At 60.8% G+C, this 44342-nt stretch carries 46 protein-coding genes (1 of these 46 cut by a window edge); 21 read left to right on the top strand and 25 right to left on the bottom strand.

Annotated features, from left to right (window positions below; genetic code table 11):
* Positions 1–369 precede the first annotated feature (369 nt).
* Complete coding sequence (locus tag KTN04_RS03845) at positions 370–2664, top strand: ATP-dependent DNA helicase (protein ID WP_217333899.1); 2295 nt, start codon at positions 370–372, stop codon at positions 2662–2664.
* Between the two features lie 82 nt (positions 2665–2746).
* A complete protein-coding gene (gene ppiC, locus KTN04_RS03840) occupies positions 2747–3028 on the top strand; it encodes a peptidylprolyl isomerase PpiC (RefSeq protein WP_217333898.1) in 282 nt (93 codons plus the stop codon).
* Positions 3029–3095: 67 nt separating this feature from the next.
* Here the strand turns inward: ppiC and KTN04_RS03835 are convergent, their stop codons facing one another.
* The 3 genes from KTN04_RS03835 to efp all read right to left on the bottom strand — a co-directional run bounded on the left by KTN04_RS03835 (position 3096) and on the right by efp (position 5709).
* Positions 3096–3842: a sporulation protein gene (locus KTN04_RS03835; protein WP_217333897.1), complete on the bottom strand. Its 747-nt coding sequence runs from the start codon at positions 3840–3842 to the stop codon at positions 3096–3098.
* A gap of 121 nt (positions 3843–3963) precedes the next feature.
* Positions 3964–4932, bottom strand: a complete 969-nt coding sequence (gene epmA, locus KTN04_RS03830; protein ID WP_217333896.1) for an EF-P lysine aminoacylase EpmA — start codon at positions 4930–4932, stop codon at positions 3964–3966.
* A gap of 210 nt (positions 4933–5142) precedes the next feature.
* The gene (gene efp / locus KTN04_RS03825; protein WP_217333895.1) at positions 5143–5709 is read right to left on the bottom strand and encodes an elongation factor P; all 567 of its coding nucleotides are present in this window, start codon (positions 5707–5709) and stop codon (positions 5143–5145) included.
* Positions 5710–5847: 138 nt separating this feature from the next.
* On the opposite strand from efp, the gene epmB reads away from it, so the two are divergent.
* Entirely contained in the window at positions 5848–6864 is a 1017-nt protein-coding gene (gene epmB / locus KTN04_RS03820; RefSeq protein ID WP_254262348.1) for an EF-P beta-lysylation protein EpmB, read from the top strand.
* 103 nt (positions 6865–6967) lie between these two features.
* Positions 6968–7507 carry a hypothetical protein gene (locus KTN04_RS03815; protein ID WP_217333893.1) on the top strand — a complete coding sequence of 180 codons (540 nt, stop codon included), beginning with the start codon at positions 6968–6970 and terminating at the stop codon, positions 7505–7507.
* Positions 7508–7511: 4 nt separating this feature from the next.
* Here KTN04_RS03815 and KTN04_RS03810 read toward each other — a convergent pair whose 3' ends face one another.
* Complete coding sequence (locus KTN04_RS03810; protein WP_217333892.1) at positions 7512–7835, bottom strand: DUF1820 family protein; 324 nt, start codon at positions 7833–7835, stop codon at positions 7512–7514.
* Between the two features lie 173 nt (positions 7836–8008).
* On the opposite strand from KTN04_RS03810, the gene miaB reads away from it, so the two are divergent.
* Genes miaB through lnt form a run of 5 tightly spaced genes read left to right on the top strand, consistent with a single transcriptional unit; the run spans position 8009 to position 13221 of the window.
* Entirely contained in the window at positions 8009–9352 is a 1344-nt protein-coding gene (gene miaB / locus KTN04_RS03805; RefSeq protein ID WP_217333891.1) for a tRNA (N6-isopentenyl adenosine(37)-C2)-methylthiotransferase MiaB, read from the top strand.
* A gap of 15 nt (positions 9353–9367) precedes the next feature.
* The gene (locus KTN04_RS03800) at positions 9368–10369 is read left to right on the top strand and encodes a PhoH family protein (RefSeq protein WP_217333890.1); all 1002 of its coding nucleotides are present in this window, start codon (positions 9368–9370) and stop codon (positions 10367–10369) included.
* Complete coding sequence (gene ybeY, locus KTN04_RS03795; protein WP_217333889.1) at positions 10366–10824, top strand: rRNA maturation RNase YbeY; 459 nt, start codon at positions 10366–10368, stop codon at positions 10822–10824. The genes KTN04_RS03800 and ybeY overlap by 4 nt, the downstream gene beginning before the upstream one ends.
* 32 nt (positions 10825–10856) lie before the next feature.
* Complete coding sequence (locus tag KTN04_RS03790) at positions 10857–11693, top strand: HlyC/CorC family transporter (RefSeq protein ID WP_217333888.1); 837 nt, start codon at positions 10857–10859, stop codon at positions 11691–11693.
* Between the two features lie 7 nt (positions 11694–11700).
* Positions 11701–13221, top strand: a complete 1521-nt coding sequence (gene lnt / locus KTN04_RS03785) for an apolipoprotein N-acyltransferase (protein WP_217333887.1) — start codon at positions 11701–11703, stop codon at positions 13219–13221.
* On the opposite strand, the gene KTN04_RS03780 is transcribed toward lnt, so the two are convergent.
* Both KTN04_RS03780 and KTN04_RS03775 read right to left on the bottom strand, forming a co-directional pair.
* A complete protein-coding gene (locus KTN04_RS03780; protein WP_217333886.1) occupies positions 13156–13710 on the bottom strand; it encodes a zinc ribbon-containing protein in 555 nt (184 codons plus the stop codon). The genes lnt and KTN04_RS03780 overlap by 66 nt on opposite strands.
* Before the next feature lie 119 nt (positions 13711–13829).
* Complete coding sequence (locus KTN04_RS03775) at positions 13830–15620, bottom strand: substrate-binding domain-containing protein (RefSeq protein ID WP_217333885.1); 1791 nt, start codon at positions 15618–15620, stop codon at positions 13830–13832.
* Positions 15621–15870: 250 nt separating this feature from the next.
* On the opposite strand from KTN04_RS03775, the gene leuS reads away from it, so the two are divergent.
* The 4 genes from leuS to KTN04_RS03755 are packed head-to-tail and all read left to right on the top strand — an operon-like array spanning position 15871 to position 20368.
* Positions 15871–18459, top strand: coding sequence for a leucine--tRNA ligase (leuS, locus tag KTN04_RS03770; protein ID WP_217333884.1), 2589 nt, complete (start codon positions 15871–15873; stop codon positions 18457–18459).
* 10 nt (positions 18460–18469) lie between these two features.
* Positions 18470–18973, top strand: coding sequence for an LPS-assembly lipoprotein LptE (locus tag KTN04_RS03765; RefSeq protein ID WP_217333883.1), 504 nt, complete (start codon positions 18470–18472; stop codon positions 18971–18973).
* A gap of 10 nt (positions 18974–18983) precedes the next feature.
* Complete coding sequence (gene holA / locus KTN04_RS03760) at positions 18984–20021, top strand: DNA polymerase III subunit delta (protein ID WP_217333882.1); 1038 nt, start codon at positions 18984–18986, stop codon at positions 20019–20021.
* A gap of 2 nt (positions 20022–20023) precedes the next feature.
* Positions 20024–20368, top strand: a complete 345-nt coding sequence (locus KTN04_RS03755) for a c-type cytochrome (protein WP_217333881.1) — start codon at positions 20024–20026, stop codon at positions 20366–20368.
* A 3-nt stretch (positions 20369–20371) separates the two neighbouring features.
* On the opposite strand, the gene KTN04_RS03750 is transcribed toward KTN04_RS03755, so the two are convergent.
* The 5 genes from KTN04_RS03750 to glnA form a co-directional block, all read right to left on the bottom strand.
* Positions 20372–20701, bottom strand: a complete 330-nt coding sequence (locus KTN04_RS03750) for a hypothetical protein (protein WP_217333880.1) — start codon at positions 20699–20701, stop codon at positions 20372–20374.
* 35 nt (positions 20702–20736) lie between these two features.
* Entirely contained in the window at positions 20737–21195 is a 459-nt protein-coding gene (locus tag KTN04_RS03745; RefSeq protein WP_217333879.1) for a tRNA (cytidine(34)-2'-O)-methyltransferase, read from the bottom strand.
* Positions 21196–21237: 42 nt separating this feature from the next.
* Positions 21238–22677, bottom strand: coding sequence for a nitrogen regulation protein NR(I) (gene glnG, locus KTN04_RS03740; RefSeq protein ID WP_217333878.1), 1440 nt, complete (start codon positions 22675–22677; stop codon positions 21238–21240).
* Positions 22661–23734, bottom strand: coding sequence for a nitrogen regulation protein NR(II) (glnL, locus tag KTN04_RS03735; protein ID WP_217333877.1), 1074 nt, complete (start codon positions 23732–23734; stop codon positions 22661–22663). The genes glnG and glnL overlap by 17 nt, the downstream gene beginning before the upstream one ends.
* 236 nt (positions 23735–23970) lie before the next feature.
* A complete protein-coding gene (gene glnA, locus KTN04_RS03730; RefSeq protein WP_217333876.1) occupies positions 23971–25377 on the bottom strand; it encodes a glutamate--ammonia ligase in 1407 nt (468 codons plus the stop codon).
* Positions 25378–25736: 359 nt separating this feature from the next.
* On the opposite strand from glnA, the gene KTN04_RS03725 reads away from it, so the two are divergent.
* The 8 genes from KTN04_RS03725 (at position 25737) to dtd (ending at position 32287) form a co-directional block, all read left to right on the top strand.
* Positions 25737–26057 (top strand): hypothetical protein, encoded by a 321-nt coding sequence (locus KTN04_RS03725; RefSeq protein ID WP_217333875.1) that lies wholly within the window; start codon positions 25737–25739, stop codon positions 26055–26057.
* Between the two features lie 92 nt (positions 26058–26149).
* On the top strand, positions 26150–27961 hold the full coding sequence (typA, locus tag KTN04_RS03720) for a translational GTPase TypA (RefSeq protein WP_217333874.1): 1812 nt from the start codon (positions 26150–26152) through the stop codon (positions 27959–27961).
* A gap of 90 nt (positions 27962–28051) precedes the next feature.
* Positions 28052–28516: a YehS family protein gene (locus KTN04_RS03715; protein ID WP_217333873.1), complete on the top strand. Its 465-nt coding sequence runs from the start codon at positions 28052–28054 to the stop codon at positions 28514–28516.
* 84 nt (positions 28517–28600) lie between these two features.
* A complete protein-coding gene (locus KTN04_RS03710) occupies positions 28601–29011 on the top strand; it encodes a DUF350 domain-containing protein (RefSeq protein ID WP_217333872.1) in 411 nt (136 codons plus the stop codon).
* Positions 29012–29027: 16 nt separating this feature from the next.
* Positions 29028–29627 (top strand): DUF1190 domain-containing protein, encoded by a 600-nt coding sequence (locus KTN04_RS03705; protein ID WP_217333871.1) that lies wholly within the window; start codon positions 29028–29030, stop codon positions 29625–29627.
* On the top strand, positions 29627–30793 hold the full coding sequence (locus tag KTN04_RS03700; protein WP_217333870.1) for a glutathionylspermidine synthase family protein: 1167 nt from the start codon (positions 29627–29629) through the stop codon (positions 30791–30793). The genes KTN04_RS03705 and KTN04_RS03700 overlap by 1 nt, the downstream gene beginning before the upstream one ends.
* A 79-nt stretch (positions 30794–30872) precedes the next feature.
* Positions 30873–31823 carry a prolyl aminopeptidase gene (pip, locus tag KTN04_RS03695; RefSeq protein ID WP_217333869.1) on the top strand — a complete coding sequence of 317 codons (951 nt, stop codon included), beginning with the start codon at positions 30873–30875 and terminating at the stop codon, positions 31821–31823.
* Between the two features lie 14 nt (positions 31824–31837).
* On the top strand, positions 31838–32287 hold the full coding sequence (gene dtd / locus KTN04_RS03690) for a D-aminoacyl-tRNA deacylase (protein ID WP_217333868.1): 450 nt from the start codon (positions 31838–31840) through the stop codon (positions 32285–32287).
* A 9-nt stretch (positions 32288–32296) separates the two neighbouring features.
* Here the strand turns inward: dtd and KTN04_RS03685 are convergent, their stop codons facing one another.
* From KTN04_RS03685 to KTN04_RS03620, 14 genes are all read right to left on the bottom strand, one after another.
* Positions 32297–32752, bottom strand: coding sequence for an OsmC family protein (locus tag KTN04_RS03685; RefSeq protein WP_217333867.1), 456 nt, complete (start codon positions 32750–32752; stop codon positions 32297–32299).
* A gap of 127 nt (positions 32753–32879) precedes the next feature.
* Positions 32880–33857: a lipoyl synthase gene (gene lipA, locus KTN04_RS03680; protein ID WP_217333866.1), complete on the bottom strand. Its 978-nt coding sequence runs from the start codon at positions 33855–33857 to the stop codon at positions 32880–32882.
* A 5-nt stretch (positions 33858–33862) separates the two neighbouring features.
* Positions 33863–34519: a lipoyl(octanoyl) transferase LipB gene (lipB, locus tag KTN04_RS03675; RefSeq protein WP_217333865.1), complete on the bottom strand. Its 657-nt coding sequence runs from the start codon at positions 34517–34519 to the stop codon at positions 33863–33865.
* A complete protein-coding gene (locus KTN04_RS03670; RefSeq protein ID WP_217333864.1) occupies positions 34519–34794 on the bottom strand; it encodes an HP0495 family protein in 276 nt (91 codons plus the stop codon). The genes lipB and KTN04_RS03670 overlap by 1 nt, the downstream gene beginning before the upstream one ends.
* Positions 34794–35657, bottom strand: a complete 864-nt coding sequence (locus tag KTN04_RS03665; RefSeq protein WP_217333863.1) for a D-amino acid aminotransferase — start codon at positions 35655–35657, stop codon at positions 34794–34796. The genes KTN04_RS03670 and KTN04_RS03665 overlap by 1 nt, the downstream gene beginning before the upstream one ends.
* A 69-nt stretch (positions 35658–35726) precedes the next feature.
* The gene (locus KTN04_RS03660) at positions 35727–36899 is read right to left on the bottom strand and encodes a D-alanyl-D-alanine carboxypeptidase family protein (RefSeq protein WP_217333862.1); all 1173 of its coding nucleotides are present in this window, start codon (positions 36897–36899) and stop codon (positions 35727–35729) included.
* Between the two features lie 86 nt (positions 36900–36985).
* Entirely contained in the window at positions 36986–37816 is an 831-nt protein-coding gene (locus KTN04_RS03655; RefSeq protein ID WP_217333861.1) for a septal ring lytic transglycosylase RlpA family protein, read from the bottom strand.
* A gap of 2 nt (positions 37817–37818) precedes the next feature.
* On the bottom strand, positions 37819–38838 hold the full coding sequence (gene mltB / locus KTN04_RS03650; RefSeq protein ID WP_217333860.1) for a lytic murein transglycosylase B: 1020 nt from the start codon (positions 38836–38838) through the stop codon (positions 37819–37821).
* 11 nt (positions 38839–38849) lie between these two features.
* Positions 38850–39992 (bottom strand): rod shape-determining protein RodA, encoded by a 1143-nt coding sequence (rodA, locus tag KTN04_RS03645; RefSeq protein ID WP_217333859.1) that lies wholly within the window; start codon positions 39990–39992, stop codon positions 38850–38852.
* Positions 39989–41878 carry a penicillin-binding protein 2 gene (gene mrdA, locus KTN04_RS03640; RefSeq protein ID WP_217333858.1) on the bottom strand — a complete coding sequence of 630 codons (1890 nt, stop codon included), beginning with the start codon at positions 41876–41878 and terminating at the stop codon, positions 39989–39991. Before mrdA ends, rodA begins: the two co-directional genes overlap by 4 nt.
* A gap of 10 nt (positions 41879–41888) precedes the next feature.
* A complete protein-coding gene (gene rlmH / locus KTN04_RS03635; protein WP_217333857.1) occupies positions 41889–42356 on the bottom strand; it encodes a 23S rRNA (pseudouridine(1915)-N(3))-methyltransferase RlmH in 468 nt (155 codons plus the stop codon).
* 10 nt (positions 42357–42366) lie between these two features.
* Positions 42367–42714, bottom strand: coding sequence for a ribosome silencing factor (rsfS, locus tag KTN04_RS03630; protein WP_217333856.1), 348 nt, complete (start codon positions 42712–42714; stop codon positions 42367–42369).
* Positions 42715–42729: 15 nt separating this feature from the next.
* On the bottom strand, positions 42730–43377 hold the full coding sequence (gene nadD, locus KTN04_RS03625) for a nicotinate-nucleotide adenylyltransferase (RefSeq protein ID WP_217333855.1): 648 nt from the start codon (positions 43375–43377) through the stop codon (positions 42730–42732).
* A protein-coding gene (locus tag KTN04_RS03620; protein ID WP_217333854.1) for a glutamate-5-semialdehyde dehydrogenase crosses the window boundary here: on the bottom strand, positions 43377–44342 show its 3' portion. 291 nt of this gene lie beyond the right edge of the window; only the last 966 of its 1257 coding nucleotides appear in the window; its start codon lies beyond the right edge, outside the window — the gene reads right to left on this strand; the stop codon is at positions 43377–43379. Before KTN04_RS03620 ends, nadD begins: the two co-directional genes overlap by 1 nt.

The raw sequence follows: 44342 nt of genomic DNA, 5'->3' as shown, positions 1-44342 counted from the left end.
GTTGGTTAAAAGAGGCGGACGTGCGCATTTTATGAGCCCTAGCACAGAGAAAATGCAGTCTTAATGGCGCTGGAGGGACTTGTTCATACGTTCCCTATCATGTCGGTGCTGCAGGTTCCTTGATTTGCTTGAAGGCAGGGTGTTTGTGTGTGACATGGAATACGCTTTGGCTACACAGCCTGATCAAGCCGGTTTAACGGCTCTGGTGAAATGCTCACTGCTTGCAGCCGGAACACGCCCCTGATGATCCACAACGTCCTTAAAGCGCGTATGGCATGCCATGATCCGTTTCATATCCACCCGGGCCATGCGGGCACTGAACTGTGCTACCGCTTGTTGGCGGCGACCGTTCATACCTGAAAGCTCTGCATGAAGGTTGCCGTTCGCTCCTTGTGTGAGTTTGCCGCTCGGATCGGCAGTCTGGAACACCGCTACACGCCGGCGCCCAGTGCCGATGAGGGTATCAGAGGGCATCAGGCGCTGCAGTCACGCCGCCCGGCACATTATCAGGCAGAGTACCTGCTGCAGGGAACGTGTCAGGGCATCGCGCTGCGTGGCCAGGCCGATGGCTATCTGCCCGACGCCACCACGCCGATACTAGAAGAAATCAAAACCCATCGGGGTGACCTGGCCCGCATCGGGGCCGGGCAGCACCGGTTACACCTGGCTCAGCTCAAGGTATACGGCGCCCTGCTCTGTCAGCGAGACAGCCTCAGCCGCGTGCGGCTACGCCTAGTGTATTACGATATTGCCCGGGACAAGGAAACAGCGCAAGAAAACACCTGGGAGGAAGCCGAATTAGGAGTGTTCCTGGCCGACCTGTGTCACCGTTATCAGGACTGGTATCAACGGGAGTACACGCACCGCAAGCGGCGAGACAACGCGCTGATGACGCTGGCGTTTCCCTTTCCGGCATTCCGCCCGCATCAGCGGCTTTTGAGTGAAACTGTTTACAAAAGCACCTGCACAGACCACAGCCTGCTGCTGGAAGCCCCTACCGGTATCGGCAAGACCCTGGGCGTGACATATCCGGCTTTGATGGCCATGCCCAGGCGCCAGCTGGACCGCCTGTTCATCCTCACCGCACGCACTACCGGGCGCCAGTTGGTACTGGATGGTCTACGCATGTTGATGCCAAACGGCGCCCCGGCACTGCTGCGGGTGCTGGAGTTGACGGCTCGGGACAAGGCCTGCGAGCACCCGGATCGCGCCTGCCACGGGGATTCCTGCCCGCTGGCGAGCGGGTTCTTTGATCGTCTGCCTGCAGCACGCCAGGCGGCAGCCGAATCCGGCTGGCTGGATCATGCGCGTCTGCGTATGCTGGCCAAGAAACATGACATCTGTCCCTATTATCTGGCACAGGAAATGGCACGCTGGTCCGATGTAGTGGTCGCGGACGTCAACCACTACTTTGACCAGCAGGCCCTGCTGTATGGCCTGACCCGGCAGAACGACTGGCAAGTCGCGGTGCTGATTGACGAAGCCCACAACCTCGTCGAGCGGGCGCGCGGCATGTACTCCGCACGGCTGCATCAGGCCCATTTTCGACGCGTGGCACGCACCGCCCCCAGGGTCTTGAACAACACTTTCAAGGCCGTCCAGCGGGCCTGGCGCAGCCTGATCAACGGCCATACCGACACGTCGCCTGCTGCCGGCAACACCGATAGCCTGCAGCACTTGGGTAAAGTGCCGACCGAGCTCAACCATGCCCTGCAGCGCCTGATCGGCGACCTGACCGAGTACATGACCGAGCACCCGATCATCCCCGAGCTGCAGACCCTACTGTTCGATACCCTGGGGTTCTTGAAACTGGCCGAATCGTTCGGCGATCACTCGCTCTGCACTCTGGAGATCCGCCAAATCCGTGGTCGAGGACAGCGCCCGCGAGTCCAGGCTCAGCTATCGATTCGCAACCTGATCCCGGCGGACTTTCTGGCCGAGCGTTTTGCGCGCGCGCGCGCCTGCACGCTATTCTCGGCCACGCTGAATCCGGCCGGGTATTATCAGGATCTGCTGGGCTTGCCCAACCGAACCGCGTGGCAGCCGATCCCTGCACCTTTTGCACCAACCCAGCTGACCCTGAAGGTGGTCGGCATCAGCACCCGCTTGAACCAGCGCCAGCACTCCCTCGGCCCCATTGTGCAGCGCATCGTGCAGCAGTACCGGGCCCGTGCCGGCAATTACCTGGTGTATCTATCCAGCTTTGCCTATCTTGAGCGGCTGCATCAGGCCTTTGTGCAGCACAGCCCCGATATCCCGGTGGTCACTCAGACGGCCGGCATGAGTGAGCCGGCACGGCTTGCATTCATTGAACGCTTTCGCCATCAGCGTGGCCTGGTCGGATTTGCCGTGCTTGGCGGTGCCTTTTCCGAAGGCATCGACCTGCCCGGAGACGCATTGATAGGCGTGTTCATCGCCACCCTGGGGTTGCCGCCCTGTGACGACTTTCATCAGCAGCTGGCCCGGCGACTCCAGGCACGTTTTGGACAAGGGGAAAACTATACCTATCTGTATCCGGGCATCCGCAAGGTGATCCAGGCCGCCGGCCGCCTGATTCGCACGCCGGAGGATACCGGGGTGGTGGAGCTGCTGGATGACCGCTTCGAGCAGCCGCACATCCGGGCACTGCTGCCCCGCTGGTGGCCCGACACCGACGGCCACTGATAACATCGGATCAGCCTGCGCCCCGGAAGGGTTTCTTGGTATGATAATACGCTTGAAATACGATTGAAGGGCAGGAACAGACATGGCGACCGCGGCGGCACTGCATATTCTGGTCAAGACCAGGCAAGAAGCGCTGGATATCCTTGAACAACTGAACAAGGGCAAGCCGTTCGCAGCACTGGCCAAGCGCCACTCCATCTGCCCGTCCGGCAAGCGCGGCGGTGATCTGGGCGAATTTCGCCGGGGCGACATGGTCAAGGCGTTTGACGATGTCGTATTCAAACGCCCGCTGCTTAAGGTGCATGGCCCCGTGAAAACCCGCTTCGGTTATCACCTGATCAAAACCCTGTACCGCAACGGCTGACCGGCTCCGGCATCCACGCCCTGGTCGCCTGCATCGGGGCACCGGCGGCGATACCCCGGACGTCTCGTTACTGCAGCAGGCCTGCCAGCAGCTCGCGCACTTCAGCCTCACCGGTATTCGGGTGCAGCGTCAGGCAGCGATAGCCGTCGCCGGAGAAGGAACGATCCAGCTCCACGATCACATGTACGGCATCCGGACGGCAGATGAACGACAGCTCCACTTCCTTGATGCGGTTCCAGCCCAGGCCGAAACCGCCGGGCGCGTACTCCAGCTCCTGATAAATGCCGCTGGTCGAACGGAAACCATCGCCACTCAAAAAGCCCTTTTCCACATCCGCTTTGACCGCGCGGTACCCTGCCTTCTGCATCCCCCGCATGAAAGCGGCCACGACCGGCGCGGGGTGCACCAGCAGATAGTCCTTGTCGCGCGGATCCAGCGCAAAGTCGATGTCCAGACTGGTGTCGAGCCAGACTTTGCTCTCGTTGCGGCCTTCGGCAATGGCGGTGACCGGCGTTTCCGGATGCAGCTCGATGGCAAAGGGGATGTCATGCGTCTCACCGGGCACGAGGGTGAACTGCTCGTCAATGGCAAACAGAGCAAGTGCATGAGGGCCACGCACGGTGCCGTCATCGACTTCCTGCTTGGCTTCGGTCATCAGCTTCAGCTCGACACGGTCGACCCGCTGCTCAACCTCGCCTCCCCGAATCCGAATGGTGCCACTGACGCGGCCACCCTGGGTCACTTCCACGTTGTCCGGCAGGGTATCGACGGTCGCCGCCCCGATGCCGATTCTCGCCATCATGTCTTTAAGCATTGCATTCTCCTTGACTGATATACAGAGTGAGGCCACAGCGAGTGTGCCCGGCCATGACGGACCGTGCCCAATCCCTGAGCAAGGGATATTGTGCATACTTTTGGCGGCCAAGGCACGGCGGTTATGCCCGCGCGTGCATAAATGACACCACCTGCTCCAAGTTATCCACACCCAGCGCCAACATCACCAGACGATCAACTCCCAGGGCCACACCGGCACAGTTGGGCATGCCGGCCGCAAGCGCCTGCACCAGGCGTCCGTCCAGCGGGCGCTGCGGTAGCCCCAGCAGGGCGCGCTGACGCTGATCCGCCTGCAGCCGTCGTGCCTGTTCATCGGCATCGGTCAGCTCGTGATAACCATTGGCCAACTCGACGCCATCGACAAAGAGCTCAAAGCGCGCCGCCACCACCCGCCCCTGCGCGTCCACACGGGTCTGTGCCAACGCCGCCATGGAGGCCGGGTAGCTGTGGATAAATACGGCGCCCTTAAGCCGGGGCTCCAGTACATGCGACATCAGCAGGTTGAGCCAGGTGTCGCGATCATCATCCTCGAAAGGCGCATCCACATGCGCCCGGCACACCCGCTGCAGCGTTTCCAGCGACGCCGCGTGCGGATCGAGCCCCAGCTCTTGCTCGAACAGCTCGGCATAGCTGAGGCGGCGTACTGACAGCGAAGGCACGATCCGGGTCACCAGCGCCGCCACTTCGTCCATCAATCGCTGGTCATCAAACCCGAGACGGTACCACTCCAGCATGGTGAACTCGGGGTTGTGGCGCCGCCCGGACTCACCATTGCGAAACACCTTGGCCATCTGATAGATGTCGCCACTGCCGGCGGCCAGCAGGCGCTTCATGGCATATTCGGGCGAAGTCTGCAGATAAAGGCGCTCATCCTCGATCCCTGGCTGGAAGCCGAAGCTCACTTCGAGGCTGTCGATAAAGGGATCACTGACCGCGCACTTGGATAGCACCGGGGTTTCCACCTCCAGTACACTGCGCTCGGCGAAGAAGTGTCGAATCTGCGCCAGCACGCCGGCACGGGCGCGCAGATGGTTGATCGGGGCGCTGGGGCGCCAGGGTTCGTTTGGCATGTGGCTCAATGGGGGATCTCGAAGGCAACTGCCCCGTGCAGGTCCGCCACGCGAGCGCTGCGAACACCGTGGCCCTCCTGCATCCGCAGGCATAACGTAGATTCTGTACATGAAAATGGCAGCCGAAGCTGCCATTTCATCGTTCGCGGATGAAGCGAGTGAAACTTACGGCCTATCCACAAGGTTCACTCGACATCAGACAAACATCCATCAGTTCGCGCGGCTGACGTACTCACCGGTGCGAGTATCGATACGCAGCACTTCACCCTGCTCGATGAACAGCGGTACACGCACCACAGCACCAGTACTGAGGGTCGCAGGCTTGGAGCCACCCTGGGCGGTATCACCTTTCAGACCCGGATCGGTCTCAACCACTTCCAGCTCGACAAAATTCGGCGGCGTCACGCTGATCGGGTTGTCATTCCACAGGGTGACAACCACCTTGTCCTGTTCCTTCAACCACTTGGCACCATCACCCACGGCATTCTGGTCCGCGGCGACCTGATCGAAGGTTTTCGGGTCCATGAAATGCCACATTTCGCCATCGTTGTAGAGGTACTCCATATCCGTATCCATCACGTCCGCGCTTTCAGCGGTCTCGTTGGACTTGAAGGTACGCTCCCAGATACGACCGGTCATCAGGTTGCGCAGACGCACGCGAGTAAATGCCTGGCCCTTGCCCGGCTTGACGAATTCCACGTCGACCATGCTGCACGGGTCGCCGTCGATCATCACTTTCATGCCGTTCTTGAACTGGTTGCTGGAGTAGTTAGCCATAGAGGAAGGATTCCATGATCTGAATTTCGAAGGCAGGCCCCATCCGGCGGACGGCTGGCCCGTAAATTGACAGCCATTCTACTGCAAAGGAGAATGCAGGCAAATCCATCCGCACAACCCCTTGAGCGACCTGTCCCGATGAACCTGCTACACCCCTCTGTGGCCGACTGGCAGAGCGAACTGCGTCACGCCATCACCGATCCGGCCCAGCTGCTGGCCGCACTGGAGCTGCCCGCCGAGCTGCTGCCCGGCGCTCAGGCAGCCGACCGCTTGTTCGGGCTGATGGTACCGCGCCCCTACCTGAACCGGATACGCAAGGGCGACCCGAACGATCCGCTGCTGCGCCAGATTTTGCCGCTGCAGCAGGAGTTGCTGGACGTGCCCGGCTTTGGCGCTGACCCGCTGGGCGAGGCCAATGCCAACCCGAGCCCGGGACTGATCCACAAGTATACCGACCGGGTGCTGCTGGTGCTGTCCGGAGCCTGTGCCATCAACTGCCGCTACTGCTTCCGACGTCACTTTCCATATGGTAACAACCAGCTCGGCGGTGCGGCCTGGCAAGCAGCGCTGAACTATATCCATGCACATGAGCAGGTCCACGAGGTCATCTTCTCCGGCGGCGACCCTCTGGCCACCCCCGACCGGCGTCTGGCGCGCATGATCGCAGACCTGGAAGGCATTCCACACCTGCAGCGGCTGCGCATCCACTCGCGCCTGCCGCTGGTGATCCCACAGCGGGTCACAGCGGAGCTGGTGCACATGCTGGCCGAAAGCCGCCTGGATGCCACCCTGGTATTGCACATCAACCACCCGCAGGAAATGGATGACAGGGTACGCACCCACTTGCAGCCGCTGCGCCGGGCCGGCGTCACCCTGCTGAACCAGGCGGTACTGCTGAAAGGGGTCAATGACAGCCTGGCTGTACAAAAAACACTCAGCGAATCCCTGTTCAGCGACGGCATCCTGCCCTATTATCTGTTTGTACTGGATGCGGTGGCCGGCGCGGCCCATTTTGATATCAGCGACGACGACGCACGTCGCCTGGTAGGCGAGCTGCAAACGGTATTGCCCGGATATTTGGTGCCCAGGCTGGCACGCGAGATTCCTGGCAAACCGTCCAAAACCTTGCTCTTGCCCATTGCACCCGAGCCTTGACGCCGGAACTGTCTCGCGGGTCAGCCTGCATTCAGATTCGCGTCTGCACCCTAGCCGCCCGCCCGTTGGGTAATGTCAGTTGTAATGAAGGATTTGGATATCCATGTTGAATCAAGGTCAGAGCACAGGTCGTTTTTCCCCCATCCGCTTCGGCAGTCTCCTCGCCATCAGCGTACTGCTGACCGCGTGTGCCCAAAAACAGCCGGAATCGGTTGCCGTCAAACCCGAACCCAAACCCGAACCCAAGCCGGTGCTACTGATCAGTGATCATCATACTCGCGGCAGTAGCGATGCCAGCATCAGCTTTACCAACGGCACCGACCAGACCCTGCAGTACGTGATGTTCAAGACATCCGCCTTTACCCGTGCCGGCAAGCCAGTCAACGCCCGCAAAAGCGGTCGTCGCAACGCCTGGCTACGCGTCGCCGGTCCCTTTGCACCGGGCGAAGAAATCGGCGGCAAGGTCTGGCAAAAGGTCTGGCGACACCCCAACCTGGGCTGCTTCCGCATTGAAGGTGCCGAGCTGATCTTTGCCGACCAGAGTGTCGAGTACCACGGCACCGACCGCTTCGCCATGCTCAACCAGAGCGCCACCCGTAACGCCGCCTGCGGCGGTCAGGGCGTACGCACTGCAGCGCAGTAAGCCGTCAGCTGTCCTTGCGCGGCGGAGTCAGGGGGAAGGCCGCCACATTGCCCCTGGCTTCGCTGATGCGAGCCACGCCTTCGTTTTTTACCTCATCAATGCGGATAATGGCCTGCATGGGCACATAGCAGGTGTTCACGTCGGCAAACTCCTGCCGCAGCTTTTCTTCACCCGGGTCTACCAGCAGCTCGGAACGGTTGCCAAAGACGAAATCCTCCAGCTGGATAAAGCCCCAGAGGTCACTCTGGTAGACATGACGCACATACACTTCATACACCTTGTCCTGATTGACGAAATTGACCCTGTACAAACGCGGTTCACTGGCCATGGCCGGCGATTCTCCCTTGTCATGCTTTATCGCCAATATGGGGACGAGCGTGACAAAAACAAGACTGGATAATTTTTAACCAGTTTATGGCCTAACCGTCTGCCCTTGGGTATAATTTGCGCCCTCTTCGAGACCCGCTCTCTTTTTATTTCCACAGGTTTTACAGGTGATTCATGGCGAAAAAGCTGTTTATCAAGACACATGGCTGTCAGATGAACGAGTACGACTCCTCCCGCATGGCGGACCTGCTTGGCGAAAGCCACGCACTGGAGTTGACGGACAACCCCGATGAGGCGGATGTCCTGCTGCTGAACACCTGCTCGATCCGCGAGAAAGCGCAGGAGAAGGTGTTCCATCAGCTGGGCCGCTGGCGCAAGCTGAAGGAACAGAAGCCGGAGCTGATGATCGGCGTCGGCGGCTGTGTCGCCTCCCAGGAAGGCGAAGCCATCCGTGATCGCGCGCCCTACGTGGACATGATCTTCGGCCCGCAGACCCTGCACCGTCTGCCGGAAATGATCAGCGAAAGCCGCAACGGCGGTGTCGGCATTGTCGATGTCAGTTTCCCTGAGATCGAAAAGTTTGACCACCTGCCCGCCCCCAAGGTGGAGGGCGCAGAAGCGTTCGTCTCCGTAATGGAAGGCTGCAGCAAGTACTGCACTTTCTGCGTGGTGCCCTACACCCGTGGCGAAGAAGTCAGCCGCCCGCTGGACGATGTCCTGGCTGAGTGTGTTGAGCTGGCCGAACAGGGCGTGCGTGAGGTCAACCTGCTGGGCCAGAATGTCAACGCCTACCGTGGCGAAACCCATGATGGCGATACCGCCGACCTGGCCGAACTGATCCGCTGCGTCGCCGCAATCGACGGCATCGACCGCATCCGCTTCACCACCTCGCACCCGGTGGAGTTCAGCGACAGCCTGATCGACGTCTACGCCGAGGTGCCCGAACTGGTCAGCCACCTGCACCTGCCGGTACAGAGTGGTTCCGATCGCATTCTGATGGCGATGAAGCGCGGTCACACGGCACTGGAGTACAAGTCCAAGCTGCGCCGCATCAAGAAGCTGCGCCCGGACATCAGTTTCTCGTCCGACTTCATCATCGGCTTCCCCAATGAAACCGATGCCGACTTCGAAGCCACTATGGACCTGATTGCCGAGATTGGTTTCGACGCCTCGTTCAGCTTCATCTACAGCCGCCGCCCGGGCACACCGGCCGCCGATCTGCCGGACAACGTGGATGACGAAACCAAGAAGCAGCGTCTGAAGATCCTCCAGGACCGCATCACCGCACAGGCATTCCAGATCAGTCGGCGCATGGTCGGCAGCACCCAGCGCATTCTAGTCAACGGTTACTCCAAGAAAGACCCGGGGCAGCTGTCCGGCCGCACCGAAAACAACCGTGTGGTCAACTTCCGCTGCGACAATCCGGACCTGATCGGCCACTTTGCCGACGTGCGTATCGAACAAGCCTATGCCAACTCACTGCTCGGCGAACTGATCAGTTCCGAGCTGGACGCCTGATTACAGGAGAGCGACTTGAGCCCTAACCAGTCCACCACACTGATTCTGGAACCGAACAACCCGGCCGCACTGCTCAGCCTGTGCGGCCAGTTCGACGCCCACCTGAAACTGCTGGAAGAGCGCACCGGCGTCGAGATCAGCAATCGCGGCAACCGCTTCCAGCTGCTGGGAGCACCGGCCGCCACCCGCGCCATGGGCACCCTGCTGGAGCAGCTGTACCAGCAGGCACTGGCCGGGGAAGAGCTGACCCCGGAAAGCTTGCACCTGCAATTGCAGGACAGTGGTATCGAGCAGCCGCCCAAGCGCAGTGACAAGGCACAGAGTGCGGAAGACAAGCGCTACTCAATCCGTACCCGCAAGGTGCTGATCAAACCGCGCCCGGGCAAGCAACAGGATTACGTGCATCAGATCCGCACCCACGACATCAACTTCGGCATCGGTCCGGCCGGCACCGGCAAGACCTACCTGGCGGTCGCCTGCGCCGTGGAAGCGCTGGAGCGCGAAGAAGTCAGCCGCATCCTGCTGGTGCGCCCGGCGGTAGAAGCAGGCGAAAAACTCGGTTTCCTGCCCGGTGACCTGAGCCAGAAGGTTGACCCTTATTTGCGCCCGCTGTACGACGCCCTGTACGAGATGCTTGGCTTCGAGAAAGTCGCCAAGCTGATCGAGCGCAACGTCATTGAAGTGGCCCCTCTGGCCTACATGCGCGGCCGCACCCTAAACGGATCCTTCGTGATTCTGGATGAAAGCCAGAACACCACGCGGGAGCAGATGAAGATGTTTCTGACACGTATCGGCTTTGGTTCCACCGCCGTGATCACCGGCGATCAGACGCAGATCGACCTGCCCAAAGGCACACGTTCGGGGCTGCTGCATGCAATTGAGGTGCTGGACGGTGTCAAGGAGATCGGTTTCACCCACTTTGGTTCCAAGGATGTGGTGCGACACCCGTTGGTCCAGCATATCGTTGAAGCCTATGAACGCCATGAAGCGGCTCAGCCAGCAGAGGACGGGCGATGAGCATTGCCGTTGATGTGCAGTACGCCGCTGACGCCCCCGGGCTGCCCAGCGAGGCCGATTTCACCCACTGGATTGAAACCGTTCTGACCGACCGCAAGGTCGAGGGCGAGGTCTGCATCCGCATTGTCGAAGCCGATGAAAGCCAGGCCCTGAACGCGGAGTATCGCGGTAAGGACAAGCCGACCAACGTGCTGTCCTTCCCGTTCGAGGTGCCGCCGGGGGTTCCCGTCACCCTGCTGGGCGATCTGGTGATCTGCGCCGACGTGGTCACGCAGGAAGCGGATGAGCAGGCGAAAGCCTCGCTGCATCACTGGGCCCACATGGTGATGCATGGAACCTTGCATCTGCTCGGATTCGATCATATAAATGACGACGAAGCCGAAGAGATGGAAGCGCTGGAGCGCGCGCTTCTGGCTCGACTGGATATCGACGACCCCTACCGGACGACTGACTGAACAGCGTCCATGACGTCATTTAGAGGACCCCTATGAGCGAAGACCGATCGGGTGGCACGTCAAAGAGCTGGCTGGGTAAACTGACCCAAGCCTTTTCCGACGAACCCCGCAGTCTTGAGGATGTACGCGAGATTCTGTTGCAGTCTAACGAATCCGGCATTCTGGATAACGACGCCCACAGCATTATCGAGGGTGCCATGCAGGTCACGGAGATGCAGGTGCGGGACGTAATGATCCCGCGCTCGCAGATGACCATGGTGCAGGTCAACCAGACGCCCCGCGAGTTTCTGCCTGTCATCATTTCCAGTGCCCACTCGCGCTTTCCCGTCTGCGGCGAAAACCCGGACGAGGTCCTCGGCATCCTCCTCGCCAAGGATCTGCTGCCCTACATGCTGGAAGGCACCCTTGACCAGTTCGATATTCGCCAGTGTCTGCGCAAGGCCACCTTTATTCCCGAGAGCAAGCGCCTGAACGTGCTGCTCAACGAATTTCGCGGCACCCGTAACCACATGGCCATCGTGGTGGACGAATACGGCGGCATTGCCGGCCTGATCACCATCGAAGACGTGCTGGAACAGATCGTCGGCGAGATCGAGGACGAACATGACGCCGATGACAACGACGGCAACATCAAGCCGTTTGATGACACCGGCTACCTGGTCAAGGCGCTGACCCCGATCGAGGACTTCAACGCCTATTTTGACGTCGGCTTTTCCGATGACGAGTTCGATACCATCGGGGGGATCGTCACCCAACATTTCGGTCACCTGCCGGCCAAGGATGAGCAGATCGAGATCGACGGTTTCAGCTTCAAGGTACTGGCCGCCGACAACCGTCGCCTGCGCCTGCTGCAGGTGACCCGCCACTGAGGTAAGCATGTCTGCTCGCTGCCCCCGCTGGTTGACCGCCCTGCTGGCCCTAGCCGGCGGGGCCGGTATCACCCTCGCCCTGGCTCCGTTTAACCTCTGGCCTCTTGCCCTGCTCGGCCCGGCTCTGCTATATGGACTGCAGCGCTATCAACGTCCCGGCACCGCCTTCTTTACCGGCTGGGCGTTCGGCACCGGTTTCTGGGGCGCGGGCGTTTCCTGGGTCTATGTCAGTATTCATACCTATGGCAATGCCTCGATCGCGCTGGCCAGCCTGCTGACCGGCCTGTTCGTGGTGGCTCTGGGGCTGCTGTTTGCCCTCCAGGGCTGGGCTTTTGCCCGGCTAACCGGGCTGGTGCAACAACGCTGGCTGCTGTTCGCCGTGATCTGGGTTGGGTTCGAATGGCTGCGCAGCTGGCTGCTGACCGGTTTTCCCTGGCTGCTGCTGGGCTACACCTGGCTGGACACCCCGTTGCAAACCCTGGCGCCGGTGGGCGGCGTCTGGCTGTTGTCACTGCTGACGGTACTGCTGGCGACCGGTCTGGCCCGACTGGTGCTCGATCGCAAACCGCTGCCCCTGCTGCCAGGCGCGCTGCTGGCGGTGTTGGCCCTACTGCTGCCCAACCAGTGGACCCGGCCACAGGAAGACGCTGCACTGGATGTAGCACTGATACAGCCGAATATTCCGCAACTGGCCAAATGGCAGCCGGACAACCTGACCGCGATTCTACAGCAGCAGATTACGCTCAGCCTGCCCCAGGCCGATGCCGACCTTATCGTCTGGCCGGAAACCGCCATCCCGGCCACCTTCGAGCGCGCTGCGCCGGTACTGACGCCCTTCCTCGACCTGCTCGATGCACGCGGGACCGCGTTGATCAGCGGCTTTCCCTACGCCGAAGCCGACCCGACACGCCCGCACGGACAGCGCTTTCACAACAGTATCGGACTGTTCAGCAACGGTCAGGGCATCTATCACAAGCAGCGCCTGGTGCCCTTTGGTGAATACGTCCCCTTCGAGAACCAGCTGCGTGGATTGATCGACTTCTTCAACCTGCCCATGTCCAGTTTCAGCCTGCCTCTGAGCGACACCGCCCCCCTGCAGCTGGGGGAGCAGGCCATCGCTCCAGCGGTTTGCTATGAGATCGCTTATCCGGGGCTGGTGCGTTCACTGGCCGTCGACAGTGAACTGCTGCTGACGGTCTCCAACGACACCTGGTTCGGCCGTTCCATTGCGCCGGACCAGCATCTGCAACTGGCCCGCATGCGGGCACTGGAAAACGGCCGCTGGCTGATCCGAGCCACCAACAACGGCCTGACGGCCTTTGTACGCCCCGATGGCCGCATTGCCGCCCAGGCACCCGTAGACGCAGCCATTGCACTGCGTCAGCACATTACGCCGATGACCGGCCTGACCCCCTGGCAGCGCTTCGGACTCTGGCCCGCTGCCCTGCTGAGCGGTTTACTGTTACTGCTGGCCTACAGGCGCCCAGGGACGCGACACGCGCGCGAACACCACCGCCCCGCAGTGTGAGCAGGGCTGGATACGGTCGGTAGCCTTGAGCTGCTGACGGGTTCCGCACTGCAGACAGCTCAGGGTCCCGGGCGCACTGACCTCGCCCGCCAGATACTGATCCTCGGCGTGTGCCAGCTGTTCGCGCAGCAGCTCGTGCTGTACCCGGGTCTTGTCCGCCAGGTCGAGCAGGCTCTGCTTGAACTTCTGTTCCAGCACATCCAGATCGAAGTGCAGCCAAGCGGCCACCCCTTCTCCGGTTTCATGAGCGTAGTAACCCAGCTGCTTGAGGTCGCGACGCAGGTAGGCCTTGAGCAGGTCCACCTCGTCACGGGTCATTTCTTCCGCCGCCAGTTCCATCTCGGCCGCGTCCTCGATCTGTTCCTGCAGATAGTCCCAGCTGACCTCACCGGCCTTGTCCAGCCGCTGGCGCAGTTGCTCCAGAATGCGGTCATAGGCCGCCGGCGCGGACTCGGAATGCTTGGGCGTTTTCGGTTCTTGCTTGCTCATCGACAACTCCTGCACGCATGCGACCGCAGGGGGCGATCGCACAGATGCTTTCAGTATATAGCCGATTGCCGGAGACAGAAGGACTCAGATCAAGACGACAGCCCGGATGGCGCCGGTACTCAGCGACCGGCCTGCGTCGGTTCGCTCACTGTTCCGCGCACCCAGACCTCCACGCGGCGGTTGCGCTCGCGACCGGTCGCGGTAGCGTTGGAGGCCACCGGCGCCAACGCGCCGAGACCGTGCACTTCGGCCACGTTGATGCCGCGCGCCAGCAGCTGGTCACGCACCACTTCGGCACGGCGCAGCGACAGGCGTTCGTTGTGGCTCGGGTTGCCGGTGCTGTCGGAGAAACCGATCAGCACGGCACGCTGTCCCGGATGCTTTTCGAAGAAGCGAATCACGCGCTCCAGATCGCGCTGGGCCTTGTTGTCCAGCTCGAAAGTGCCGCTGTTGAAGCGGAAGTTGAGCGACAGGCGGCTGCCGCCTCGAGTCAGATCCAGGTAGCGCGGCGGTAGCGCATCGCTCAATACCGGCTGAATACGCTGGATATTCTGCGAGATAAAGCCACTCTTGCGCACGATTTCCTGACCTTCTTCCGAGGTCACGAAGTTGATGAAACGGTGTGCCGGGCTATCCAGTGCCAACGTCATCGGCTCGTACATGTACAGGCGGCGGGTCAACGGATAGTCCTCGGTCGAGACGGTGAAGGTGGTCGGAAAAACCGGCAGCGCACCCGCTTCATCCGCGACCGCCAACGCCTTGGCACGCAGCACATAGGGCAAACCTATAAAGCCGATGGCCCCCGGCTCCTGGCTGACGCGATCGGACAGTTCCATGCTCGACTCGAAGCGGCGCGCCGTATCGGCCAGCGTCACGCCATGTTTTTTCAGCACCATGCTCTTGAACGAATCCCAGGTGCCGGAGTTTTCATCCCGGCTGTACAGGCGCACCGCCTGATTCGGTCCGCCCAGCTGCTTCCAGTTGCGGATTTTGCCGGCGAACAACTGAGCCAGCTGCGCCGTGTTCAGGCTGCTGATCGGGTTGCGCGGATGCACGATAATAGCCAGGCCATCCATGCCCACCACGTGCTCCGTGCGCACGGAGCTCAGATCACCGTACAATGGCGCCAGGCGGGTTTTCTCCTTATCCTTGATGCGGCGCGAAGCCATCGCCAGATCAGCTTCGCGGCTCAGCAAGCCTTTGAAACCGGTGCTGGAACCATGGGCTTTGAGTTCGATGCGCTGCAGCGCTTCACGGCCGGGCAGGGAGAACAGGATATCGCGCTCGACCTCGACCGCTCCCTGCTCGACCCGCAGCCCCTGTGCCCCCTGTTGCTGCCAGAAGGCTTTCAGCAGTGCCGGTGCCAAGGTTTCACCAATGGTGTTGGAACCATGCAGACGGAACAGGGTTTCCTCCGGCGGCACAGAGACGGCAGGCGGTGCCTGGGTTGTCCCCCGCGTTGTCTGGGCCACTGGCGACGTCGTCGGTTCAGATGTCTCCGCCGCCCCCTGCAGCCCGGCACTGCTAATCAGATCAGATACGACCCGGTCACCGGTCAGCTCCACCAATCCAGCCACCCCGACCAGCAGCATCAGCACGATGAAGAGACCGGTCAGCACACCCGGCCCTTTACGAGCACTTTCCAGGGTGTGCACCGGCCCCCCGTTGCGTGGCTTGCTGACATGCGGAATGCGACGCACCTGACGCGTGATATCCAGCACCCGGCCATCCAGCAGTTCAGGCAGAATCTGGCGATAGGCCGGGTTCAGCGTTTTCAAATCAACCGATTCGAGGATGCGGCGGCGGTAATCCGGGTCATCGATGAAAACCGGCATGTCGATGGTTTCACAGCCACGATTTTCCAATTCCTGCTTGAGCTGCCACAGCAGATCAAAAAATGTCGTATTCACGCTGACTTTCATCCCTGGCACTGACGGTGACGGGGTGCCGATACCACTGGCGCCTCCGATTGACTGGCAACAGATTACGACAGTCATATGTCAGGAAGATGACGTCACCGGCGTGCCACACTCTGTTGACAGCTGAGCGAATATTGTATGCTATGCGCCATTCATCCCATTTTCGGCTGCCGGCCATCACGCCCCGCTCGCGGAGGCGCCTACCGGCATTTCAGCTACCAACGAGTTGCAACCGACCACAATGAACGAACAATACAATCCCCAGGATATCGAACCCCAGGTACAGAAACATTGGGAAGCTCAGGACAGCTTCAAGGCTGACGAGAGCGCCGCCGGCGAGCCCTTCTACTGCCTATCCATGTTCCCCTACCCCAGCGGTCGACTGCACATGGGGCATGTTCGTAACTACACCATCGGTGACGTGGTCTCGCGTTATCAGCGCATGAAGGGCCGCAACGTACTCCAGCCGATGGGCTGGGATGCCTTCGGCCTGCCCGCCGAAAACGCGGCGATGAAAAACAACGTGCCGCCGGCCAAGTGGACCTACGAAAACATCGAGTACATGCGCAACCAGCTCAAGCAGATGGGTTTCGGTTATGACTGGGATCGCGAACTGGCCACCTGCCACCCGGAGTACTACCGCTGGGAACAGTGGTTCTTCACCCGCCTGATGGAAAAAGGGCTGGTGTACAAAAAAGAAGCTGAGGTGAACTGGGACCCGGTGGACCAGACCGTACTGGCCAACGAGCAGGTAATCGACGGCCGCGGCTGGCGCTCCGGCGCCCTGGTCGAGCGCAAGAAGATCCCGCAGTGGTTCCTCAAGATCACCGACTATGCCGATCAGCTGCTGGACGATCTGGATCAGCTGGATGGCTGGCCGGAGCAGGTCAAGACCATGCAGCGCAACTGGATCGGCCGTTCCGAAGGCGTGGAACTGAACTTCCACGTTGACGGCTACGGCGAGCTGGAAGTGTTCACCACCCGCCCGGACACCCTGATGGGCGTGACCTACGTGGCCGTGGCCGCGCAGCATCCGCTGGCACTGAAAGCCGCCGAGAACAACCCGGAGCTGGCCGCCTTCATTGAAGAGTGCCGTCACACCAAGGTCGCCGAAGCCGATCTGGCCACCATGGAAAAGAAAGGCATGGCGCTGGGCATCGAAGCGGTACACCCGCTGACCGGCAAGACCGTACCGGTGTGGACCGCCAACTTCGTGCTGATGGACTACGGTTCCGGCGCGGTGATGTCTGTACCCGGCCACGACCAGCGTGACTGGGAGTTTGCCCGCAAGTACGGCCTGCCGATTCAGCAGGTGATCGCCCCGACCAATCCTGACGTGGTGGTCGACCTGGAGCAGGAAGCCTTCACCGAGAAGGGCACCCTGATCAACTCCGGCGATTTCGATGATCTCGAATTCGAGGTGGCGTTCAAGGCGATCGCCAAGGAACTGGAACGCAAGGGCAAAGGCCGCACCACCATCAACTACCGTCTGCGCGACTGGGGTGTGTCCCGTCAGCGTTACTGGGGTGCCCCCATCCCGGTGATCAACTGCCAGAGCTGTGGCGCCGTGCCGGTGCCGGAAGACCAGTTGCCGGTGGTACTGCCGACCGACGTGGAGTTCGACGGCTCCGGCTCGCCGATCAAGAAGATGCGCGAGTTCATCGATACCGCTTGTCCGAAATGCGGCGGCGCCGCCGAGCGCGAAACCGATACCTTCGACACCTTCATGGAATCCAGCTGGTACTACGCCCGCTACGCCAGCATGAATCCGAACGCCATGCTCGATCCCAAGCAGGCCAACCACTGGCTGCCAGTGGATCAGTACATCGGCGGTATCGAACACGCCATCCTGCACCTGCTGTACTCGCGGTTCTTCCACAAGCTGATGCGTGACGAAGGCCTGGTCGATTCCGACGAGCCGTTCAAGCGCCTGCTGTGCCAGGGCATGGTACTGGCCGACAGCTTCTACTACGAAGATGAAAAAGGCGGCCAGGTGTGGATCTCGCCGGCCGATGTGACCATCGAGAAGGACGACAAGGGCCGCGTGATCCGCGCCACCGATGCCGAAGGCCGTGAACTGAATCACGACGGCATGTCGAAGATGTCCAAGTCCAAGAACAACGGCATCGACCCGCAGATCATGATCGACCGTTACGGTGCCGATACCGTGCGCCTGTTCATGATGTTCGCCGCGCCGCCGGAGCAGTCGCTGGAATGGCTGGATTCCGGTGTCGAAGGGGCCCACCGCTTCCTGCGCCGCCTGTGGAAACAGGTACACGACCATCTGCAGAGCGGTGCCGACTGCCCGGCGCTGGATGTGGATGCCCTCAACGACGAGCAACGCGACCTGCGCCGCAAGGTGCACGAAACCATCGCCAAGGTCAGTGACGACATGGAGCGCCGCCAGACCTTCAACACCGCTATCGCCGCGGTGATGGAGCTGTCCAACGCCATCGGCCGTTTCGTTGATGTCAGCGATCAGGGCCGCGCCGTCACCCGTGAAGCACTGGAAGCTGCCATCCGCCTGCTGGCGCCAATCGTACCGCACATGACCCACCAACTGTGGCGTGAGCTGGGCCACAGCGATGATCTGCTGCACTGCGACTGGCCGCAGGTAGACGAAGTCGCTCTGACCCGCGCCAGCGTTGAACTGGTCGTGCAGATCAACGGCAAGGTCCGCGCCAAGATCACGGTGCCGGCCGATGCGGACGAAGATGTGGTGCTGCACACGGCGCTGGCCAGCGAAAATGTACAGAAGCATATGGAAGGCAAGACCATTCGCAAGAAGATCGTCGTGCCCAATAAGCTGCTCAACCTGGTGGTCGGTTAAGGAGCCCCGCATGCGTACTCGCCTGACACTGCCACTGCTGGCGCTGGTAATGAGCATTGCGCTCAGTGCCTGTGGGTTCAAGCTGCGCGGGCTCCATGATGTCCCCGAAGCGCTGCGTCAGGTGACGCTGGTGGTCCAGAAACAGCCTAGCCGGTTTGAGCCAGAACTGCGCCGGGCGCTGGCCACCAGCCGTATCGCGGCCACTGCGGCCGCCCGCTACCGGCTGGAGATCATCAGCGAGCGCCACACCCAGCGTACGGCCACGCTGACCGGCAACGCCGATGCCGCCGAGTATGAGTTGCGCTCGGAAGTGCGTTTCCGCGTGCTCGACCGCGAGCAGGACAACCGGGTTCTGATCCCGGAACGGGTGCTGGTAACGGAGCGAGTCTACACCAACGACCCGGACAACATCACCGCCAGCACCTCACAGGAAGGCCTGATCCGGCAGCAGATGCAGCAGGACCTGGCCCAGCAGATGGTGCGCCAATATCTGAGCCTCAAGGCCAGCTCATAATGGCACGGGCATGAAAACCAAACCCGAGCAACTGGCCAACCAGCTCAAGCGGCAAACGTCACCCCTCCCCGTGTATATGGTCACGGGGGATGAACCGCTGCAGCATGCCGAGGCCTGTGACCGCCTGCGGCACTGGCTGCGCGAAGCCGGTTTCACCGAACGCGAGGTGATGCACGTGGACAGCGGCTTCTCCTGGGAGAGCCTGCTCGAAAGTGCCAACGCCCTGTCACTGTTTGCCGAACGTAAGATCATCGAACTGCGCCTGGGCAGTCAGAAGCTGGACAAGAAGGCCAGCGCACTGCTGCAGCGCTACCTTGATGATCCCGCTCCCGACAACGCACTGCTGATCATGGCCGATCGCCTGGATGCCGGGGCCAAGAAAAGCGCCTGGTTCAAGGAGGTGGAAAAGGCCGGGCTGGTGGTTGAAGTCTGGCCGATCGACCAGGATCAGCTGCCGGGCTGGTTGAATCAGCGTGCCCGCACACTGGGACTGGAACTGACAGCGGATGCGGCGCAGCTGCTGTGCAGCCGCATCGAGGGCAATCTGCTGGCGGCACGCCAAGAGCTGGACAAGCTCAGTCTGCTGTACCCCGACAGGACCATCGACGTGGAACAGGTGATCGAAGCCGTAGCGGACAGCTCACGCTACGATATCTTTGCCCTCAGTGACGCCCTGCTGCAGAAGGATCCGGCTCGCTGCCAAAAGGTATTGCTGGTCTTGCGCCAGGAGGGCGTGGAGGCGACGCTGGTGCTCTGGGCCCTGAGCCGTGAAATCCGCACTCTGCTCAACGTACAGCGTGGCCTCGCCAATGGCCAGTCCTATGACAGTCTGTGTCAACGGGAAAAGATCTGGGGCAAGCGCAAGGCGCTGGTGCGCAAGGCCAGCCAAAGCCTGCCGGCCCGACAACTGGAGGCGATGCTGGTGATCTGCCACGACATCGACCAGGCCATCAAGGGGCAGCTGCGGGCAGATCCCTGGCTGCTGCTGTCGGCACTGACCCTGGAGCTCTCGGGCTGCCACCTCAACCTGCCGGCGCCGGTCAACTGAGCGTGTGGCGCCTGCCGTCTGTTTCGCGGAAGCTGCTGCTGACGGCGATGGTGGCACTGCTCGGCGGCTGTGGCGAACCGGCACCGGAATCCCTCACCCGTGGCGATGAGCTCTATGACTACTACTGTCGGAACTGTCACCAGCAGAAAGGGCTGGGGCCGTTTCTGGAACAGCTGCCGTTGACCTCAACCTCTCTGAAACGACACGAGATCAGCCTTCTGATCACCCGGGGCTATCCACGCAGACACCATGACATGCCGGTATTCAGTCAGCTCAGTCTGGAACAGGCCGATGCACTGGCCCACTTTATCCTGCAGCAACGCCGCCGCAACACCGACAGCCGTTAAGCCTTACGCCAATTGGGCACGGATTTCATCCAGCAGCAGTTGCTCACGTCCTTCACGCAAGAGCATATCTACTTCATCCGCCGGCAGGGGAATAATGCTGACCAGTGCTTGGGGCGGCACCTGAAAATCGGCCACCGCCGTATCCTGAATCTGATCACACAGCAGTATCAGAGGGGTGCGCTGGTGTTGCAGCTGGGCCACGTTGACCCGCTGCGCCGGTTCGCTGCGCACCAGTACACTGCGCCCATCCGAGGTGACGCCAATCAATTCATCGACCCGGCCCAGACGGGTCGACTGGGGAGTCAGACGGGTCAAAATCATTACATGCTGCATCAGCCCGGGTTTCCTGGTCTTAACACGATCAGTCACTATATCACGGCTCCGGCAAAGTCGAGCTGGCGCCAGGCTTCATACACGACCACGGCACAGGCATTGGACAGGTTGAGGCTACGACTGTCGGCCCGCATCGGCAGACGCAAGCCCTGACAGCGGGCCAGCACTTCATCAGGCAACCCACGGGTTTCAGGTCCGAACAGCAGCATATCACCAGCGGCAAAGTCTGCCTGGCTGTAGCATTGTTGTGCCCGAGTGCTCAGGGCCCAGACACACCGTGGCTGCAGTGCCGCCAGGCAACTGTCCAGGTCGGCATGGACCCGCACCTGCGCCCATTCGTGATAGTCCAGACCGGCACGGCGCAGGCGCTTGTCATCCAGTTCAAACGCCAGCGGTTCGATCAAATGCAGACGAAAGCCCGTGTTGGCGCACAGGCGGATGACGTTTCCCGTATTGGGGGGTATTTCGGGCTGATACAGCACCAGGTCCAGCATGAGGGCCTCCTTCCATCGGCCCGTCATTATACCGGTCAGGGCTCAATCGTCACCCTCATCATCTGCCAGGCCGCTGTCATCCAGCTGCAACTCCTTGATCTTGCGCGTCAGGGTATTGCGCCCCCAGCCCAGCAGACGGGCGGCATCCCGACGGCGTCCGGCCGTGGCCTTGAGCGCAGACATGATCATCACCCGCTCGAAGGCGGGCACCGCTTCCTGCAGTATGCCTTCGGCACCGTAGCCAAGCTGCTGATCAGCCCAGGCCCTGAGCCCGTCCTGCCAGCTGCCGGACACCACCGGTGCCTCCTGCGGCTGCGACAGCAGTTCGGGCGGCAGATCGGAGATCAGCACCTCGCGACCGGAGGCCATGACGGTCAGCCAGCGACAGGTATTTTCCAGCTGACGCACGTTGCCCGGCCAGGGCAACTCGCACATGAACGCGGCCGTTTCCGGTTTCAGCACCTTGGGCTCCACCGCCAGTTCTTCCGCCGAGCTAGCCAGGAAGTGGCGCGCCAGCCGGGGAATATCCTCACGCCGCTCGCTCAGGCGCGGGATATGAATGCGAATGACGTTCAGGCGGTGAAACAGGTCTTCGCGAAAGCGTCCTTCGCGCACCAGCTGCTCCAAGTTCTGATGGGTCGCGGCAATGATGCGCACATCCACCTTCACCGGTGTATGCCCCCCGACCCGGTAGAACTCACCGTCCGCCAGCACACGCAACAGGCGGGTCTGGGTGTCGGCGGGCATGTCACCGATCTCGTCCAGAAACAGGGTGCCGCCATCGGCCTGCTCGAAGCGGCCGTGCCGGCTGGCGGCGGCGCCGGTAAACGCCCCCTTTTCGTGCCCGAACAGCTCGGATTCGATCAGATCCTTGGGAATGGCCGCCATGTTCAGCGGGATGAAGGCCTTGCTGGCACGAGGGCTATGGCGATGCAGTGCATGCGCCACCAGCTCCTTGCCGGTGCCCGACTCGCCGTTGATCAGCACGGTGATATTGGAGTGCGCCAGGCGACCGATGGCACGAAACACTTCCTGCATTGCTGGTGCTTCGCCGATGATTTCCGTGGCTTGCTCGCTCACCGGCAGTTCAATGCTGCTGGCCTTCTGCTCCCGCGCATGGGCCACGGCCCGCTGCACCAGGGTTAGCGCCTCGTCAACATCGAAGGGCTTGGGCAGATATTCGAAGGCGCCGCCCTGATAGGATGCCACGGCACTGTCCAGGTCGGAATGGGCGGTCATGATGATCACCGGCAGCTCCGGATGATCGTCATGCAGCTGCTCCAGCAGCTTCAGACCATCCATACCGGGCATGCGCACGTCACTGACCACGGCATCCGGCACCTGGCGCTCCAGCCGATGCAGCAAGTCGGCGGCATTGTCGAAGGTTTCGGTCACCAGCCCGGCCGAGGACAGCGCCTTGTCCAGTACCCAGCGGATGGAACGGTCGTCGTCGACGATCCAGACATTAGCGGCTTGTGTCATGGCTTGGCTCCAAAGGTATGAACAAATTGAAACGGGTACAGCCCGGCTCGGATGTGAACTCGATCAGCCCCCGGTGCTGGTTCATGATCGACTGGGCAATGGACAGCCCCAGACCGGACCCCTGCGCTCGACTGCTGACCATGGGATAGAACAGGGTATCGGTGATCTCTTCAGGGATGCCCGGGCCGTTGTCGGTGATTTCCAGATTGCACACCAGCCGGTGGCGTTCGGCCCCCAGGGTAATCTGGCGCAGAGCACGCGTCTTGAGGGTGATCTGCGGCGCCGAGGTTTCGGCCTCTTCCAGTGCCTGCATGGCGTTGCGGATGATATTCAGCACCGCCTGAATCAGCTGCCCGCGGGCGCCGTTGAACTCGGGGATGCTGGGATCATAGTCACGTACGATTTTGATGCGCCCGCCCACTTCGGCGGTCACCAGGCTACATACGTGCTCCAGCACAGCGTGAATATTGACCGGCTCAATGGTTGGCAACTTGTGCGGACCCAGCAGACGGTCCACCAGATGGCGCAACCGGTCGGCTTCATCAATGATGATACGGGTATAGTCATGCAGCTCGTCCCGGTCCAGCTCTCGGTCCAACAGCTGCGCCGCCCCGCGGATACCACCCAGCGGGTTCTTGATCTCGTGTGCCAGCCCGCGTACCAGTATGCGTGCGCTGGCATGCCGGGTTAGCAGCTCTTCCTCGCGTTCGATGCGAATCAGGCGATCACGGGCCTGGATCTCCAGTAAAATGCCGGCATCGGGAATCGGGTTGACACTGTAGTCCACCGTCAACTCCTGACCGGTCTGGGTGACCAGGCGCGCCTCGCGCTTGCTGTAGGGGTGGCCGCTGGCCAGGGACTGACGCAGCACCGCCAGCTCTTCTTCGCTGGAGGATAGCCAGTCTTCGATCGGACGACTCTTGAGCCGACGCACCGTCGCTTCCAGTAGCATTTCGGCCGCCGGATTCATGTACTGGATACACAGCTGGCCATCCAGCAGCAGTACGGCCCCGGTGAGGTTATCCAGTATCTGTTTATGCGACTGAGAATGCGTCATAAGGTCTCGTTCACCTGAATGAATGAAAATAATGAGGCAAGAAAAGCGCCCCCTTTGGCCACCCGCTTTTCCACCAGCGGCACTGCAACGAGGGCGCAGGTTGGCGTCCCGCACGCACCATTTTAGTGCAACTCGGGAAAAACGGCTGTTATGCACTGCTATGGGGCATGGCCCGGCCTGTGCCCGGGCATAAAAAAGGCTTCCCGGGGGAAGCCTCTTGATGCCCGCTCCGTGACTTAAACGGAGTAATACAGGTCGAATTCGACCGGGTGCGTGGTCATGTTAACCTTGGCCACTTCTTCACGCTTGATCTTGATGTAGGCATCCAGCATGTCGTCAGTGAACACGCCGCCCTTGGTCAGGAACTCGCGATCGGCTTCCAGTGCGTCCAGCGCTTCGGTCAGGGAACCAACCACTGTCGGGATTTCTTTGGCTTCTTCCGGCGGCAGGTCGTACAGATCCTTATCAGCCGGGTCACCCGGGTGGATCTTGTTCTGGATACCGTCAAGGCCAGCCATCAGCAGTGCGGCAAAGCACAGGTACGGGTTGGCAGCCGGGTCTGGGAAACGCGCTTCAACACGACGTGCCTTCGGGCTGGTGGTGTACGGAATACGCAGGGACGCGGAACGGTTGCGGGCGGAATAAGCCAGCATGACCGGGGCTTCAAAACCCGGCACCAGACGCTTGTAGGAGTTGGTGGACGGGTTACACAGCGCGTTCAGCGCCTTGGCATGCTTGACGATACCGCCGATGTAGTACAGCGCGGTATCGCTCAGGCCGCCGTAGCCGTCGCCGGCGAAGATGTTGGCGCCATCCTTGGACATGGACAGGTGCACGTGCATGCCTGAACCGTTGTCACCCACCAGCGGCTTGGGCATGAAGGTACCGGTCTTGCCGTAGGCATGGGCCACGTTGTGTACGCAGTACTTCAGGATCTGAACTTCGTCCGCCTTGGCCACCAGGGTGTTGCCACGCACGCCGATTTCGCACTGGCCAGCCGTGGCCACTTCGTGGTGATGCACTTCGATGGTCAGGCCCATGGCTTCCATTGCATCACACATGGCTGCACGCAGGTCGTGCAGGGAGTCGATCGGCGGAACCGGGAAGTAACCGCCCTTCACACGCGGACGGTGACCGGTGTTGCCACCTTCGATTTTGTGGTTGGACGCCCAGGAGGCTTCTTCGGACTGGATGCTGTAACCGCAGCCGCTGATATCGGCATGCCATTCGACACCGTCGAAGACGAAGAACTCGGGCTCCGGACCCAGCATGGCGGAATCGGCAATACCGGTAGATTTCAGGTATTCTTCAGCACGCTTGGCAACGGAACGCGGGTCACGCTCGTAGCCCTGGCCAGTCGCCGGCTCGATGATGTCGCAACGAACGATAACGGTAGCATCTTCTGCGAAGGGGTCCAGCACGGACGCACTGTCATCCGGCAGCAGGATCATGTCGGACTCTTCAATGCCCTTCCAGCCCGCAATGGAAGAACCGTCGAACATCTTGCCTTCTTCAAAGAAGTCGTCGCCCATGTCGGTGACCGGGATGGTGACGTGCTGTTCCTTGCCCTTGAAGTCGGTGAAGCGCATGTCGATCCACTTTGCGCCACTTTCTTTGATCAGATTCAGAGTCTTCTCTGACATTTGGCTATCCCCACTCGTTATCAGTTTGCCCGCGCAAACCTCTTTACATTAGGATCCGGAAACCGGTTTACGAATACTAAAGCAAGGGCTGTGCCAGCTTTAACAATCGGCTAAGTACTTGATTTACTGTACACGCATGCGCACTGGAATCCCATGCAGCACCAAAAAAGCGCATTCAACACCCTCAATGCACCAACTTGGTGCAAGAACCCATCCAAAATTCCAAGGGTACGCACCTGACACCCTATAATAGTGCAACCATATGACGAATACTGCACACCAATGTGCTTCAAATCATGCCGACAGCGGAGTACCCTGCACGGCGTTGGATTATGCTGCCGTGAGGGTTGCCTGCAAACATGCGTTACTGTCTGCTGTGTCTGCTGCTGTTATCACCCACGCTCCCCGCGAGCGAGGCATTGGACGAATATGCCAAACGCTTTCCGGCCAAGTGGCTGGAACGCAACGGCACTATTCGGCTGGATACCCTGTGCTATAACTATCCTGGCGACAGCTACATGTATCGGCTGTGCCGACAGCAGGCTGCCAATACCTTTGTTGACCGCTGTCAGCGCTATGAAGCGGCCCTGACACGGCAACCGGACAGTCGCCACTACCGAAGGCTGGCCAGCAAATACTGCACGGCGGCGCGCCAATACGCACCAGATATGGCGCAATAATCGCCGATCGTCGCTGACGGTCACTAAATGATCGATTGTTACCGCGCCCTTCCGTATAATCCCGTCCTTTAACACATCACAAGGTACTACGCGTGATCGATAACCTCCGAAATATTGCCATCATCGCCCACGTTGACCACGGTAAAACCACCCTGGTTGACAAGTTGCTGCAGCAGTCCGGCACACTGGGCCGCCGCGACGAAGGTGCCGAGCGCATCATGGACTCCAACGATCAGGAGCGTGAGCGCGGCATTACCATCCTGGCAAAGAACACCGCGATCAACTGGAACGACTACCGCATCAACATCGTCGATACTCCGGGACACGCGGACTTCGGTGGCGAGGTCGAACGCGTACTGTCCATGGTCGACTGTGTACTGCTGCTGGTCGATGCTCAGGATGGCCCCATGCCGCAGACCCGCTTCGTGACCCAGAAGGCGTTTGCCCGCGGCCTGCGTCCGATCGTGGTCATCAACAAGATCGACCGTCCGGGCGCGCGTCCAGACTGGGTCATGGATCAGGTGTTCGACCTGTTCGACAACCTGGGTGCCACCGACGAGCAGCTGGACTTCCCGGTGGTCTACGCCTCCGCCCTGAACGGCATTGCCGGTAACGACCCGGACGAGATGGCCGATGACATGGCGCCGCTGTTCGAAGCGATCGTCAAGCACGTTGATGCCCCGCACGTCGATACCGAAGGCCCCTTCCAGATGCAGATTTCCGCACTGGATTACAACAGCTACACCGGTGTCATCGGTGTGGGTCGCGTATCGCGTGGCAGCGTCAAGACCAACACTCCGGTCAAAGTCGTCGACAGCCATGCCAAGGTGCGCAACGGCCGCGTCCTCAAGATCATGGGCTACCACGGTCTGGAGCGCGTTGAAGTTGACTCCGCGCAGGCAGGCGACATCATCTGCATCACCGGTCTGGACGAACTGAATATCTCCGACACCCTGTGCGATCCGGATACCGTTGAAGCGCTGCCGGCCCTGTCCGTGGACGAGCCCACCGTTTCCATGACCTTCCAAGTCAACGACTCGCCGTTTGCCGGTCAGGAAGGCAAGTTCATTACCAGCCGCAACATCAAGGACCGCCTGGATCGCGAACTGATCCACAACGTGGCGCTGCGCGTCGAGCCCGGCGACACGCCGGAAAAATTCCGCGTCTCCGGCCGTGGCGAGCTGCACCTGTCCGTGCTGATCGAAACCATGCGCCGTGAAGGCTTCGAGCTGGGTGTGTCCCGTCCGGAAGTTATCCAGAAAGAAGTGGACGGCGAAATCCACGAGCCGTACGAAGTTGTCATGATCGATGTGGAAGAAGAGCACCAGGGCTCCGTGATCGAGGAACTGGGCAAACGTCGCGCCGACATGACCAACATGGAAGTGGATGGCAAGGGCCGCGTCCGTCTGACCTTCATGATGCCGTCCCGCGGCCTGATCGGTTTCCGCAGCCTGTTCATGACCATGACTTCCGGTACCGGCATCATGACCTCCGTATTTGACCATTACGGCCCGGTCAAGCAGGGTGATGTCGTATCCCGCCACAACGGTGTGCTCGTTTCCATGGTCAACGGCAAGGCACTGGGCTACGCCCTGTTCACACTGCAGGAACGCGGCCGCCTGTTCATCGACCCGAACATCGAAGTCTACGAAGGCATGGTCCTGGGTATCCACAGCCGCAGTAACGACCTGGTCGTTAATCCGACCAAGGGCAAGCAGCTGACCAACGTGCGCGCCTCCGGTACCGATGAAAACATCGTCCTGACCCCGCCGATCAAGTTCTCTTTGGAACAGGCGCTGGATTTCATCGAAGATGATGAGCTGGTGGAAGTAACACCGGAAAACATCCGTATCCGCAAGAAGCTGCTGAAAGAAAACGAGCGCAAGCGCGCCAACAAAAAGTAATCGCTTCATCTGTCGATACACAAGGCCGGTGGCATATGCCCCGGCCTTTTTGTTTGTCTGCAGCCGTGCTCATCACAACCGGAACTCACCGTGAACAACAATGATATTCTACGCCGCTTGCGCTACACCCTGGACCTCAGCGATGCCGCCATGGTGGCGACGTTTGCCGCCGCCGATCATGCCGTGTCCCAGCAACAGGTCGTCAACTGGCTGCGTAAGGACGATGACAGCGCCGCCGTTGCCCTCCATGACCGCGAATTGGCTCTCTTTCTCAACGGCCTGATCAACAGCCGTCGGGGACGGCGCGACGGCCCCCAGCCCGAGCCGGAACAGCGCCTGAGCAACAACATGATCTTCATGAAGCTGAAGATCGCCCTCAATCTGACATCCGACGATATTCTGCAGATTCTGCAAGAAGCGTCTTTCTGCCTGAGTCCGCACGAGCTGAGCGCCTTTTTCCGCAAGCCTGGCAACAAGCATTACCGCGAGTGCAAGGACCAGGTTCTGCGCAACTTTCTGCTGGGCCTGCAGCGCCGTCTGCGCCCATCACCCTGAGCAGACTCGCGGGACCACCGCCCTTTACCCTTCATCTTGGCGGTTTTATCATAACGGTCCTATTCAACCTTCCGAGGAATTTGCATGGACGCCATTGCTCCGCTGCTCAGCGGCTTGAGTGCCTTTGCGCTCTACTTTCTGCTGTCACTGATCGCACTGATGTTGTTCAAGCTGGTTTACACCCTGATCACGCCACACGATGAATGGAAGCTGGTCAAGGACAAGAACACCGCTGCCGCCTGTGCGCTGTCGGGCACCATTATTGGCTTCGCCATCGCTCTAGGCAGTGCCGCCAGCAACTCCATTTCACTGGTCGATTTTGGCGTCTGGGCGCTGGTCGCGCTGATCGCTCAGCTGGTCGCCTACCTGATCGTGCGTCTGTTCATGCCCAAGATAAGTCGGCGCATTGAAGCTGATGAAGTACCGGCCGGTCTGGTACTGGGCGCAACGTCCATCGCGATCGGCATTCTCAATGCCGCCTCCATGACCTACTGATCAGGAATGCGCAAGGATGAAACGTTCTCGAATTGATATTGGCCGGATGCGCAAGGAGCAGGGCAAGGCCTCGCTGGGCACCCTGATCAAATACGGCGCGGTCGTGGCTGGTGGTGCCTTCGTGCTCAAGGGCTGCAGCTCGGATGAGGCACGCATTTACGCCAACCTGAACGAGTGTGAAGACGACAACCCGACCGAACAGGCCCAATGCAATATTGCCTACCAGGATGCCCTGCGCGAGTGGCGCAACGAGGCGCCACGCTACCCTCGCCTGAGTGACTGTGAATATGATTTCGGCGATGGCAGCTGCCGGCCGCTGTCACAGCATTTCATCCCGATCATGACCGGCTTCATGCTGTTGAACAACGGCAGTGACACCGAGCTGGATCTGGACTTTGACCGCCCCCGTGGCTTGACCAGCAGCAAGCGTCGCTACTCGCCCGCCTATAACCGCTGGAGCACCGCTGACGGCGCTCTGCTGGGCAATACCTACCAGCGCAAGGCAGACATCAGCAAAAGCCAGCTTCAACCCACCAAGGGCAGTGCCCGTGTCATGGGGCGTGGTGGCTTCGGGCGGACGGTCTCGAGCCGATCGTCCTCTTCCTGGGGCGGCTGATGCTGAGACTGCCCCTGGCGGAACGCCCGGACTGGCAGGCCACGGCCCGTGAGTTCGGTTTTCATTTTCATACCCTGTACGGCGAGCCCTACTGGGATGAGTCGGCCTGTTATCAGTTCAGCCTGCGCCAGATCGAGCAGGATCTGGAAGACCCCACCGCCGAGCTGCACCAGATGTGCCTGGAAGTGGTGGATCGGGTGGTACGCGACGAGCAGCTGCTCGAGCGCTTCTGCATTCCACCGGCCTTTCACGACGCTATCGCCCGCGACTGGTTCGCCGGCAGCCCCAGCCTGTACAGCCGGCTCGACCTGGCCTATGACGGCAAGGGGCCGGCCAAACTGCTGGAAAACAACGCCGACACCCCAACCAGCCTGTATGAAACCGGCTTCTGGCAGTGGCTGTGGCTGGAACAGCAGGTCGACCGTGGCATCATCAGCCACCGTGCCGACCAGTTCAATGCCCTGCAGGAACTGCTGATCGACCGCTTTGCCACCCTGGCGGCGCGCTATCCCGGCACCGACCTGCATGTCAGCTGCTGCCGTGACACGGTGGAAGACCGCGGCACCGTCCAGTACCTGCAGGACTGCGCCGAACAGGCCGGCATCCGCACCCGCTTTCTGCATGTGGATGAAATCGGGCTGCGCAGCGACAACCGCTTTGTCGACCTGCAGGCTGTTCCCATTCGCTGGCTGTTCAAGCTCTATCCCTGGGAATTCATGCTGCGCGAGGACTATGGTCCACGGGTGATCGACAGTTCGACCCGTTTTCTGGAACCGCTGTGGAAAAGTATTCTGTCCAACAAGGCACTGCTGCCGCTGCTGTGGCAACTGTTTCCCGGTCACCCTAACCTGTTGCCGGCCTATTTCGAGGATGACCCAGCCGCCACGTCACTGAGCCATCATGTGCGCAAGCCGATCTTTTCACGCGAAGGCGCCAATATCCAGATTATCCACAACGGCCGGATAACCGCAGCGGCCGATGGGCCCTACGGCGCGGAAGGCTACATCGTGCAGCAGTACCACCCACTGCCCCGCTTTGGGGATAACCATACCCTGATCGGCGCTTGGCTGGTAAATGATCAGCCGGCCGGCATCTCCATCCGTGAAGATACCCACAGGATCACTCAGGACCTGTCGCGTTTTCTGCCACACATCATTCTGGACTGAAACTCATCGGGGCGGGCCTGTTCACGGCCTGCAGCCGGGTCGATATACTGACAAACCCAGCCCCTGAAGGAGAGACGCCATGCGCACCCTCTACCCCGAGATCAGCCACAACCACGAATACTGCCTGGATGTGGACGGCGGCCACACCCTGTACCTGGAAGAATGCGGCAACCCCAACGGCATCCCCGTCCTGTTCGTGCACGGTGGCCCCGGTGGCGGCTGCGGCCCGGCCCATCGCCGCTTCTTCAACCCGGAGCGCTACCGCATCATCCTGTTTGACCAGCGTGGCTGCGGTCGCTCCACGCCCCATGCCGAGCTTGACGCCAATACCACTCAGGCCCTGGTTGACGACATGGAACGCATTCGTGAATTCCTGAGCATCGACCAGTGGCTGCTGTTTGGCGGCAGCTGGGGCTCTACCCTGAGCCTGGTCTATGCACAGGCCCACCCGGAGCGGGTGCTGGGGATGATTCTGCGCGGCATTTTCCTGTGCCGGGACGAGGATGTGCACTGGTTTTATCAACAGGGCGCCAGCGCGCTGTTCCCGGATTATTGGCAGGACTATCTGGCTCCCATTCCCCCGGCCGAACGCCAGGATCTGCTGGCTGCCTACTATCGTCGCCTGACGTCCGATAACGAACTGGCCCAGATGCAGGCGGCCAAGGCCTGGTCGGTGTGGGAAGGACGCTGTTCAACGCTCGACCCGAATCCGGGCATTGTGGATCATTTCGCGGACCCGCACTTCGCTCTGGCCATGGCGCGCATCGAAGCCCATTATTTTATCCACAAGGCCTTTCTGGAGCCGAACCAGATCCTGCGCGATGCTCCGCGCCTGCAGGATATCCCGCTGACCATCGTACATGGCCGCTATGACGTAGTCTGCCCGCTGCAACAGGCCTGGGCCCTGCAACAGGCGTTGCCTCAGGCCCAGCTGCATATTGTGCGCGATGCCGGTCATTCCGCCTTTGAACCCGGCATCATCGACAACCTGATTCAGGCAACCGACGAGTTTGCCGCCCAGAGTGCCTGAGCCAAGGAGCTGACGTGAAAGGATTGATACAGCGGGTCCAGCATGCCCGCGTGACGGTCGACGGCGAAATCACCGGCCAGATCGAAGGTGGCACCCTGCTGCTGCTGGGCGTGGAAAAAGGTGACTCCGAGGCCACGGCCGACAAATTGCTGCAGAAGGTACTCAAGTACCGCATGTTTGCCGATGACGAAGGCCGCATGAACCTGAGCCTGAACGACACTGGCGGCGGCCTGCTGGTCGTGTCACAGTTCACCCTGGTCGCCGATACCCGCAAGGGCCTGCGGCCCGGCTTTTCGACCGGTGCCACCCCGGCCGAGGGTGAGCGCCTGTATGACTATTTCGTCGACCAGGCGCGCCAGTGGCACGCGCCCGTCGCAACCGGTCGCTTCGGTGCCGACATGAAGGTCGAGCTGCTCAACGACGGGCCGGTCACCTTCATGCTTGAGATCCCGCCCGCCGAATAAGCATGCAACTCAGGCAATGCAGCCGGGCTCCATCAGGTAGTGGGTGACCCGGGTCTCCAACTTGATGTTATCGTGCAGCGGACAGCGGGCACAGATGTCGTCCAGAAACGCTTGCTTGTCTTCATCGCTCAGGTCGGCATCGATTTCGGCCGATACCTGGATATTCTGGAACCCGACCCGGTCGTCACTGGGCTTGCCCAACAGGCCGGCCGGGTTGAAATCGCCTTCTACGCTGACCTTCATGCCGCGCAGTTCGATTCTGCGCTGCATGGCGGCAATACGGCCGATGGTACAGATACAGCCGCTCAGGGAGAACAGGAAGTATTCCAACGGTGTTGGTCCCTGATCCTGGCCATGCGCCGCTTCCGGCTGATCGATCTTGACCTGATGGCCACGAATATCGGCACTGACCAGAAAACCTTCCCGCATTTCGGCATTGACGGCAACACGCTTATTGGCACTCATTATACCTTCCCCGAACTTTAATTAAGAAAAGTCTAATATTAAGGCGACCGATGTGAAACCGCAATTGTCGCGGCCACAAAAAAAGCGCCACAGGGCGCTTTTTCGATACGGGTCAATCCACTGTTATTCAGCCAACCTTTTCGCCCTTGGCCTGCAGGTCGGCATGGTAGGAGGAACGCACCAGCGGGCCGCTGGCCACGTGGGTAAAGCCGATCTCCTTGGCGATGCGTTCGAACTCGGCAAACTCGTCCGGGGTCACGTAACGGTCCAGCGCCAGGTGGTTGCGACTCGGCTGCAGGTACTGACCGATGGTGATCATGTCGACATCGTGGGCACGCAGATCGTGCATCACTTCGATGATTTCCTCATTGGTCTCACCACAGCCTACCATCAGGCCGGACTTGGTGCGTACTTCAGGGCGCAGCGCCTTGTAGCGCTTGAGCAGATCCAGCGACCACTGATAATCGGCGCCCGGACGCACCTTGCGGTACAGACGCGGCACGGTTTCCAGATTGTGGTTGAACACGTCCGGCGGTGTCTGTTCCAGGATCTCCAACGCCACGTCCATGCGCCCGCGGAAATCCGGCACCAGCGTCTCGATTTGGATGCTCGGCAGACGCTCTCGGGTCTCCCGGATACAGTCGGCAAAGTGCTGAGCGCCGCCGTCACGCAGGTCATCCCGGTCTACCGAGGTGATCACCACGTATTTCAGGCCCATGTCCGCAATGGCCTCGGCCAGTTCGCGCGGCTCATCCGGCGCCAACGCGTTGGGACGGCCGTGGGCCACGTCACAGAACGGGCAACGACGGGTACAGATATCCCCCATGATCATGAAGGTCGCGGTGCCGTGACTGAAGCACTCGCCCAGGTTGGGGCAGCTGGCCTCTTCACAGACCGATGCCAGCTTGTGTTTACGCAGCTTGTCCTTGATCCGCTTCACTTCCGCATTGGAGCCCATGCGCACGCGCAGCCAGTCGGGCTTGCGCAGCATGTCGTCCTTTTCCGTCGGAATTACCTTGACCGGGATGCGGGCAACCTTGTCGGCACCGCGCAGCTTGACGCCCTGCTCGACCCGGCCGCTTTTGTTTTCGGAGGATTCAGCCATACTTTTCAGTCTTCCAGTGTGTGTGTGCGGGTGATTTCAGTATACCCCAACTTCTTAACCAAGTAATTTACTAGGTTATTGGGGACCGCGTCCAGGTCGGCCTGGGGCGCCAATGTATGCAGCTGAGTCATTTGCAACCCGGCGTAGCCACAGGGATTGATACGCAGGAAAGGCTCCAAGTCCATGTTCAGGTTCAGCGCCAGCCCGTGGAAGGAGCAGCCGCGGCGTATGCGCAGTCCCAGCGAACAGATTTTCTGCTCATTGACATACACACCGGGCGCATCGGGCTTGGGGTAGGCCTCGATGCCGTAGCTTGCCAACAGTTCCACGATCGACTGCTCGATGATATCTACCAGCTCGCGCACACCCAGCTTGCGCCGGCGCAGATCCAGCATCAGATAGGCGATCAACTGCCCCGGCCCGTGATAGGTGACCTGCCCGCCCCGGTCGACCTGCACCACCGGGATGTCACCGGGATTGAGCAAGTGCTCGGCCTTGCCGGCCTGCCCCTGGGTGAAGACCGGCTCGTGTTGCAGCAGCCAGATCTCGTCAACCCGGTCACCGTCACGGCTGGCCGTCAATGCCTGCATCGACTGCCAGATGGGCTCGTAGGGCTGCAGCCCCGGCAGCTCACGGATGATCAGCGTGTCAGCCAACGTCATCAGAGAACCATTTTCACACGCCCGGTGGCCTTGAGATCCTGGTGTAGCTCGACCAGTTGCTGCTCGCTGGTGGCGGTGATTTTCAGGCGTACAGAGCTGTAGCGGCCCTTGCCGCTCTCCTGTACGACGATCTGCTCGATATCCAGATCCGGTGCATGCACCTGTACGATTTCAATCACCATGCCTTTGAAGTCGGCCTGGTTGTCACCGATCACCTGGATCGGGTAGTTGGGGTGGGGGAATTCGATTTTGGGTGCTTCTGTTTCGGTACTCATTACGCCTCTCCGGTCATCAGCCGGTGTTGAAAACGGGTAAAAAGGGCAAACATGTGCTGCCAAAGGGGCCCTTTCTGGCCATCAGCCACGGGCTGCCCATCAATACGTGTTACAGGCACCACACCGCGGGTTGAGCTGGAGATCCAGACTTCATCCGCCGTGGCCAGCGCCTCGGGTCGGAGATCCGTTTCCTGACAGGGAATGCCGGCATCAGTTGCCAGCTCCAGAATCAGCGCCCGGGTGGTGCCGCCCAGGATACCGGCGCTGAGTCGCGGGGTATGAATAACCCCATCACGCACCACGAACAGGTTACTCGATGTGCCTTCGCTGAGTACCCCATCCCGTACCAGCAGGGCTTCATCGGCACCGGCACGGTGTGCCTGCTGCTGCATCAGCAGATTGGCCAGCAGGCCGGTGGACTTGATGTCACAGCGGTGCCAGCGCAGATCATCGGTCAGTATGACATTGTATCCCTGAATCCGATCCGCTCCCTCATCATAGATGTGGCGGATCGGAGTGGTACAGGCAAACACGGTCGGTTGCAGCTTGCCTTCACTGGCAAAGCGTCGGCGCCCCTCGCTGCCACGACTGATCTGCAGATACACCGACCGGTTGCCACCACCATTGCGGCGCACCAGTTCGTTCAGCAGCACCGGCCAGTCCTGCTCGGCCTGCAGGCCGATCGCATCCAGACTGTAGGCCAGACGCTGCAGGTGTTCCTGCAAGCGAAACCCGACCCCCTGATAGAACGGGATGACTTCATAGACGCTGTCGGCAAACAGAAACCCGCGATCAAACACCGAGATCTGTGCCTGTTCGGGAGGCAGAAACTGCCCGTTGAGGTAAACGACTTCGCTGTTCATAAAATGCAACTGCCCACATCATACAAGATGTGGGCAGCATAAACCGTATTCAAGGGTTCTGTCTGTTTTTCAACCGATCAGGCCCAGGAAAAACAGGACGATGGCGTGCCAGATACGCTTGAACAGCCCGCCCTCCTCTACGCTTTCCAGTGCCACCAGCGGCACGGTAGTGATGGTCTCGCCATCAATGCTGACGCGCACCTTGCCCAGTTCCTGGCCCTGCTCGACCGGCGCCTTGATCACTTTGTCCAGCTCGATATTGGCTTCCATCTGGTCCACTTTGCCACGTGGCACGGTCACGGCCAGGTCTTCAGTCAGGCCCAGACGGATCTGGTCGCGGCTGCCGGCCCAGATCTTGCTGTCCTTGAGTACTTGGCCGGCCGTGTACAGCTGGTGGGTACGGTAGTAACGGAAGCCGTAGGACAGCAGCTTCTGGCTTTCACGGGCACGGGCCTCTTCGCTGTCGGTACCCATGACCACCGAGATCAGACGCATGTCGTCACGCGTAGCCGACGCCACCAGGCAATAGCCCGCTTCATCGGTATGGCCGGTTTTGATGCCGTCGACGCTGTTGTCACGCCACAGCAACTTGTTGCGGTTGGGCTGACGGATGTTGTTGTAGGTGAAGTACTTCTGCGAATAGATCGCGTAGTGCTCCGGGAACTGGGTGATCAGGGCCTTGGCCAGCTTGGCCAGGTCGATGGCGGAGGAATAATGATCATCTGCCGGCAGGCCGGTGGCATTGACGAAATGGGTGTCGTTCATGCCCAGCAGGCGCGCATGTTGATTCATCAGATCGGCAAAAGCTCGCTCGCTGCCGGCAATATGCTCGGCCAGCGCCACTGAGGCATCGTTGCCGGATTGAATCACCACGCCACGCAGTAGATCACCCACTTTGACCTGGGTGCCTTCCTGAATGAACATCCGCGAGCCGCCGGTACGCCAGGCCTTTTCGCTGATCAGTACCAGGTCGTCTTCGCTGATGTTACCCTTGCTGATTTCGTATTCGACGATGTAGCTGGTCATCATCTTGGTCAGGCTGGCCGGCGCAAAACGTTCGTTTTCACGGTCGGCCGCGATGATGTGGCCAGTATCAGCATCCATGACCAGATAGGAACGGGCCGACACCTGCGGCGGCGCCGGAATCAGGGCGGATGCGGCCTGGGCGGTGCTGGTCAGCAGCAGTGCCATCAACAGGAGCAGGTACAGAAATGCGGTCTGGAATGGGATTCGTTGCGCCATAGTCAGTCAGTTACATCGTTAGAAATGGGTGAAGATGCGGCTGCCAACGCAGCCCCACGCACAAGGTCTCAACTCTACCCCCGGCCTCAGGGCAAGTCCACCAGATGGGCACCGGGGTAGCCTGCATCGGACAGCTGTAGCAGCAGCCAGTTCAATGTGTAGCGGCCACTCAGCGGCCCCAGGCGAACCCGGTACAGGGTACGCCCGTCCCGCTCGCTGTTCTGGACCTGGGTCGGCTCGTCGAACCGGCTCTGCAACTGTTGCGCCAGACGCTCGGCGTTGCCGATGCTACTCAACGCGGCCACTTGCAGGATACGGCCGTTACTGGCCGACTGCTCCGCCGGTACATGGCTGAGCCCCGTGCCCCCGGCCTGGCCACTGGCTGCCGCGTCAGTAATGGCTTCGATTTCCACCCGCGCCGTGCCTTTCTGCAGCATGTCCAGGCGATACGCTGCGGCGTAGGACAGGTCGATCAGGCGCTGGTCATGAAAGGGGCCCCGGTCATTGACCCGCACCACCACTTGGCGGCCGTTGTCCAGGTTGGTGACGCGCACATAACTGGGCAGCGGCAGCGACTTGTGCGCAGCGCTCATCTGGTACATGTCGTAGACCTCGCCATTGGAAGTGGTATGGCCATGAAACTTCTTGCCATACCAGGAGGCGGTGCCACGTTGGCGATAGCCCTCGGCACTGGGCAGTACAGTGTAACGCTTACCCAGTACCGTGTAGGGGCTCTTGTTGCCCCAACGGCTTTGGGGCTCGATGCGCGGCACGGCATCCGGTACCCGGGACAGATCGACCGCCTGGTCCGGCCCCCGGTCCTGCTTGATGCTGTAACGACCGGCATTGTCCTCCTTGGAGGCGCAGCCGGCCAGCAGCACACTCAGACTTACGCCCAGAATCAGCCAGGGTTTCATGCTCAGGACTCCTGTTTTACCGGTGCCGAGCGCGCGTCCTTGATCGCCTGACTCAGTTCATATACCGCCATGGCATAGAGGCGGCTGTGGTTGTAACGGGTGATAACGTAGAAGTTGTGCAGGCCGAACCAGTGGTGATCACCGTCTTCCATGGTCAGTTCCATCAGTGTGGCCGGCTGCTGCAGATCCAAATCGCGGCGGGTGGTGATGCCGCGCTCGGCCCACTGAGCCAGCGTCAGTTCGGGCTTGAGCCCGTCGTTGAACCAGGCCGGATCCGCGGTTTCGTTGATCACCACATTGGAACGCACCGGTTCGCCGGCCTTCCAGCCGTGTTCGCTGAAATAATTGGCCACGCTGCCGATGGCATCCACTTCGTTTTTCCAGATGTCGCGCTTGCCGTCACCGTCGAAATCGACCGCAAAGTCACGAAAGCTGGACGGAATGAACTGGCCATAGCCCATGGCGCCGGCGTAGGAACCGATCGGCTGGGTCGGATCCAGCTGCTCCTCGCGGCTCATGCGCATGAATTCGACCAGCTGGCCGCGGAAAAAGTCGGCCCGTTTGGGGTAATCGAAGCCCAGCGTTGTCAGTGCATCCAGCACGCGGTAGCGGCCCATGATACGGCCGTAGCGGGTTTCTACACCAATAATCGACACAATGATCTCGGCTGGTACCCCATAGGTTTCTTCTGCACGCTGAAGCGCATCGGCGTGCTTGTTCCAGAAGGCTACCCCCTGCTTGATACGGCGCGGCTCGACAAAGATCTTGCGATACTCGCCCCAGGTCAGACGACGCTCGGCCGGACGCGAGATGGCATCCAGTATCGACTGCTTGCGTTCGGCCTTGGCCAGTACAGCACGCACGGCGTCCGCCTCAAACCCCTCGGCCACCAGCTCGGTCACCACCTCGTCCGCCAGCGGGTGCTGGTCATAGCCGCTGGCGACCGCCGTGCCGGCACCGGCCAACGAGGTACCGGTCAGCGTGGCACCGACCAACAGCATGCATCCCAGTGTTTTGCGCATTCCTATCTCCATTATCGAGTCAGCATCTGGCGGTGGGTTCTGATCGACATCAGCACCCCAAAACCGGCCATCAGGGTTACGATCGAGGTACCGCCATAGCTGACCATGGGCAGCGGCACCCCGACCACCGGCAACAGACCGGTGACCATGCCAATATTGACGAATACGTAGACAAAAAATGTCAGCGTAATACTCCCCGCCAACAAGCGGGAAAAACTGTCCTGGGCCTGGGCGGCAATGACCAAGCCTCGGGCGATGATCATCAGATAAATGCCCAGCAGTACCAGAACACCGGTCATCCCCAGCTCTTCGCCGATCACCGCAATGATGAAGTCGGTATGCGATTCGGGCAGGAAATCCAGCTGGGATTGGGTACCCTGCAGCCACCCCTTGCCGGGCAGGCCGCCGGAGCCGATCGCCGTCTTGGACTGAATGATGTTCCAGCCGGCGCCCAGCGGGTCGCTTTCAGGGTCCAGAAAGGTCAGCACACGCTGACGCTGATAATCCTTCATCACCGCCCAGAGCGCCGGCAGGGCGGCTCCCGCAAGGCCCAGCGCAATGAAAATCCAGCGCCAGTACACACCCGACAACAGAATAACAAACACACCTGACGCCGCGATTAACAGCGAGGTGCCCAAATCCGGCTGTTTCATGATCATGACGGTGGGAATCGCCAGCAGCACCAACGTGCTGAGCAGGTGCTTGAACGTCGGCGGCAGCTGCTCACGGGTCAGCCAGGCGGCCACCATCATCGGCAGTACCAGCTTCATGATCTCCGATGGCTGAAAGCGGAAGCCGGGCAGCTCCAGCCAGCGCTGGGCGCCCTTGGCACCAACACCGAACAGCAGCACGGCCAGCAGCAGGCCGACACCGGCGACATACCCCCAGGGAGCCAGACGCCGATACGTCCGTGGTTGCAACTGCGCCAGAATGATAAGACCGAATAAGCCTGCGCCCATACGAACCGCCTGGCGCACGACGTAATCCATGTCCTGCCCGGAGGCGCTGTACAGCACAAACAGACCGAAGCCACACAGCATCAACAACAGGCCCAGCAGCCATCCATCCAGGTGGGTGTAGTGCCAGAACCCGGTCGGGCGCTGCAGGTACACGCTGCTGCCGGGCATGGTGCGCTGAAAGTCACGATTGCTCATGGACTTGCCTCCAGGTCATTCCGGTAGTCGCCCAGCAACCAGGCATCCATCACCTCACGCGCGATCGGCGCCGCGGTCGAGGAACCGCCGCCACCGTTCTCGACCACCACAGCCACGGCTATTTTGGGGTCATCCACCGGCGCAAAGGCCACGAACAAGGCATGGTCACGATGGCGCTCTTCCAGTGCTTCGGCATCATATTCTTCATCCTGGGCAATGCCGACCACCTGCGCCGTGCCGGTCTTGCCCGCAATGCGGTAGGGCGCATCACGTCCCGCACGACGTGCGGTCCCCTGGGGGCCGTGCATGACCGACACCATGCCCTCGATAACCTGATCCCAGTGGGCGGGGTTTTTGAGCACCACATCCGCTGGCTTTTCCTTGCGGTTCAGCATCGGTGCATACGGTTGGGGCTCGCCGTCACTTTCCGCCAGCAGGCCCTGCAGCATGCGCGGCTGTACCCAGCGCCCCCGGTTAGCCATGACCGCCGTGGTGGTGGCCATCTGCAAGGGTGTCATCACCAGAAACCCCTGACCGATGCTCAGGTTGATCGAGTCGCCGGGGTACCAGGGCAGGCGCCGACTGCCTTCCTTCCACTCCCGTGACGGCAGGAAGTTGGTCAGGGCTTCGGGCTGGTCCAGGCTGGCATCCTGGCCAATGCCAAACCGACCAAGCATGTCGGACATAGGCACCACCCCCATCTTGTGGCCGGTTTCGTAGAACCAGACATCACAAGACTGGGCCAGTGCCAGATCCAGATCCACTTTGCCATGGCCCCAGCGCTTCCAGTCCCGATAGCGCCGCCCATTGCGGGTGATCTGGTAGAAACCGGGGTCCCAGACCTCATCCTCGGCCGTAATGGTGCCGCTCTCCAGTGCCGCCAGAGCGATCACCGGCTTGATGGTCGAGGCCGGCGGATAACTGCCGCGCAGCGATCGGTTGAACAACGGCAGGTCTGGCGAGTCACGCAGAGCGTTATAATCCTTGCTGGAAATGCCGGTCACGAAGAGGTTGGGATCGTAGGTCGGGGTACTGACCATGGCCAGAATCTCGCCACTGGACGGCTCGATCGCCACCACGGAGGCCCGGCGGTCACCCAGTAGCTGCTCGGTAAACTGCTGCAGGCGCAGGTCCAGGCTCAACTGCAGATCGCGCCCCGGAATCGGATCCTGCCGCTCCAGTACCCGCAGAATGCGACCGCGGGCGTTGGTTTCGACCTTCTGGAAACCGACCTTGCCGTGCAGAATATCTTCGTAGAACTTCTCGATCCCCAGCTTGCCGATGTAGTGCGTGGCGGCATAGTTCTGCTCATCCACCCGGCCCAGCTCACGCTGGTTGATGCGCCCGACATAGCCCAGAGCATGGACCAGTGAGGCGCCATGCGGGTAGTAGCGAATCAGATCGGCTTCCACCTGCACACCGGGCAGGCGGTGATAATTCAGCGAGATGCGGGCGATCTCGTCTTCCGTCAGACCGAACCGCAAGGGCACCGTTTCGTAGGGACGACGACGCTGGTTCAAACGGGTCTGGAAGCGTTCGATATCGCGTTCGTCCAGCTCGATCAGACGGCCCAGCGCGGCCAAGGTGGCGTCCAGGTCGCGCACCTCCTCCTTGAGCAGGGTGATGCTGAAGTTGGGCCGGTTATCGGCCAGCAGCACACCATTGCGGTCGTAGATCAGGCCGCGACGTGGGGCCACCGGCTGCAGCTGCACCCGGTTCTTTTCCGAAATCGCGGCATAGCGGTCATGCTCGACTACCTGCAGATAATAGACGCGGCTGACCAGCACCAGCATCAGCAGCACCACGAAGCCAAAGGCGATCATGGCGCGGTTGGTGAAGGTGATGCTCTCGCGGGAGTAATCCTTTAAGCGCTCGGGAGGTGACATGATGCCGGGATTACTTGTGGTAGGGGTGGCCCTGGAGAATGCTCCAGGCACGGTACAGCTGCTCGGCCAGCACCACCCGCACCAGCGGATGCGGCAGAGTCAGAGCCGACAGCGACCATTTCTGATCCGCCAGTGCCAGACAGCGCGGGTCCAGCCCGTCGGGGCCCCCCACCAGCAGGCTGATGTTGCGCCCGTCCATGCGCCAGCCCTCAGCCTGCCCGGCCAGCTGCTCGGTCGACCAGGGGCGACCCTTGACATCCAGCGCCACCACCCGATCGCCCTTGCCGATGGCGGCCAGCATAGCATCGCCCTCGCTGCGGATGGCGCGGGCCAGGTCGGCATTCTTGCCGCGATGCCCCGGCGCCAGCTCCACCAGCTCCAGCTGGAAGTCGGACGGCAGACGACGGGCATACTCGTTGTAGCCCGCCTCCACCCAGTCCGGCATGCGGTTGCCCACTGCCAACAAACGAATACGCATGGCCCAGTGCTTACTCCGCCGCCGCGTCTTCGTCCGCGTCGAACCGCCACAGCCGCTCCAGATCATAGAAGCTGCGTGCATCCGGCATCATGACATGAACGATGACATCGCCCAGATCCACCAGAATCCAGTCGCCGGTGTTCTCGCCTTCGGTGCCGACCGGCTGCAGTCCGGCAGCCTTGACCTTGTCCAGCAGTTCCTGAGCGACGGACATGACGTGACGTCGTGAGGTGCCGCTGGCGATCACCATGTAATCGGTGACGCTGGACTTGCCGCGCACATCCAGCTCAGTGACATCGCGTGCTTTCATATCGTCCAGTGCTGTCTGCACCAGCTCACGCAGTTGATCGATCTCCATTACAGCGTTGTACCTTTATTGATGATAACCATAGAGTGTGTGTTGACAAATATAGTGCCATACTGGCTCCGGCAGCAGGTAGCGCGGCGACTGCCCCTGTGCGATCTGCTGCCGAATCTGCGTCGCCGAGATCCCCAGCGGCGTCAGCTCCTGAATGAATACCCGGCCTGCCGGTGTCGTCAATAGCTCGTTGACATCGGCGGCCTGGTGGCGGCGCGTGAAGCGCTGCAGTTCCTCACTGGCATCGGTCCCCTCATAGCCCGGACGTGCCAGCACCAGAATATGCGCATACTCCAGCAGCGACTCCCAGCGGTGCCAGCCGGGCAGGTTCTGATAGGCATCCATGCCCATGGTCATGATGATCGGGCATACCGGCCCTCGTTCCTCACGCAGCGCCTGCAGCGTCAGCAGGGAATAAGAGGGTGCATCCGACTCGATTTCACGCGGATCAGCACACAGGGCCGGCTCGTCTGCCACCGCCTGCTGCACCATGGCCAGACGCTGCCGCGGCGTACACCCGGGTTCGTCACGATGCACCGGCGCGCCGGAGGGGATCAGGCACACCTGATCGACCCCCAGCCACTGTTTCAGTTCCAGTGCCGTACGCAAATGACCATTATGGACCGGATCGAAGGTCCCGCCCATGAAGACCAGCGGCTGCATCAGGCGCGAACCTGACCGTCGCCCAGCACCACGTATTTTTCCGAGGTCAGCCCTTCCAGTCCCACCGGGCCACGGGCGTGGATCTTGTCAGTGGAGATGCCGATTTCGGCCCCCAGGCCGTATTCGAAACCATCGGCAAAGCGGGTCGAAGCGTTGACCATCACCGAGCTGGAATCCACCTCGCGCAGGAACGCCCGCGCCTTGGTGTAGTTCTCGGTGATGATGGCATCGGTATGGTGCGAACCATGACGGTTGATGTGTTCAATCGCCGTTGCCATATCAGCGACCACCTTCACTGCCAGAATCGGTGCCAGGTATTCGGTGTCCCAGTCGTCAGCGGTGGCTGCATTGATATTGGGCAACAGCGCCAGCGTCTGTTCGCAGCCGCGCAGTTCGACGCCCAGCTGGGCATAATGGTCCGCCAGTTCGGGCAGGATATCCGCCGCCACGGCCTGGTCCACCAGCAGGGTTTCCATGGTATTGCAGGTGCCGTAGCGGTGGGTCTTGGCATTGATGGCGATATTCAGTGCCTTGCTCTTGTCGGCTTCGGCATCGATGTAAACATGACAGATGCCGTCCAGGTGCTTGATCACCGGCACCCGGGCATCTGTGCTGATGCGCTCGATCAGGCCCTTGCCGCCACGGGGCACGATGACGTCCACGTATTCCGGCATGGCAATCAGGCGGCCCACAGCCTCGCGGTCGGTGGTTTCCACCACCTGGACCGCCTCCTGCGGCAAACCTGCGGCTTCCAGTCCCTCGCGGATGCAGGCCGCAATCGCTTGATTGGAATGGATCGCTTCGGAGCCGCCACGCAAAATGGTGGCGTTGCCGGATTTCAGGCACAGGCTGGCGGCTTCGCAGGTCACGTTGGGGCGCGACTCGTAAATGATGCCGATCACGCCCAGCGGCACGCGCATCTTGCCGATCTGGATGCCGGACGGACGGTAGTTCATATCACGGAT

The sequence above is a fragment of the Marinobacterium weihaiense genome, from assembly GCF_019061305.1.
Lineage (GTDB): Bacteria > Pseudomonadota > Gammaproteobacteria > Pseudomonadales > Balneatricaceae > Marinobacterium > Marinobacterium weihaiense.
This window is presented reverse-complemented; position numbering and strand designations above follow the sequence as displayed.

Coding starts and splice junctions, on each gene's coding strand:
- KTN04_RS03845 (WP_217333899.1), top strand. CDS start 370: ATGAAGGTTGCCGTTCGCTCCTTGTGTGAGTTTGCCGCTCGGATCGGC.
- ppiC (WP_217333898.1), top strand. CDS start 2,747: ATGGCGACCGCGGCGGCACTGCATATTCTGGTCAAGACCAGGCAAGAA.
- KTN04_RS03835 (WP_217333897.1), bottom strand. CDS start 3,842: ATGCTTAAAGACATGATGGCGAGAATCGGCATCGGGGCGGCGACCGTC.
- epmA (WP_217333896.1), bottom strand. CDS start 4,932: ATGCCAAACGAACCCTGGCGCCCCAGCGCCCCGATCAACCATCTGCGC.
- efp (WP_217333895.1), bottom strand. CDS start 5,709: ATGGCTAACTACTCCAGCAACCAGTTCAAGAACGGCATGAAAGTGATG.
- epmB (WP_254262348.1), top strand. CDS start 5,848: ATGAACCTGCTACACCCCTCTGTGGCCGACTGGCAGAGCGAACTGCGT.
- KTN04_RS03815 (WP_217333893.1), top strand. CDS start 6,968: ATGTTGAATCAAGGTCAGAGCACAGGTCGTTTTTCCCCCATCCGCTTC.
- KTN04_RS03810 (WP_217333892.1), bottom strand. CDS start 7,835: ATGGCCAGTGAACCGCGTTTGTACAGGGTCAATTTCGTCAATCAGGAC.
- miaB (WP_217333891.1), top strand. CDS start 8,009: ATGGCGAAAAAGCTGTTTATCAAGACACATGGCTGTCAGATGAACGAG.
- ybeY (WP_217333889.1), top strand. CDS start 10,366: ATGAGCATTGCCGTTGATGTGCAGTACGCCGCTGACGCCCCCGGGCTG.
- KTN04_RS03790 (WP_217333888.1), top strand. CDS start 10,857: ATGAGCGAAGACCGATCGGGTGGCACGTCAAAGAGCTGGCTGGGTAAA.
- lnt (WP_217333887.1), top strand. CDS start 11,701: ATGTCTGCTCGCTGCCCCCGCTGGTTGACCGCCCTGCTGGCCCTAGCC.
- KTN04_RS03780 (WP_217333886.1), bottom strand. CDS start 13,710: ATGAGCAAGCAAGAACCGAAAACGCCCAAGCATTCCGAGTCCGCGCCG.
- leuS (WP_217333884.1), top strand. CDS start 15,871: ATGAACGAACAATACAATCCCCAGGATATCGAACCCCAGGTACAGAAA.
- KTN04_RS03765 (WP_217333883.1), top strand. CDS start 18,470: ATGCGTACTCGCCTGACACTGCCACTGCTGGCGCTGGTAATGAGCATT.
- holA (WP_217333882.1), top strand. CDS start 18,984: ATGAAAACCAAACCCGAGCAACTGGCCAACCAGCTCAAGCGGCAAACG.
- KTN04_RS03750 (WP_217333880.1), bottom strand. CDS start 20,701: ATGCAGCATGTAATGATTTTGACCCGTCTGACTCCCCAGTCGACCCGT.
- KTN04_RS03745 (WP_217333879.1), bottom strand. CDS start 21,195: ATGCTGGACCTGGTGCTGTATCAGCCCGAAATACCCCCCAATACGGGA.
- glnG (WP_217333878.1), bottom strand. CDS start 22,677: ATGACACAAGCCGCTAATGTCTGGATCGTCGACGACGACCGTTCCATC.
- glnL (WP_217333877.1), bottom strand. CDS start 23,734: ATGACGCATTCTCAGTCGCATAAACAGATACTGGATAACCTCACCGGG.
- glnA (WP_217333876.1), bottom strand. CDS start 25,377: ATGTCAGAGAAGACTCTGAATCTGATCAAAGAAAGTGGCGCAAAGTGG.
- KTN04_RS03725 (WP_217333875.1), top strand. CDS start 25,737: ATGCGTTACTGTCTGCTGTGTCTGCTGCTGTTATCACCCACGCTCCCC.
- KTN04_RS03710 (WP_217333872.1), top strand. CDS start 28,601: ATGGACGCCATTGCTCCGCTGCTCAGCGGCTTGAGTGCCTTTGCGCTC.
- KTN04_RS03705 (WP_217333871.1), top strand. CDS start 29,028: ATGAAACGTTCTCGAATTGATATTGGCCGGATGCGCAAGGAGCAGGGC.
- KTN04_RS03700 (WP_217333870.1), top strand. CDS start 29,627: ATGCTGAGACTGCCCCTGGCGGAACGCCCGGACTGGCAGGCCACGGCC.
- pip (WP_217333869.1), top strand. CDS start 30,873: ATGCGCACCCTCTACCCCGAGATCAGCCACAACCACGAATACTGCCTG.
- KTN04_RS03685 (WP_217333867.1), bottom strand. CDS start 32,752: ATGAGTGCCAATAAGCGTGTTGCCGTCAATGCCGAAATGCGGGAAGGT.
- lipA (WP_217333866.1), bottom strand. CDS start 33,857: ATGGCTGAATCCTCCGAAAACAAAAGCGGCCGGGTCGAGCAGGGCGTC.
- lipB (WP_217333865.1), bottom strand. CDS start 34,519: ATGACGTTGGCTGACACGCTGATCATCCGTGAGCTGCCGGGGCTGCAG.
- KTN04_RS03670 (WP_217333864.1), bottom strand. CDS start 34,794: ATGAGTACCGAAACAGAAGCACCCAAAATCGAATTCCCCCACCCCAAC.
- KTN04_RS03665 (WP_217333863.1), bottom strand. CDS start 35,657: ATGAACAGCGAAGTCGTTTACCTCAACGGGCAGTTTCTGCCTCCCGAA.
- KTN04_RS03660 (WP_217333862.1), bottom strand. CDS start 36,899: ATGGCGCAACGAATCCCATTCCAGACCGCATTTCTGTACCTGCTCCTG.
- KTN04_RS03655 (WP_217333861.1), bottom strand. CDS start 37,816: ATGAAACCCTGGCTGATTCTGGGCGTAAGTCTGAGTGTGCTGCTGGCC.
- mltB (WP_217333860.1), bottom strand. CDS start 38,838: ATGCGCAAAACACTGGGATGCATGCTGTTGGTCGGTGCCACGCTGACC.
- rodA (WP_217333859.1), bottom strand. CDS start 39,992: ATGAGCAATCGTGACTTTCAGCGCACCATGCCCGGCAGCAGCGTGTAC.
- mrdA (WP_217333858.1), bottom strand. CDS start 41,878: ATGTCACCTCCCGAGCGCTTAAAGGATTACTCCCGCGAGAGCATCACC.
- rlmH (WP_217333857.1), bottom strand. CDS start 42,356: ATGCGTATTCGTTTGTTGGCAGTGGGCAACCGCATGCCGGACTGGGTG.
- rsfS (WP_217333856.1), bottom strand. CDS start 42,714: ATGGAGATCGATCAACTGCGTGAGCTGGTGCAGACAGCACTGGACGAT.
- nadD (WP_217333855.1), bottom strand. CDS start 43,377: ATGCAGCCGCTGGTCTTCATGGGCGGGACCTTCGATCCGGTCCATAAT.